Origin of the sequence: Micromonospora sp. NPDC048986 (assembly GCF_040649335.1) — a bacterium.
In the GTDB taxonomy this organism is placed as follows: domain Bacteria; phylum Actinomycetota; class Actinomycetes; order Mycobacteriales; family Micromonosporaceae; genus Micromonospora; species Micromonospora alfalfae.
Window position 1 is genome coordinate 301,937 of record NZ_JBEZFJ010000006.1, and the last position, 57,671, is coordinate 359,607.

Sequence of the window (57,671 nt, forward strand, 5' to 3'; positions counted from 1 at the left end):
GTGGTGTAACTTACTGTCAGTAGGAATACCGCTGTACGTCACTTCCCCCGCTGACTGACCGGTTTTTCCTTGCTCGCGGCGGTCAGTCCTCTGCTGATCGGAATGCCCGAGATGCGACAGAGTTCTCTCGTGGTGGTGGCCAACCGCCTCCCCATCGACGACAACCAGGCCCCGGACGGGGCCTGCGAGTGGCGGCGCAGCCCGGGCGGGTTGGTCAGCGCGCTGCACCCGCTCCTGCGGCACACCCCGGCGACCTGGGTCGGCTGGGCCGGTGGCACCGGGCCGGCCCCCGCCCTGCCGGACGTCGACGGCGTGCGGATGCACACCGTCGCGCTCAGCCCGGAAGACCTGCGCGACCACTACGAGGGGTTCGCCAACGCCACCCTCTGGCCGCTCTACCACGACTCGGTGGAACAGCCGCAGCACCACCGCCGGTGGTGGGAGGCGTACCAGCGGGTCAACCAGCGCTTCGCCGAGGCGACAGCGGAGGTGGCCGAGCCGGGCGCCGTGGTCTGGGTGCAGGATTACCACCTGCAACTGGTCCCCGGTCTGCTGCGCGCGCTCCGCCCGGACCTGCGCATCGGGTTCTTCCTGCACGTGCCGTTCCCGCCACCGGAGCTGTTCATGCAACTGCCCCGCCGGGCCGAACTGCTGCGCGGCATGCTCGGCGCCGACCTGGTCGGCTTCCAGCGGGTGCAGGCGGCGCACAACTTCGCCCAGTTGGTGACCCGGGTGCTGGAGCTGCCGGCCACCGACCGGCGGATCGGCATCGACGACCGGGTCGTCCGCATCGGCGCGTTCCCGGTCTCCATCGACACCGCCGAGATGGCGGCGCTCGCCGACCGCCCGGACGTCGCCGCCCGGGCCCACCGGCTCCGTCAGGACCTCGGCGATCCCCGGCAGGTGGTCCTCAGCGTGGACCGGATGGACTACACAAAGGGCATTGAGCAGCGCCTCAAGGCGTACAGCGAGTTGCTCGCCAGCGGTGACGTCAAGGTCCGCGACACGGTGCTGGTGCAGGTCGCCATGCCGAGCCGGGAACGTGTCGGCCAGTACCAGATCCTGCGCGAGCGCATCGAACGCGAGGTCGGCCGGATCAACGGCGAGTTCGGCCGGGTCGGTGAGCCCGCGATCCACTACCTCACCCAGCCCTTCGACCGGGCCGAGCTGGCCGCGCTCTACCGGGTCGCCGACGTGATGGCGGTGACCCCGCTGCGCGACGGAATGAACCTGGTCGCCAAGGAGTACGTGGCCGCGCGGGTCGACGACACCGGCGCGCTGCTGCTCAGCGAGTTCGCCGGCACCGCAGCCGAACTGTCCCAGGCGTACCTGGTCAACCCGCACGACCTGGAAGGGCTCAAGCAGGGCCTGCGCGCGGCGTTGCGGGCCGACCCGGCCGACACCACCCAGCGGATGCGGGCCATGCGCGCCCACCTGCACCAACACGACATCCGGGCCTGGGCCCGCTCCTACCTGCGTGCCCTGGACGAGGGCGGCGGCCTGATCAGTCGCCTGACCGGCACCGACACCGGCTCCGAGGGCGCGGCTCGGGTGCCCAGGCCGGCCACCCCGGCCGGCAGCCCGGCCACCCACCAGGCCGGCGGCTGAGCGCCGACGGCCTGGCCGCTCAGTGCGCCACCGGCTCCTTCTCCAGCCAGTCCAGGATCGCGTCGATCGGCTCCGCCCACCGCGCGTCCAGCATCAGGTCGTGGCCCATTCCGGGAAAAAGCAGCGGGGCCGACCCGTACCGGCGGGCCACCCGGGTCAATGTCGACGCCGGCACCACCCGGTCGTCCGGGCTGCCCAGCACCAACACCGGGGGCGCGCCCACCGCCGGCTCGGCCTCCGGCTCGGCCAGCAGCGCCCACTGGGCCCGCCGACCCGCCCGACCGAGGCGTCCGACATACCGCCGGGCCTCCTCGTCGGGCAACTCGCGGCTGAACAGTTGCCCCCGGTTGAGCCGCAACGGCCCACCGAACACCGCCGGCAACGTGCCCGCCGGGTTGCGGCGCAACGCCGCGCCCAGCACCCCCCAGCCGCCGAAGACCGGAGCCACCAGCACCGCGCCCCGCGCCGGGTAGCGGGCCAACGCGTGTGCCACCACCAGGGCCCCGGCGCCGTGCCCCACCAGCACCGCCTGCCGCGGCAGGCTCGCGGCCACCTGGACCACGTCATGGGCGTACGCCCGCAGCGTCGCCTCCGGGGCCGGCTCGCTGCCACCGTGCCCGCGCAGGCTCACCGCGTACGCCGGGAACCCGCGCGACGCCACGTGGCCCAACCAGTGCTCGGCGAACGCCCACGCGCCGTGCCCGAACCCGGGGACGAACAGCAGCGGCGGCCGCCCCTCCTCCAGCTCGGGGACCGCGCTGAGCACCTCCCGCCGGGCCGGCCGTACCGGCCGGGACCACTCCCGGCCCCGCATGATCCGCAGCTCGCTCGCGCTCACTTGCCCTCCAGCTCGACCAGGGCGCGTTGGATGGCGCGCAGGTAGTCGGCGTGCCCGACCTCGAACCAGTGCCGGCTGCTGTCCTTGACCGGCCCGGAGTACCGCTCCCCCGCCCGCTCCCGCACCCGAGACGCGAACGCGGTGGCCCGTTCCGGCCGGTCCCGGCGGGCCTGGAGCAGCCTGGCGAAGAGCACCGTCTGCCAGTGCGACAGGGTGAACAACCCGGAGTCCGGTTGCAGCAGGCCGGCGACGGCCAGGGTCGGATGCCCCGGGGTGAACGCGTTGAGCCACAGCGTGGGCCTGCCCGTGCCGGCGCTGTCGGAGAACACCGACGCGTCGAGGAACTCGAAGCGCGGCAGGTAACCGGTGGCGAAGACGACCACCTCGGGGTCGATCTCGCGGCCGTCGGCCAACTCCACCGCGTACGGGTGGAACCGGGCGACGTCCGGCACCGGGCCGATCCCGCCGTGGCCCACGTAGTACACGAGCTGACTGTTCGCGATCGGGTGCGTCTCGTACACCCGGTGGTCGGGCTTGGGCAGGCCGAAGCGGGTCAGGTCGCCGACGGTCAGCCGCAGCGTCCAGTGGTAGAGCCACTGCCGCACCCGCAGCGGCACCCGCAGCGCCAACAGGCTGTCGTTCACCTGGTCGGCGGGGCGACCGAGCACGTACTTCGGCGCGTACCAGTAGCCGCGGCGGGTGGAGTGCCAGCAGCGCGACGCCTGCTGGGCGGCCTCCACGGCGATGTCGCAGCCGGTGTTGCCGGCACCGACCACCAGCACCCGCTTGCCGCGCAGCTGCGCCGGGTCCTTGTAGGACGAGGCGTGCATGATCTCGCCGCGGAACTCCTCCAGGCCCTCGTAGCGGGGCAGCTTCGGCGACCAGTTGTGGCCGTTGGCGATCACCACCGCGGCGTACCGGGCGGTGCGCTCGGGGCCGTACCCGCCGGTGGAACGGGTGGTCACGTCCCACCGGTCCCCGTCGACGGGCTCGACCCGGATCACCTCGGTGCCGAACCAGATGTGCGAACGCAGGTCGAAGTGGTCGGCGTACCGCTCGAAGTAGGACAGCAGCTGACCGTGGTGCGGGTAGTCCGGCCAGGAGTCCGGCATCGGGAAGTCGGGGAACTGGGTGAACGGCTTCGACGAGATCAGGTGGGTGCTGGCGTACACCGGGCTGCGGTCGTGCCGCCAGTTCCAGGCGCCGCCGACGCCCGTCTCCCGCTCGTAGCAGTCCACGCCGAACCCGTGCTCACGCAGGTTCTTGATGGCCGTCAGGCCGCTGGCCCCGGCCCCGATGACGCAGACCGTGTCGCCCCGGTCGGAGACCGGGCGGCCGTCGCTGTTCGCCGCGGGCGAGGTCGCCTCCGGGTCGGGCCGGCCGTGGTCGGTGGAGGTGGACACCGGGGACATCTCCTTTTGGTACGGCAGGCGTGCCGGTCGCCGCGAAATCCTCTCCACAACCGGGCCGGATGTCCAGTCCTGAGCCGGACGCGCCGACGGTCGAGCCGGGGTCGGGGGTCAGCCGGTGGTGGGTAGCAGCAGGTCGACCAGGACCGGGAAGTGGTCGCTGGCCCGGCGGGTCTGCGGGGTGTCCACCACGTCGTAGTCCACCACCGTGATCCGCCGGTCGACGAAGAGCGCGTCGATGCGTCGGCGCGGGTCCGCGCAGGAGTAGGTGAGCCGCTCGGCCCGGTCGGCCGCCACCGCCGCGTCGGTCAACCCGCGCGACACGGTGGCCCAGGCGGGCCCGTCCGGCCCCTCGTTGAGGTCCGCCCCGGCCAGCACCGGGCTGGTCGCCGCGTCCAGGCCACGCTTGAACTCGGTGGCCTGGGAGGGCCGCTCGGCCGGGTCGGTGGACAGGTGCGACCCGGCGACTGTGAACCGGGCGTCACCGACCCGGCAGTCGGCGTACGCCGCGCCGCGCAGGTGCCGGCCGGGGGTCAGCGGGAAGCGCTGGCAGCGGGTGCCCAGCACCTGGACCCGCAGGCTGGTCAGGAGCAGGTTGCCCAGGGCGGGCAGTCCACCGGCGGCCACCACCAGACCGAACGACTCGGCCAACGTGGCGGACTTCTGTCGCCACCGGAACCGGCGCGGCCCCTCCTGCACGATCACCACGTCCGGCGTCGCGGCCCGGACCACCGCCGCCAGTGCGGCGGTGTCGTCGCGCTGGCTGTGGATGTTGTACGACACCACGCGCAGCGGCACGCCCATCCCGGACCGCCTCAGATCCGGCGGGCCAGGTCAGCGGCGCCAATCACCCCGGCGCTGTTGCCCAGCTCCGCCGGGAGCACCTCGGCCACCGGCAGGCGACCGCGCTGGGCGAGCGCGTCGAGGTACGAGCGGCGGGTGGGGCCGAGCAGCAGGTCACCGGCGTCGATCACGCCGCCGCCGACCACCAGTGTCTGCGGGTCGAGGATCTGCGCCATGTCGGCGAGGCTGGTGCCCAGCCACCGGCCGATCTGGGCGAACGCCTCGGCGGAGACCGGGTCGCCGCCCTGCGCGGCGGCGGTCACCATCGGGCCGGTGATCGCCTCGGCCTCCCCGCCGGCCAGCTTCAGCAGTGCGGTGGCCCGGTTGGGCTCCTGCCGGGCGCCGGCCCGGGCGAACCGCACCAGGGCGCTGCCGCTGGCGTACTGCTCGATGCAGCCCAGCCGGCCGCAGCCGCACTGGTGCCCGTCCGGCACGGCCAGCATGTGGCCCAGCTCGGCGGCGATGCCGTGCGCGCCGCGCATCAGGTCGCCGCCGAGGACGATGCCGCCGCCCACACCGGTGCCGATGGTGAACATGATCATCGAGTCGTCGGCGTCGCGGGCCGCGCCGTAGCGGAACTCGGCCCACGCGGCGACGTTCCCGTCGTTCTCCACGATCACCGGCAGCCCGACGGCCTCGCTGACGTACTCGCGCAGCGGTTCGTCACGCCAGGCCAGGTTGGGAGCGAAGAGCACTGTCGAACGGCTGGCGTCGATCCACCCGGCCGCGCCGATGCCGACGGCCTCGATGGTCCGCCCGGCAGCCAGCTCGCCGACCAACTCGATGATGACGTCGCGGGTCTTTGCCACGTCATCGGCGGGAGTGTCCCGTCGGGTCTGCACGAGGACCGTGCCGGTGTCGTCCACGACACCGCCGGCCACCTTCGTGCCACCGACGTCGACTCCGATGGTCAGCGTCACCGCTACCGCCCCCCTCTGCTGTGCTGTCCGGCCCGGGTTCCGGCACAGTGCCGGTCCGGGTCGGAAGGTCCCGCGCTCAGGCGCCGTCGCCCGATGCTTCCGCGTCGGCGTCATCGGGCACCCGCGAGGCGGGCACCACGGGACGGGTGGTCGGTGCCGGTACGGTCGCCGTCCCGGCCTCGTCGACGGGTGGTGCGGCGGCCGGGGCGAGTGGGTCCGCCGTCCGGGTGGCGACCGACCAGACATCCCGCTCCGGCGCCGGCTGAGAATCATGCCCGGTACGGGTGGCATCGCGCCACACGTGGTCGTCGACTGTCGCGGTGGGCGGGGCGCTCGGAGCGGGCTCGGGGAGCACGTCGTCGGTGCTCGCGGCGGGTGCCGGCGAGGGCGGGCTGGTCTGTTCGGCGGCCGGCTCGGCGGGGCTCGGCGCGGCCGGTTCCGTCGGGGAGAACGCGCGGAGCAGGCTGGCGACGCCCGCGGCGAGGTCTCCGGCGCCGGTAGCGAGCCGCTCGGCGAATTCCGGACTCGGGTCCCGCAACGCGGCGATGCCCCGACAGACCGGGCAGACGCAGCATTCGGCCGAACCGGTGGCGAAAGCACCACCGGCGCCGGGGCGGGCGTCAGGCCCGGCGCTGTGACCGAGGACACCGGACAGCATCCCGCCCAACGAGCCGAGCGCGCCGCCCGCCGAGCCGGCGGAGGCCAGTCGCGCCCCCGCCAGCAGGGTGGCGACCAGCCGCTCCGCCTCTTCCCGGGCCGAACCCGGATCCGTTCCGCCCACCGTCGGCTCCTCTACCGTGCCACCGGACACGTCACTGCGCCGCACCGGTTGCTTCTACCCGGCGCTTGAGCTGCTTCAACGCGGTGTCCATGATCATCTTCTCGGCTTTGCGCCGAAACATCCCGAGCATGCCGACCGACAGGTCGACCTCCAGCGTGTAGGTCACCGTCGTGCTGCCGTCCTGGTTACCCACCAGGTCGTACGAACCACGCTGGGCCTTCTGCATCTTCGACGGGGCGACCAGGTGCCACTCGATCCGGGAGAGGTCCTCGGCGTACTCGTAGGCGAGCACGTACTCGTCGGCCATCACCCCGGCGTCGATGGTGAATCGCACCTGACTGGCGTAGCCGTCCTCGTACTCCTCGACGACCTCGGCGCGGCGCACCGCCTCGGTCCACTCCGGGTAGCGCGCGAAGTCGCAGATGACCGCCGTCACCCGATCCGGTGCGGCGCCGATGATGATCGACTGGGTGGAGGAGTCCGCCATGGGGGGAGGCTACCCGCCTCCTGGTTGTCTCACCCCGACCGCCCGCCGGGTAGGTTTCGACACATGCCGACGCCCACGGCGGCGGCCAGCCCGACCAGTGCGAGCACGAAGGAGTGCAGGTGCGCGAGTTCTCCGTCCCGCCGATCGTCACCGTTGGCGACGCGGCCAACCTCACCGATCCGGTCTGGGACAACGCCGAAGTCGCGCCCGACACCGTCCAGTTCGCCCGCCCCACTCCGCGCACCGACGGCACCGTCACCGAGTGGACCGAGGTGACCTGCCTCCAGTTCCGCGACGAGGTGGCCGCCGTGGCCCGCGGGCTGATCGCCGCCGGCATCGAGCCCGGCGTCCGGGTCGGGCTGATGAGCCGCACCCGCTACGAGTGGACGCTGCTGGACTACGCCATCTGGGCCGTCGGCGCGGTGACCGTACCGATCTACGAGACGTCCAGCGCCGAGCAGGCCGCGTGGATCCTCGAGGACTCCAACGCGGTCGCCGTCGTGGTGGAGAGCGAGGCGCACGCCGCACTGGTCGCCGGTGTCCGGCACCGGCTGCCCGACCTGAGCCAGGTCTGGCAGATCGACAGCGGCGGCGTCGACGAGCTGGTCAGCACCGGCACCGCGACCGAGCTGGCCGAGGTCGAGCGGCGGCGCAAGGCCGTCCGCGCCGACGACCTGGCCACGATCATCTACACCAGCGGCACCACCGGCCGGCCCAAGGGCTGCGTGCTCACCCACCGCAACATGTACGCCGACATCGCCAACGCGGTGCCGGTGCTGCCGAACCTGTTCAACGCCGGCGCGAGCACCCTGCTCTTCCTTCCGCTGGCGCACGCCTTCGCCCGGCTCATCCAGATCGGCGTCGTGCAGGCGCGGGCCACCATGGCGCACTGCGCCGACACCAAGAACCTGGTCGCCGAGCTGCAGGCGTTTCGACCCACCTTCGTGCTCTCGGTACCCCGGGTCTTCGAGAAGGTCTACAACGCCGCCAAGCAGAAGGCCGAGGCGGACGGCAAGGGTGGCGTCTTCGCCCGCGCCGAGCAGGTCGCCATCGCGTACAGCGAGGCGCTGGAGACCCCGGGCGGACCTGGCCTGGCGCTGCGCGCCCAGCACGTGGTCTTCGACCGGCTGGTCTACCGCAAGCTGCGCGCCGCGCTCGGCGGACGGTGCCGGGACGCGATCTCCGGCGGCGCGCCACTCGGCGCCCGGCTCGGCCACTTCTTCCGGGGCATCGGCGTGACGGTCCTGGAGGGCTACGGCCTCACCGAGACCTCGCCCGCCGCCGCCGCGAACCTGCCCAGCGGCACCCGGATGGGCAGCGTCGGCCGTCCGCTGCCCGGTGTCACGGTGCGGATCGAGGACGACGGCGAGATCCTGATCTCCGGTGCGCTGATCTTTCAGGGCTACTGGCGCAACGAGACGGCGACTGCCGAGACGATCAGCGCCGACGGCTGGTTCCGCACCGGCGACCTGGGCCAGCTCGACTCCGACGGCTACCTGAGCATCACCGGCCGCAAGAAGGAGCTGATCGTCACCGCCGGCGGCAAGAACGTCGCCCCGGCGGTACTGGAGGACCTGGTCCGGGCGCACCCGTTGATCAGCCAGTGTGTCGTGGTCGGCGACCGGAAGCCGTTCATCGCGGCGCTGGTCACCGTCGACGAGGAGGCGCTGCCGACCTGGCTGGAGAGCGCCGGGATGCCCCTCGACACCCCTGTCGAGCAGCTGCGCGAGCACGAGAGCCTCCGCAAGGAGATCCAGGCCGCGATCGACGCCGCGAACCGGGCCGTGTCGAAGGCCGAGGCGATCAAGGTGTTCCGGGTCCTGCCCCGCGACTTCACCGAGGCGACCGGCGAGCTGACCCCGTCGCTCAAGGTCAAGCGCCAGGTTGTCCACAAGACGTACGCGGCGGAGATCGCCGATATCTACCGAGGCTGACTACCATCCGTCACGTGCCCGCATCCACAGCCACCGCCCCGCACCCGCATCCCCTCGCCGCGGCCGCCCGCGTGGTGATGCTGGCGCTGGTCGCCATCCTGACCCTGTTCGCCACCCGCGACGTCACCCAGCTGTGGTGGATCGCGCTGCTGGCGGTGGCCGGGCTGCCGTCACTGCTGGCACCGCAGCACCGGCTGGTCGGCCCGCTGAGCCGGGTGGCCGAGGTGCTGGTGCTGGGGCTGGCCGCGAGCCACGTCGCCGCTGTGGCGTCGATCGGTGGCACTGTCGACGGCCTGGGCGCCTCGGCGGTGCTGCCCTACCTGGCGGTCCCGGTGACAGTCACCGCGCTGCGCCGCCGCTTCCCGGAGGGCGCCGCGCTGCTCGTGGTCACCGCCGCCACCCTGCTGCTCAGCGGCGCGCTGACCCGGGTCGACGGTGGTCTCCAGCTCGGCCAGCTGGGTTACCTCGCGGTCTGCGCGCAGTGGCTGATCCTGGCGGCGCTGGGGCTCTATGCCGCCGGCACGCTGCACCGGGTGATGGCGGTCCGCGGTGAGGGCAAACCCCAGCCGTACGCCGAGGCGACCCGGCTGCTGACCCAACTGCGAACGGTGGCCCGGCAGCTGCCCGGGGCGACCCTGGACCCGGGCGGCATCTCCGAGCACCTGCTGGAGGAGCTGCGGACGGTGGCCCGCGCGGACCGGGGCGCGGTGCTGTCGGCCAGCGGCGGCGGTCGGCTCGTGGTGCTCGCCCAGGCCGGTGTCGACCGGGTGGACTGGGAGACGACGCTGGACGCCGACTCGGCGATCGCCGACGCCTGGGCCACCCAGCAGGCCACCACCGCCGCCCGGTCGCAGTCCCGCTCGCACCGCGGCGGCGACGTGTCCGCGCTGATCATTCCGCTGGTCGCCGGGGTGCGCACCGTGGGTCTGGTGGTGCTGGAGGCCGACGCCGCGCACGCGTACCCACCACCGGTGGTGTCCCGGGTGACCGCGCTGACCCGCCCGGCCGCGCTGCGGCTGGAGGCGGCGCTGCTCTTCGACGAGGTGCGCTCACTGGCCACCAACGAGGAACGGCAGCGGCTGGCCCGGGAGATCCACGACGGGGTGGCCCAGGAGCTGGTGATGGTCGGCTACGGCATCGACAACGCCCTGGCCACCGTCTTCGACGACGCCGACGAGACCGCCGAGGCCCTGCGTACGCTGCGCGGCGAGGTGACCCGGGTGATCCAGGAGCTGCGGCTGAGCCTCTTCGAGTTGCGCAGCGAGGTGGACCGGCAGGGTGGGTTGGCCGCGGCGATCGCCGAGTACGCGCGCACCGTGGGCGCGTCCGGCGGGCTGCGGGTGCACCTCTCGCTGGACGAGTCCACCGCCCGGTTGCCGGCCGCCACCGAAGCCGAGTTGCTGCGCATCGCGCAGGAGGCGGTGACCAACGCGCGCAAGCACGCCGGGGCGTCGAATTTGTGGGTCACGTGTGAGGTCGACCCCCCGTACGCGCAAATAGAAGTGTCGGATGACGGTCAGGGGATGGCTGACCAGCGCCCGGACGGACGGTACGGTCTTGCGATCATGGCCGAGAGGGCGGAACGTATCCGGGGCCGGTTGGAGATCAGGCCGCGGCAACCCAGCGGCACGACCGTGGCGGTGGTTCTCGGCACCTCGGCCCGGCGCGATAACGTGCGCGGCAGCGCAGCACCAGAAGGGGAGTAACCCGAGGATGACCACAAGTCCGATACCGGCCACCCGTACCAAGGTCCTCCTTGTCGACGATCATGACCTGATTCGCAAGGGTTTGCGGCACGCCTTCGAGCGCGACCGCCAGTTCGAGGTCGTCGGTGAGGCGGCCACGGCGGCGGAGGGAGTACGCCAGGCCGGCGCCTTGCAGCCGGACGTGGTGATCATGGATCTGCGGCTGCCCGACGGCAGCGGCCTGGAGGCCACCCGCGCGCTGCGCAAGTCCAGCGCGTCGATGGGCATCGTGGTGCTGACCATGTACGCCGGCGACGACCAGCTCTTCGGAGCCCTGGAGGCCGGCGCGAGCGCCTTCGTGCCGAAGACCGCCCCGGCCGACGAGGTGGTGGCCGCCGCCCGGCACGCCGCCTCCTCCCCCAGCGCGTTCACCGCGGCCGACCTGGCCGAGGCGATGAAGCGCCGGCTCGCCCCGTCCGGCCCGCAGTTGTCTCCGCGGGAGGGGCAGGTGCTGCGGCTGCTCGCCGACGGGATGAGCGTGGCGGGCATCGCCAAGCAGCTGTTCGTCAGCGAGTCCACGGCGAAGACGCACATCTCGAAGCTCTACGAGAAGCTCGGCGCGGCCAACCGGGCGCAGGCCCTGATGACCGCGCTCCGGCTGGGCCTGCTCGAGGCACCGGACGCGCCGAAGTTCTGACAGGCCTCCCGCTCGTCGAGCGGGACGACACGACCGACGGTCCGCGCCAGCTTCTCCCCGGCGCGGACCGTCGCGCATCGACCGACGTCGGCGAGCAACCTTCGGCGCGCTATGGTCTGGCGTGCGTGGCGGGTGCACAATACCCGCGCGGGCGACGATGCTCGCGTCGCGGATTCGAGGGGTGAAACGCATGCAGCGGCCGGACTGGGCACCCGACACCATCGACATCGAGCGCCCTAGCGTCGCGCGGATGTACGACTACTACCTCGGCGGCTCGCACAACTTCGCCGCCGACCGGGCCGCCGCGCAGGCCATGGTCGCCGCGGTGCCCGAGGCACCTCTGATGGCCCAGGCCAACCGGGCGTTCCTGCGTCGCGCCGTGCACCACCTTGCCGACGCCGGGATCAAGCAGTTCCTGGACATCGGTTCGGGCATCCCGACGGTCGGCAACGTGCACGAGATCGCCCAGCAGCTCGACCCGCAGTCGCGAGTGGTCTACGTGGACGTCGACCCGGTGGCGGTGGCGCACAGCCGCGAGATCCTCGCCGGCAACGAGCAGGCCGCAGTCGTACAGGAGGACCTGCGCAACCCGGAGGCGATCCTGGCCCATCCGGACGTCCGCAAGCTGCTCGACCTGAGCCAACCGGTGGCCGTGATGGTCGTGGCCGTCCTGCACTTCGTCCCCGACGACGACCGGCCTGCGGAGCTGCTGCGGACGCTGCGGGACGCGTTGGCGCCCGGCAGCTACCTGGTGCTGTCGCAGGCCAGCGACGACGGGCGCAGCGAGGACGAACGCGCCGAGGCGGAGCGGGTCTACCGGCGCACCGACAACCCGCTGTCGGTGCGCAGCCGTGCCGAGCTGACCACGCTCTTCGACGGCTTCGAGCTGCTCGACCCCGGCGTGGTCTGGGTGCCCCAGTGGCGACCGGACACCCCGGAGAGCGCGGAGGACGCCGAGCGCGCGGTCTTCATGGGCGGCGTCGGGCGCCTCGGTGGCTGAGCCGCCCGGGGCGAACCCCTGCCCGGGGACGTTCGCCCGGGCCTGGGCGAAGGCGGTCTCCGGCACCAGCTACCTACCGATGACCCAGGCCCAGTTGGAGTCCCTGCTGGACCGGCTCACCGGGCAACTGGCCGGGGCGTTGCTCACCGAGCCGTTCGACCTGCGTGCCGGGCACCGGGTCGGCGCCGAGTTGGTCGCCGCGCACATCGCTTCCGCCGAGGGGCTGGGTCGTACCGTCGAGGTCATCCAACTCCGCCTGGTGCGCGACCTGGGGTTGGTGGCCGAGGACGTCGAGGACCGGATGGCCCGGCTGCTGGCGGCCGTGACGACCGGCTACGCCCGCGCGCTGCGCGACCGGACCCTCGACGAACAGGAGTCGATCCGCCGCGCCGCCATGCGGGCCCGCACCCAGGCCGAGCGGGCGCTGCGGGCCAGCGAGGCCCGGTTCCGACATCAGGCCACCCACGACCCGCTCACCGGCCTGCCCAACCGGACGCTGTTCACCGAACGGCTCGCCGCGGCGCTCAACGAGCCGGGCCGGGGCGCGCAGCGGGTCGGGGTGTGCTTCCTGGACCTGGACCGCTTCAAGGTGGTCAACGACACGCTCGGGCACCAGATCGGTGACCTGCTGCTGGCCACTGTGGCCGAGCGGCTGCGCAAGTCAATGGGTGAGCACCTGGTGGCCCGGCTCGGCGGCGACGAGTTCGTCATTCTGGTGGAACGCACCGCCGGCACCGACGACATGGTGGCGGTGGCCGAGACCGCGCTCGCCGCGGTACGCACACCGGCCCTGGTCGACGGGCACGAGCTGCAGATATCGGCGAGCATCGGCATCGTCGAGCGCCAGGTGGCCGGGGCCAACCCCACTGACCTGATGCGGGCCGCCGACAGCACCCTGCACTGGGCGAAGTCCGCCGGTGGGGCGCGCTGGGCGCTGTACGACGCCGAGCGCAACCAACGTGAACTGGCCCGGTACGCGCTCTCCGCGGCCATCCCGGCGGCGTTGGAGCGGGGCGAGTTCTACCTCGACTACCAGCCGCTGACCTCACTGCGCGACGGCAGCCTGGTCGGCGTGGAGGCGCTGGTCCGATGGCGGCACCCCGAGTTGGGAGTGCTGCGCCCGGACAGCTTCATCGGGTTGGCCGAGGAGACCGGCCTGATCGTCCAGTTGGGCGGTTGGGTGTTGGCCGAGGCGTGCCGCGAGGCCGAGGCGTGGTCGGCCGGGGGTGCCGCCGCGCCCTTCGTCAGTGTCAACCTGGCGGTGCGGCAGGTGCACCGGCCCGGGTTGGTGCAGGAGGTCCGCGCGCTGCTGCGGCGGACCGGCCTGCCACCGGAGCGGCTCCAACTGGAGATCACCGAGAGCACGATGATGAGCACCGCCGAGGAGCCGGTCCGCGCCCTGCGGGTCCTCGCCGACCTCGGGGTCCGCATCGCCATCGACGACTTCGGCACCGGTTACAGCAACCTGGCGTACCTGCGGGATCTGCCGGTGACCGAACTGAAGGTGGCCGGGGAGTTCGTGGCGGGCCTGCGGTCGCCCTCCGTCGGCCGCACCGACGAGCGGATCCTCGCCTCCCTGGTCTCGCTGGCGCACGCGCTGGACCTGACCGTCACCGCCGAAGGGGTGGAGACCGCCGGGCAGGCCGAGCGGCTACGCGCGATCGGCTGCGACGCGGCTCAGGGCTGGCACTTCGGCCGCCCGGCCCCCGCGGATCGCATCCTGGCCCGCATCCGCTGAGCCTCGGCCCGCCCACGCCCCAACCGTTCCCGCCCACTCCCCCAACTACGGCTCACCCCGACGTCACGAAACCCGCAGGGGAGCAGCCGTGGGGTCGAGCGGACTGCGCGGGGCCGGATACTCCGTTGAGCGTGATGCCTGTGAGTCATCTTGATGACTCACAGACATCACGCTGATCCCGGAAAGGCATCCGCAGGTCACCGAGACACGCTTGCTTGAGCCAACCCCACCGCCGAGGTAGACGGCGTCTACTGTTGCTGGTAGACAGTGTCTATGGACGCGGACGAGACAGGGCTGCGGGCCCGGTTGGTGGCCGCCGGGGTGGACCTGGTGCTGCGCGAAGGCCAGTCGGCGGTGTCGCTGCGGGAGATCGCCCGTAGTGCCGGGGTCTCGCACGGCGCACCGCGCCGCTACTTTCCCACCCACGTCGACCTGCTCTCCGCCATCGCCCGGGAGGGCTTCGCCGACCTCACCGCCCGGGTCGAGCGAACGTTGCGCGACGCCGACCCGGACCCCCGTACCCAATTGACGGCGTTGGCCCGGACGTACCTGGACTTCGCGGCGGCGCACCGCGGCATGTTCGAGCTGATGTTCCGCCACGACCTGCTGGACAGCGGCCGACTGCGGCTGCGCGAGACGAGCCTGCCGCTCTTCGCCGTGCTGGCCGATCTGGTGGCGCAGGCGCGCCGGCCCACCGACGCGCCAGCGGCAGTGCTGGCCGGCGCGCTGTGGGCGAACCTGCACGGCATCGCCCAACTCTGGGCCTGGGGCAGCCTCCCGCTGGCCACCGGCGCCACCGACGACGATGCCCTGCTGCGCGCCGCGTTGGACGCCCACCTCGGCCCGGCGCCGGCCTGAAACCCGACCCGGAGGACACGTGCCCCTGCTGTACGACGTCACCAAGCTGACCGTCGGCGCCGCGCTGCGGTTTGGCTGGCAGCCCCGGGTGGAAGGGCTTGAGCATCTGCCCCGACACGGCGGCGCGATCCTCGCCGGCAATCACCTCTCCGTCGCCGACGAGTTGTTTCTCGTCACCTCGACACCCCGACACGTCACCTTCTGGGCGAAGGTCGAGTACTTCAACGGCCGGGGTCCGGCCGGGTGGCTCAACCGGCGGATCGTCGCGGGCATGGGCGCCATCCCGGTCGACCGCGCCGACGGCCGGGCCGCCCTGCGCGCCCTCGACGCGGCCGTCCCGGTGCTGCGCGCCGGCGGCCTGGTCGCCGTCTACCCGGAGGGCACCCGTTCCCCGGACGGGCGGCTCTACCGGGGCCGGGTCGGGATGACCCGACTGGCCCGCGACGCCGGGGTGCCGATCATCCCGGTGGGTGTGCTCGGCACCGCCGAGGTGCTGCCGGTCGACGCTCGGCTGCCCCGTCGACACCCGATCACCCTGCGGTTCGGCCCGCCGATCCCGGTCGCCGAACGGATCAACGGGCCGCGGGACATCCGAACTGTCACCGACGAGGTGATGGCGGCGATCCAGCAGCTCACCGGCCAGGAGTACGTGCCGCGCTACGCGCCCGCCCGGGAGAGCTGAACGCGGGCGGCGATCAGCCGGCGAGCAGTGCCGCCATGCGTTCCGCCTGCGCCTCCCAGCGCCACTCCCGTTCCACCCACGCCCGGCCGGCCGCGCCCAGCTGACGGGCCAGGTCCCGGTCGGCGAGCAGCCGGGCGACCCGGTCGGCGAGCTGGGCGACATCCCGACCGCGCACGACGTAGCCGGTCTCCCCCTCCCGGACCGCGTCCGGCGCGCCCCCGGAGTCACCGGCCACCACCGGCAGACCGGCCGCGGATGCCTCCAGGTAGACGATGCCCAGCCCTTCGACGTCGAGGCCACGGTTGCGGGTGCGGCACGGCATCGCGTAGACGTCACCGGCCGCGTAGTGCGCCGGCAACTCGACCGACGGCACCGTGCCGGTGAACACCACATCCCGTTCCACACCGGTCTGGCGGGCCAGCTTCTCCAGGGTCGCCCGGTACGGCCCGCCACCGACGATCAGCAGCGCTGCGTCGGGCACCCGGCGGCGGATCTCCGGCAGCGCCCGGATCAGGGTGTCCTGACCCTTGCGCGGCACCAGCCGGGACACACAGACGACCACCGGCCGGTCGGTCAACCCGAGCCGGGCCCGGACCTGTTCACCGTCCACGCTCGGGTGGTAGGTGTCCACGTCGACCCCCGGCGCGAGACGGCGCAGCTCGGTCACCCCGTCCAGCACCCGGGCCAACCGGCTACGGGTGTACTCGCCGAGATAGGTGGTCACGTCCACACCCCGACCGATGCGCCGCAGCGCCGGCCGGGCGGCCGGCACCGCCGCCCAACCGATCTCGTGGCCATGGGTCTGCGCCACCACCCGGCGGATGCCGGCGCGCCGCCGCAGGCCGGCCGCGAGAAGGCCCAACGGGGCCGCCGCGCCGAACCACACGGTGTCGCAGTCGTACGCGCGAGCCAACCGGGCCGCCCTGCGGGCGATCAACGGGGTGGGCAGCAACACCCTGGTACGTTCCCGGATCACCTCGAACGGCTGGTCGGCGTCGAACTTCGCTGCGCCGCGCCAGCTCGACGCGTAGACGACCACCGAGCCGGCCGGTTGACGGACCGCGAGGTTGTGCACGAACGACTGGATCCCACCCGGACGGGGCGGAAAGTCATTGGTGATCAGCAGGGTGCGGTTCATCGGCCGGCCTCCCGGGCGTACGCGCGGGCGGCGGCCATCCGCTCCACTGTCGACGGATGTGAGGCCGAATAGAGGTATTCCCAGCGGGGCGGGTCGGGGTCGCCGAGGTTGACCGAGCCGAGCCGGCGCTGCATCGACTCGAACGACTCCGGGTCGTTGGTGAGCGCGAGCGCGTGCGCGTCGGCCCGCGCCTCCACCCGGCGGGACATCAGCGCCTGCGCCGGAGCGGCAACCAGCCCGGCCACCGTGACCAGGGCAACCAGCAGCGGGAACGCGCGCGGCTGGGCCACCGAGTCGACACCCGCCAGCCGCAGCAGCGGCCCCCACGAGCCCAGCAGGTAGAGCGCCACCACGGCGGCCGCGGCGCCCAGCGCCCCGGTCAGCGTGCCGGCCGCCACGTCGGAGTCCTTCGCGTGCCCCAACTCGTGCGCCACGACGGCGGTCACCTCGGCCGGGGTCGCCTCACGCAGCAGCGTGTCGTAGACGACCACCCGTCGGGTCGGCCCGAGGCCGGAGACGTACGCGTTGACCGCCCTGGTGCGCCGGGAGGCGTCGGCGACCAGCACGTCACGCACCGGCACGCCGTCGCGGGCGGCCATGCTCATCAGCTCGGTGCGCAACGGGCCCTGCTCCATCGGGGTGAACCGGTTGAACACCGGCTCCACCAGCACCGGCAACACGAACGACAGCAGCCCCACAAGCACCGCGGCGCCGGCCGCACCGAACGCCCACCACCAGCGTGGCGCGAGCCGGATGACCGCGTAGAAGGCGAACAGCGCCACCGCGCCGATCACCGCGCTGACGGCGTACGACTTGAGCAGGTCGACAGCCCAGCCGCTCCAACCGTTGGTGCTCAACCCGTAGCGGGTGAGCACGCTCTGCCGCCAGGCGGCGAACGGGAGCGTCACCAGGTCGGCGACGAGCACCACCGCCAACCCGCCGAGCACAGCCTGCGCCGCCCAGTGCCCACCGAACGGCCGGCCCACCAGCTCGACCAGGCGACCGCCCAACGGGGTCAACCCGAGCGCGAGGGCGATCAGCAGCCCAACGGCGAGCGCGGCGTAGCCACCGGGACGCAGCGCGGCCCGGAACTCCCGCCCCTTGGCCACCTGCTCGGCCGGCAGGTCGCCCAGCGCGGCGAGCTGGTCGGCCCGGGGTGCCGGCGGGCGGTGCCACGGGATGAGCAGCGCGGCCAGCACGACCAGCGCGAGGGCCAGCCCGGCCAGGGTCAGCAGCGCCCAACCGCGCGGGGTCACCGCGTCACCACCAGTTGTTCCCCGTTCATCGCGCCGCTCCTCCCGCCGTGACCGCTCATCCTATGGCCCGCGAAAAGCCCGCTTCCGGGCGCGGTGTCGCGCTCAGGCGACGCGGCGGGTGGCACGAGGGCGAGCTGCCTGCGGGCGCGCGGGCGCGGCCAGCACCTCCACGTCGAAGCCGGCCCGGGCGAGCACCTCGATGGCCTCGACCTCGGCGGCGACCAGCCCGGCCGCCGGGGACGTCTCGTCGAACAGGGCGGTCAGCGGGCAGCCGGAACAGCCGTCGGCCCGCTTCGCGCACCCGTCGCAGTCGATGAGCATCACGCCCTCCTGATCGGCTCGCGGCGCTCGGGCGACTCCTGCCGTCGCCGAGCGAGCACCGTCGGTGACATCGACACTAACCACCGGGTACGACAGGAACCCCGTCCGACCGCCCGTTTCGGGGCTAGATCCACTCCAGATCAGCGATATCGGGGTATCCCACCCGGCCGGAACCCGCGACATCAAGGAACCGGCGCCGGGCCCGGCGGCTACCGCCCACCTGACCGGCGGCCGGCCGAGCGCCGAAGACGAGTAGCCGTTGGGCCGAGCAGCCGGCCGGGACCGACCCGTCGACCTGTCGGCCCGCTGCGCTCAGGAGCGGGCGAGCCGCCGCAGCAGCGAGTCAGCGCCCAGCGGGTACGCGCCGTGCCGGCGTACCCCGTCGGCGACCTCGCGGTCCGACGAGACCACGACCACCGGCCGGCCCGCCGGCTCGGCGCGGACCAGTCGCCGGATCAGCTCGTCGGCGGTCTCACCCTTGCGGGAGAAGAGCACCCGTACGCCGCGCGGCGCGGGCGGCAGCCCGTGCATCCGCTCGGCGCCGTCGAAGACCACTGTGACTTCGTCGCCGGTCTGCGCGGCGATCCCGCCCAGCCCGGTGATCAGTCGTTTGCGCTGCTGCTCCAGGGACATCTCGCCGAAGCCACGCTTGGTGACGTTGTAACCGTCCACCACGAGGTGCGCCCGGGGCAGGGCGAGCAACTGGTCGAGCCGGGCCGGGTCGTCGGTGTCGCGGGCGCGGGCGGCGGGGCCGGCCGGGGCGGTGCCCGGCTGCTCGGCGAACGCGTCGGCGACGAAGTCGGCGGGGAGCTTGTCCACCGGGTCGAGCGCCAACTCCCGGCGCAGCCCGACGGCGGCCTGGCCGATGGTCTCCAGGAGCAGCCAGAGCCGGGCGTCGTCGACCGAGCGCGCCTCCTTGGCGCTGGCCCGCGCCACCCCGGCGGCGGCCTCGGCCTCGGCCAGCCGGGCCCGGGCGCGGCGGAGTTCGGCGTCCACGTCGGCGCTGGCCCGGGCGGCCCGGCCGCGCTCGGTGGCCAGCAGCTCGGTGGCCTTCCGCTCACGGGCCTGGGTCTCCCGCAGGGCGCGGGCCACCTGTCGGGACTCCTCACGGAGCTGACCCAGCTCCTCGCGGACGCGGGCCAACTCGTCGCGGAGCTTCTCGGCCTCGACCCGGGCCACAGCGCGGTCGTGCTCGGCCCGGGTGGCCCGCTGCTCGGCCTCGCGGACCAACTCGGCGACGACGGCGCTGTCCGCCTCGGCGCGCACGGCCGCGCCGCTGGCGTCGATCAGCTCCCGCCAGCCGCGGGGCCGGGCCAGGTAGGCCAGCGCGGCCACCTCGACCGGGTCGGCGGCGGCCGGCGCGGTGCCCTCGACCACTGCCGCGCCGAGGTCACCGGCGTCGGACAGGACCCGCGCGGTGACCCGCTGCCGGAACAACGGGTCGGCGGTGAGCTGGGCGGCGATGACCGGCGCGCCGAGCCGGGCACGGCGATTGGGGGCGAACTTGGCCACCCGGCGCAACGGCACCGGGACCTCGTCGGTGGGGAGGGTGGGCAGCACCGCGGCGGTCAGCGTCACGATCCGCTGCCGGACCGGCTCGGGCAGGGTCGGCTCCGGCTCGGCGCTGTGGCCGTCGTCCGTCGCCGGGTCCGATGCGCCCGATGTGTCGGTGACTACGTTGTCGTCCGGGTTGCCCACCGCACCGTCGAGCGCGACCGGATCCTCCTGCGGGAGGTGGTCGTCGTGCGGCTCGGTGAGGGGCATGTGGCAAGTCTCCCACCGCGACCGGGCCCACCGCCCGGTGAGTGAGCCGATCTCTCATCCTAGCCCCATGGTGACGGATGGGACGGCTGCGACGGGAGTGTCGGACCGGGGCGCTAGCGTGCCGGCGATGGCACAGGCGGAGTACGTCCAGGAGTCACTGGCCGGTCTCGACCCGGCGGTGGGCGGGGTGGACCCGGCGCTGCCGCTCTACGCGACGACCTTCGTGGTGGTCGACCTGGAGACCACCGGCGGCGCGCCGGACGGTGGCGGCATCACCGAGATCGGCGCGGTCAAGGTGCGCGGCGGCGAGCAGTTGGGGGTGCTGGCGACCCTGGTCAACCCGGGCCAGCCGATTCCGCCGTTCATCACGGTGCTGACCGGCATCACCCAGGCCATGCTGGTGCCGGCGCCGCCGATCGAGCAGGTGCTGCCGAGTTTCCTGGAGTTCATCGACGACGCCGTGCTGGTGGCCCACAACGCCCCGTACGACGTGGGCTTCCTCAAGGCCGCCTGCGCCAAGCACGGCTACCGCTGGCCCAACCCCCGGGTCCTGGACACGGCGGCGCTCGCCCGCCGGGTGCTGACCCGCGACGAGGTGCCCAACCGCAAGCTGGGCACCCTGGCCGCCTACTTCCGCACCGCCACCCAGCCCACCCACCGGGCGTTGGACGACGCCAAGGCCACCGTCGACGTGCTGCACGGGCTGATCGGCCGGCTCGGCGGGCACCGGGTGGACACCGTCGGCGACGCCATCGAGTTCGCCCGCGCGGTCACCCCTACCCAGCGCCGCAAACGGCACCTGGCCGAGGGGCTGCCCAAGGTCCCCGGGGTCTACATCTTCCGGGCCGCCGACGACCGGCCGCTCTACGTGGGCACCTCGGTCGACATCGCCACCCGGGTGCGCAGCTACTTCACCGCCGGCGAGAAGCGTGCCCGGATCTCCGAGATGCTGGGCGCGGCCGAGCGGGTCGAGGCGGTGGAGTGCGCCCACTCGTTGGAGGCGGAGGTCCGCGAGCTGCGGTTGATCGCGGCGCACGCCCCGCCGTACAACCGCCGGTCCAAATACCCGGAACGAATGCTCTGGCTCAAGCTGACCGACGGTCCGTACCCTCGGCTGTCGATCGTCCGCGACCTCTCCCCCACCGACACCGCGTACCTCGGGCCGTTCACCTCCCGGCGGGCCGCCGAGCTGGCCGCCGCCGGTTTCCACGACGCGGTGCCACTGCGCCAGTGCACGCACCGGCTCTCGCTGCGCACCGTCACGCCGGCCTGCGCGCTAGCCGAGCTGGGTCGCTGCCCGGCACCCTGCGAACACAAGATCACCCCCGAGGAGTACGACGACAGCGCCGCCGCGCCCTTCCGTACCGCGACGGCCAGCGACCCCCAGCCGGTGGTGGACGCGCTGCTCGCGCGGATCGACGCGCTCTCCCGCGACCAGCGCTACGAGGAGGCGGCTGTGGTGCGGTCCCGGCTGGCCGCCGTGCTGCGGGCCACAGTGCGGATGCAGCGGCTGGCCGCGCTGACCGGGATCGTCGAGTTGGCCGCGGCCCGGCCGGCCGCCCGGGGCGGCTGGGAGTTGGCGCTGGTCCGGCACGGCCGGCTGGCCGGCGCGGGGGTGTCCCCGCCGGGCGTTCACCCGCGTCCCACGTTGACCGCGATCCGGGCCACCGCCGAGACGGTGTCGGGCGGGCACGGTCCGGTGCCGGCCGCGACCGCCGAGGAGTCGGAGCGGATCCTGTCCTGGTTGGAGCGACCGGAGACCCGACTCGTCGAGTTGTCCTCCGGTTGGTCGTCTCCGGCGAGTGGCGCGGGCCGGTTCCGTGACCTGCTGGCGAAGGCCGAGGGCGGCGCGTCCCACCAACTCTCGACCGAACGCTCATGACCAACTGACCGATCGGACTACGTCGACTCGCTTAGGCTGTTAGAGAAGTGCAGTCCTGCCCGATTCGTGGGCCTGCTCCCCCGCCGGGTTGCGGCGATGTGGAGCCGGGGTGAGGAGGTGTCCCTCGTGGACGTCGACGCCGGACACGGCGCCGCCCTGGGGGGCGCCCTGCCGACACAGCCGGGTGAGCTGCCGCTCGCCCGCCGGCTGCGGTCGCTGCTCAGCTGGCCGACCACCGACTCGGACCCGGTCACCCAACTGGTCCGCACCCATCGGGGCATCCATGCCGGCACCGACCCCGCGGTGCTGCGCCGTGCCTACACGATCGCCGAGAACATGCACCGCGGGCAGTTCCGCAAGAGCGGGGAACCGTACATCACCCATCCCCTCGCGGTGGCGCAGATCTGCGCCGAGCTGGGGATGGACACCACCACCCTGGTCGCGGCGCTGCTGCACGACACCGTGGAGGACACCCGCTACACGCTCCAGGCGCTCTCCGAGGACTTCGGCGGCGAGGTGGCCCACCTGGTCGACGGGGTGACCAAGTTCGACAAGGCGTTCTACGGCAAGGCCGCCGAGGCGGAGACGGTCCGCAAGATGATCGTCGCGGCCGCCAAGGACGTCCGGGTGCTGATCATCAAGCTGGCTGACCGGCTGCACAACATGCGCACGCTCGGGGTGCGCTCCGCGTCGTCGCGGGAACGGATCGCCCGCAAGACCCAGGAGGTGCTGGTCCCGCTCTGTGACCGGCTGGGCATCCAGACCCTCAAACGCGAGCTGGACGACGTGGTGCTGCTGCACCTTGAGCCCGACGAGCACGCCCGGCTGGCCCGGCACGTGCACGATCGGCCCGGCTGGGATTCGTACCTCGACTCGGTGGTCACCCGGGCCCGGGTGGCGCTGCGCCGCAGCCGGGTCGACGCCGAGGTGAGCCCCCGTCCCCGGCACCTCTACTCGATCTGGAAGGACACCATCGCCGGCGGCCACACGGCGCCGTACGACCTGCCCCGCATCGTGGTGGTGGTCGACGGCCCGGCCACCGACTGTTACGCCGCGCTGGGCGCTATCCACGGCACCTGGCGACCGGTGCCCGGCCGTTTCAAGGACTTCATCGCCTCGCCGAAGAACAACCTCTACCGTTCGCTGCACACCAGCGTCTGCGGCCCTCAGGACCGCACAGTGGAGGTGTTGATCCGCACCGAGGAGATGCACCGCTCGGCCGAGTACGGCATCGCCGCCGACTTCCGTTTCCCCAGCTCCGGCAGCAGCACCGCCGCGGCCCGTGCCGAACAGTTGGACTGGCTGCGCCGGGTGCTCGACTGGGAGCCGGACGCCGCCGACCCGGCACAGTTCTACGAGTCGCTGCGCTGCGACCTGGCCGAGGGGCAGATCCAGGTCTTCGCCGACGGCCGGCAGGTAGTGCTGCCGGCCGGTGCCACGCCCGTCGACCTCGCCTACGAGCTGGGCAACGACCGGGGCGACCACTGCCTCGCCGCCCGCATCAACGGTCGGCTGGCCCCGCTCAGTTCGGAGCTGGACGAGGGCGACGTGGTGGAGATCTTCACCGAGAACGACGGCGACAACGGCTTCGAGGCCGGTGTGGCGCCGCGCGGTCCCCGGCGGGAGTGGCTGACCTTCGTCAAGTCGCCGCACGCACAGATGCAGATCAACAGGTGGTTCGCCGAGCACACCGAGCCGGGCATCACGATCAGCGACAAGGTGCGCCTCGGTCGGGCCACCATCGGGCTCGCCCTGCGCCAGCACAACCGGGGCCTCGCCAGTGACCTGCCACTGCTGCGCCTTTCCGAGGAGTTGGGCTACCCCGACCTGGAGACCCTGTTGGTAGCGGTCTTCGACCGGGCGATCGAACCGGACACCGTGGTCCGCCAGCTCATCGACCTGGTCGACCATCGACAGTGACCCGGCGGGCCCCAGCGCGACCGAAAGACATTCGCGACCACTAGCCTGGAGTCATGATCCCCCGCTCCCGCGCCACCGGTCGGGCCCTCTTCTACCAGGCCTTCTACCGACTGCCGCTGCCGGTGCGTCGACGCCTGGTCCGGCTGGCCGTGCCCAAGTACATCGTCGGCGCGGTGACCCTGGTCCGGGACACCGAGGCGACGGGCGCGGGCCGGTTGCTCATGCTGCGCCAGCCGCCCGGCAAGGGCTGGTCACTCCCCGCCGGCCTGCTCAACCGGGGTGAGCCCCCGGTGGTGGGCGCGGCCCGTGAGCTGTTCGAGGAGTCCGGGGTCCGGCTCCCCCCGTCCCGGCTGCGCCCGGCGGTGCCGAACGCGATCGTGCACGCCAAGGGCTGGGTGGACATGGTCTTCGAGGCCGAGGTGCCGGCGTCCAGCACCGAGCTGACAGTCGACGGCGCGGAGGTCTTCGAGGCCGCCTGGCACCCCCTTGACGACCTGCCCAAGCTGACCTGGCCGACGGCCCGGCTGCTCGCCTACTACGACATCGGGCCACTGGCCGGGCAGTTCCCGCCGCCGGTGCCCGACGACACCCCGTGACCGGCGCGGCCGGTGTGCCGGCGCGGCTGTGCGCTGTGGTGCTGGCCGCCGGCGAGGGCACCCGACTGCGCCCGCTCACCGAACGGCTGCCCAAGGCGCTCTGCCCGGTGGGCAACGTGCCCCTGCTGGATCGGGCGTTGACGCGGCTGGCCGGCCTGGGCCTGACCGGGCCCGACCGGGTCGCGGTGAACGCCTGCTACCTCGGCGACCAGGTGGTGGCGCACGTCGGCGACCGCGCACACCTGTCGGTGGAGCCGGGCGACCCGCTGGGCACCGCGGGCGGGGTGGCCAACCTGCGGGACTGGATCGACGGGCGACCGATACTGGTCGGCAACGCCGACGCGTACCTCGCCGACCCGGCTGCTCCCCCGGGCCCGGACGTGGCCGCCCTGCTCGACGGCTGGGACGGGCACACCGTACGCCTGCTCGGCCAGCCCGCCGCGGACCCGACGGCGCCGGGCACCTTCGCCGGGCACTGCTTCACGGGCTTCTCGCTGCTGCCGTGGCGGCTGGTCCGGGACCTGCCTGTCGTCTTCTCGGATCTGGTACGCGCCGTGTGGCGTCCGGCCGAGGCGGCTGGCGACCTGACCGTGGTGCCCTACCCGGGCACCTTCTTCGACACCGGCACCCCGGCCGACTACCTGGCGGCCAACCTGCACTCCGCAGCCGGCGGCGTTCTCGTCGAGGAGTCCGCGACGGTGACCGGCCACTGCGTGGAGTCGGTCGTCGGCGCGGGCGCGCGGGTGGACGGTGACGTGTCCCGCACCGTGGTGTGGCCGGGCGCGACAGTACGGCCCGGCGAGCGGCTGCGGAACGTGATCCGGGCCGGGCGCGACCTGACGGTGCCCTGCCCCGCCGAGGGTTGAGCCCCGACGGCTCCCGCCTCCGGTCCCGGGCCGGAACATCTAGCATGGGCGACGACGCCGACGAACGGAGAAATGCCCCGTGATCACCGCGATCGTGCTGATCGACTGCGCCACCGATGCGATCCCCGAGGTGGCGGAGAACCTGGCCAACCTTCCCGGTGTCAGCGAGGTCTACTCGGTGGCCGGGCACGTCGACCTCATCGCCATCGTCCGGGTCCGCGAGTTCGACCAGATCGCCCAGGTCATCGCGGGCAGCATCTCCAAGGTCCCGGGAGTGCTCAACACCGAGTCGCACATCGCCTTCCGGGCGTACTCCCAGCACGACCTGGAGGAGGCGTTCGCGATCGGTCTGGCCAGCTCCGACTGACCCGCTCGCCGGTTCGGGTCCGCGCCGGCCGCAGGGCGGCGCGTGGCGCGCACAGGGCGGCCGGCCCACCCCGCGGGTGGACCGGCCGTCTGCTGTGGCTACGTCAGCTCTCGCTGGGAGCCGGTACCTCGGTGCTGCCGCCGCCCGGAGCCGGCGACTCGGTGCCGGTGCCGCCCGGAGCCGGCGACTCGGTGACAGTGCCGCCCGGAGCCGGGGACTCAGTGCCGGTGCCGCCCGGGCTGGGCGTACCGCTGGCGCTGGTCTGCGGAACCGGGATGCCGAGCTTGTTGGCGAGCGCCACCAACTCGTCGTAGTGCGTCTGCAGCGTCGGAAGCGCCGTCTGCGCCAACTGGACCACCGACTGCTCGGAGCCCTGCGAGATCTCCGTCTGGGTGGCCTGGATGGCCTGGACGTGGCCAGCCAGCTCACTGGTCACCCAGAGCCGGTCGAACTCCGCGCCGCTGGCGTTGTTCAGCTTGTCGATGACCGCCTGCTGATCGGCGCTGGGCTCGTTCGGCAGTTCCACCCCGAGCTGCGACGCGGTCTGCTGCACCGTCTGGTCCAGCTGGGTGTGGTCGGTCTTCAGCATCGCGCCCAGGTCCTTGACCCCCTGGTCCTGGCCCTTCTGCTGAGCCAGGTCACCAGCGGTGATCTCGAACAGGTTGACCTGGTGTACCGCCTGCAGGTACTGGGTGTCCTGCGTTGACGGCTGTGCCGCGGCCTGCGCGGCCGCGGCCGGCGCGACACCGACAAGTACCAGCGCGGCCAACAGGCCGAGGCGTTTGATACCCAACATGCTTCCCCCCCTTGAGACGTTGGACCGCACGGATACCCGGCTCACCGGGGTTATTCCTGCGATCGCCCGTCGCCCGGGGTCGACCGGTCCCGTCAGGGCCGTCCGACTCCTGCTCGGATGGGTCGGGGGTGTGCACACGAAGGGGCGCCCGCCGGAATCCGGCGGGCGCCCCTTACCTGTGTGACTGGGCGGTCAGCGGCGGCTTTCGCCGCTGCCGATCTCCTCGCGCTCGGGTCGGGCCTCGACCGGCGGGTGTCCCGGCGAGACCGGTGCCTCGACCGGCTTCTCGATCGGGTAGAAGAAGCCCCGGATGGCCGGGCCGAGGGCCCCCAGCCGGTTCATCTTCTTGGGCACCACCCAGCCGACGTAGTCCAGCTGACCGTGACCGTCCGCGTGCCCGTTGGACGCGCTGAGCGGTTGGTGCACCTCGACGAACCGGCCGTCCGGCAGGCGCCGGATGATGCCGGTCTCGACGCCGTGCGCGAGCACCTCCCGGTCGTGCTGCTGCAGACCCAGGCAGAGCCGGTAGGTGACGTAGTACGCCAGCGGCGGGACCACCAGCAGGCCGATCCGGCCCGCCCAGGTCATCGCGTTCAGGCTGATCTGGAACTTGTCCGCGATCACGTCGTTGGCGCCGGAGAGCGTCAGCACGATGTAGAACGCGACGGCCATGGCGCCGACGGCGGTCCGGGCCGGAGCGTCCCGGGGCCGCTCGAGCAGGTTGTGGCTCTTGCGGTCCTTGAGGTGCCGGGCTTCCAGGAACGGGTACATCGTCGACAGGCCCACCAGGATGCCGGGCAGCACGACAGTCGGCCAGAACAGCGGCGGGATGACGTACCCGTCGCCGATCGGGATGGGGATCTCCCAGGCCGGCATGAGTCGGGTCGACCCGTCGAGGAACATGACGTACCAGTCGGGCTGGCTGGCGGCCGAGACCACCCACGCCTCGTACGGGCCGAACAGCCAGATCGGGTTGATCTGGAACAGACCGCCCATCAGCGCGATGACGCCGAAGACGACCATGAAGAAGCCGCCCTGCTTCAACGCGTACCGGGGGAACATCCGCTCGCCGACCACGTTGTTGTTGGTCCGGCCGGGGCCGGGCCACTGGGTGTGCTTCTGCTTGAAGACCAGACCCAGGTGGACGCTGATCAGTGCGACCAGCAGGCCCGGGATGAGCAGCACGTGGGCGATGAAGAACCGGCTGATGATGATCGTGCCCGGGAACTCGCCGCCGAAGATCGACGAGGTGACCCAGGAGCCGATGACCGGGATGGACAGCATGATCGCCGAGGCGATCCGCAGGCCGGTGCCGGACAGGCCGTCGTCCGGCAGCGAGTAGCCGGTGAAGCCGGCCAGGAAGCCGACCCAGAACAGCAGCGAACCGATGATCCAGTTGGTCTCGCGCGGCTTGCGGAACGCACCGGTGAAGAAGACCCGCAGCATGTGCACGACGATCGCGGCCATGAACAGCAGCGCCGCCCAGTGGTGCATCTGCCGCATCACCAGACCGCCGCGGACGTCGAACGAGATGTCCAGGCTGGAGGCGTACGCGGCGGACATCGGGGTGCCCTGCAACGGCGCGTAGCTGCCGTCGTAGACGACCTCGGTCATCGCCGGCTCGAAGAAGAAGGTGAGGAACACACCGGTCAGCAGCAGCACGATGAACGAGAACAGCGCGATCTCGCCGAGCAGGAAGGACCAGTGGTCCGGGAAGACCTTGTTCAGCAGCTTGCGCAGCGGGGTGGCCACCGCGAAGCGGTCGTCCACTCCCACCGCGGCCTTGCCCGGCGTCGCCGCAAGGTCAAACTTTCGACGCTTCATGGCCGCTCCCAGAAATCAGGCCCGACGGTCTCGGTGTAGTCGGACTTCGCCACGAAGAAGCCCTCGGAGTCCACCTCGATCGGCAGCTGCGGCAGCCGCCGGCTGGCGGGGCCGAAGACTGGCCGGGCGTTGTCGGTGATCAGGAACTGGGACTGGTGGCACGGGCAGAGCAGCCGGTTGGTCTGCTGCTCGTACAGGCTGGCCGGGCATCCCGCGTGCGTGCAGATCTTGGAGAACGCCGCGTAGTTGCCCCACATGTAGTCGCCGTGGCCGACCTTCTCGTTGGCCCGGCGCGACTCCTGCGCGTCCGAGTCGCGGAGGTGGATCAGCAGCGTCGGCGAGTCGGCGTGCTTGTTGCTCACACCGTGGTCGATGCCGGGGAAGACGGTCAGCTGCCCACCGGTGCTGATGTCCGCCGGGCGGATCGGCCGGCCGTCCTCGCGGACCAGGCGGATCCGCTGGCCACCCTCGGCCGCGGCGAACCCGGTGGTGAACATCTGGTTGTTCTTGTGCGGCTGCGAGATCAGACCGCCGACCAGCGGCGCCGCGGCGACCGCGGCGACCGGTGCGAGACCGGCCAGCAGCGAGATGCCGAGCAGGGGGCGACGCTTCACGCCCAGCTCGTCAGCCATGTAGAGCATGGTCTGGCCGGTGATGGTGCGGCCTTCGGAGTCCACCTGACCCTCGTGCCGGTCCTGGATCGAGACCTCCTTGGGCAGCAACTTCTTGCCCCAGGTCAGGATGCCGAAGCCGACGGCGAGCAGCGCCACGCCGAGGGTGAAGCCGAGCAGCGGGGTGTAGAACTTGTCGCCGCCCCGGCCCGCCTCGTACTGCCACGGCCACCAGATGTAGATGGCCAGGAACGCGGTCGCGGCCAGGCCGGTGATCAGGAAGAAGCCGGCGACCACACGGGTCAGCCGACGCTCCGCCTTGGTGCCCGGCAGCACCTGCGGCTCGTAGTGGACGATCTCGATGTCGTCCCGACGCGCGCCCTCGCGAACGATGTCGAACCGGGTCAGCTTGGGGTCGTTCACGTCGAGCGGCTCCGGACCCTGTGGGGCCTGGTGCTCGGTGTGGGTGCTCATGCCGTCACCTCGCTACGGGTGGCGCCGAGCGGCACCACAGCACTGAATCGGATGGCCTGCTCGATCACGACTTACCCGCAATCCACAGGCTAGCGAAGACGAGCGCCACGATGCCAACCAGGAAGATCGCCAGGCCCTCGGTGGAGGGGCCGTACCGTCCGAGGTTGAACCCACCCGGGTCCTGGTCGTGCTTCAGCGTCTCCTGGATGTAGGCGATGATGTCGGCCTTCTGCTCCGGCCGGAGCTGGTTGTCGCCGAACACCGGCATGTTCTGCGGGCCGCTCAACATCGCCGCGTAGATCTGGCGGTCGGTCGCGGGGTGCAGGCTCGGGGCGAACTTGCCCGAGGAGAGCGCACCGCCGCCGCCACCGAAGGCGTGGCACTGCGAGCAGTTGATCCGGAACAGCTCACCGCCGGCGGCGATGTTGCCGTCCTCGCGGAGGTCGTCGCCCTCGGGGACGACCGGGCCGCCGCCAAGCTCCTGGATGTACTGGGCCAGCTGACGGGTCTGCTCGTCGGTGAAGACCGGGGGCTTGCGGTGCGCCTGGGCCTCCTGGCGGGCCAGCGGCATCCGCCCGGAGCTGACCTGGAACTCGACCGATGCCGCGCCGACGCCGATCAGGCTCGGCCCGCGACCCTCGACGCCCTGGGCGTTGCGGCCGTGGCAGGTCACGCAGCTCACGTCGAACAGCGCCTTGCCCTCGGCGGCGGCGCCGGTCAGCTGCGGGTTGTCCTGTGCCTGGGCGCCCGGGGCGAAGACGGTGTACGCGCCACCGGCGAGCATCAGCGCGGCGATCAGCCGGACCGCGGCGCCCAGCCGGCGGCGGCCCCTGCTGCGCGCGGCGGGCCGCTCACGCAACCGCGCGAGCAGACCGCGTCGGCGGTCGTTGTCAGAAGTCATGAGCGGTGTCCTTAACCGGTTGGACCTGTCTCAGGGGACGGAGCAGCAGCGCGGAATGTGACGCGCAAGATCACTGGAGCCAGTAGATCATGGCGTACAGCCCGATCCACACGACGTCGACGAAGTGCCAGTAGTACGACACGACGATCGCCGACGTCGCCTGCGCCGGAGTGAACCGGCCCATGGTCGTACGGACCATGAAGATGATGAAGGCGATAAGTCCACCGGTCACGTGCAGGCCGTGGAAGCCGGTGGTCAGGTAGAACACCGACCCGTACCCGTCTCCGTTGATCTTGATGCCGTCGGCGACCAGGTGCCGGTACTCGTTCAACTGGCCGAGGACGAAGATCAGGCCCATCACGAAGGTGACGGTGAACCAGCGCCGCAGCGCGTGCACGTCACCCTTCTCCGCCGCGAAGACGCCGAGCTGGCACGTCACCGAGGACAGCACCAGGATCACCGTGAAGGTGGTCGCGTACGGGATGTTCAGCGCCTCGGTGTGCTTCTCCCACTGCTCCGGCGCAGCCGCGCGGATGGAGAAGTACATCGCGAACAGCGCCGCGAAGAACATGAGTTCGCTGGAGAGCCACACGATCGTCCCGACGCTGACCATGTTTGGTCGGGTCAGAGAGTGGATCCGGCTCTTGTCAATGGCTGGGGCCGCAGTCACGCCGTCATTATTGCCCCTGACCGGGGCCGCCGATCAGCGGGGTGGCAAACCTGCGCCTTCCGTGGCCCGAGCGTCAGGGTCCGGTTCGCCTGGCCTAGCCTGAAAAGCGTGCTGCACGTCGATCCGATCTTCGCCGCCAACTCGGCCCCGCCGCCGTTCACCGTCGGCGCGGTGCTGACCGAGACCCGGCTGGACAGCTGGCTGGCCCTCGGCCTGGTGCTCGCCGCCGGCCTGTACCTCTACGGCGTGTACCGGCTGCGCCTGCGCGGCGACCGCTGGCCGATCACCCGTACCGTGTTCTTCCTCGGCCCCGGCCTGGGTGGCATCGCGCTGGTCACTGTCAGCGGGCTGCACGCGTACGACACCGCACTGCTGTCCGTGCACATGATCCAGCACATGGTGCTCTCCATGGTGGCGCCGATCTTCCTGGCGCTGGGCGCGCCGATGACACTGGCCCTGCGGACCCTGCCGGTCGGGCCGCGCAAGCGCCTGCTCGCGATCGTGCACAGCCGCGTCGCCCGGGTCTACAGCTTCCCGCTGGTGGCGTTCGCCATCTTCGTGGTCAACCCGTTCGTGCTGTACTTCAGTGATCTGTACCGCTACACCCTCGAACACGCCTGGGCGCACGAGCTGGTGCACGCGCACTTCATCATGACCGGCTGCGTGTTCTTCTGGCCGCTGCTCGGCCTCGACCCGCTGCCCGGCCGCTGGCCGTACCCGGCGCGTGCGCTGCTGATGCTGCTCTCCGTGCCGTTCCACACAGTGCTCGGCCTCACCATCATGCAGAGCAGCACGCTCTTCGGCGGTGACTGGTACCCGTCGCTCAACCTCGGTTGGGTCGACCCGTGGCAGGACCAGGTGGTCGCCGGCGGCATCCTCTGGGCCGGTGGCGAGTTCGTCAGTGTGACCATGCTCGCGGTGCTCGTCCTGCAGTGGGTCAAGCAGTCCGAGCGGGAGGCCCGCCGGGTGGACCGCGAGCTGGACCGCCAGGAGGCCCGCGAACGCGCCGCCGACGCCGCGCCCGCCTGAGCTGCCCGGACGGTACGCCCCGACGCGTGACCCCGGGCGGGATGTCGGCTACGTCACGCCGACCGGTACGATCTGCGGGCAGCTACGAGGTGGGAGTTCCGGCATGACCGATCGTCTTTGCACCGTGTTGCTCTACAGCGACGACCCGCAGGTCCGTGATCGGATGCGGATGGCTGTCGGCACCCGGCCAGCTCCCGGTCTGCAGATCGAGTTCGTCGAGGCGTCGACCTACGCGGAGACCATCCGGCTGGTCGACGACTACGAGATCGACCTGCTGCTGCTCGACGGTGAGGCGAGCCCGGGCGGCGGCATCGGCATCGCCCGCCAGGTCAAGGACGACCGGGACGACGCTCCCCCGACCTGCCTGGTGATCGCCCGCGCCGCCGACCGATGGCTCGCCGCGTACGCCGAGGTCGACGCGACGCTGGTGCACCCGCTCGACCCGGTGACCACCGGCGGCACGGTGGCCGAGCTGCTGCGGACGCACGCACCCGCCTGACGTCCCACGCTCCTCCGGCACCCCACGGCGCCGGATCTCCTCGGCGTCGGTTCCAGCCCACCCGCACTTCGCATGCTCGGGAGGCCCGCCATGGGCGATCGGACCTGGCCGCACCTGCTCAACGCGCTGCTGCGCGGTGACGAACTCTCCACCGCCGACACCGCCTGGGCGATGGACGAGATCATGACCGGCTCGGCGAGCGCGGCCCAGATCGCCGCCTTCGCCGTGGCGCTGCGGGCCAAGGGTGAGACGCCAGCGGAGCTGGCCGGCCTGGTGGAGGCGATGCTCGGTCGCGCGGTCCCGGTGGCGCTCCCGGAGGAGCTGCGTCGTACCGCGCTCGACGTGGTCGGCACGGGCGGTGACCTCGCCCACACTGTGAACATCTCCACGATGACGGCGCTGGTGGTCGCCGGCACGGGCGTCCGTGTCGTGAAGCACGGCAACCGGGCCGCCTCCTCCCTGTGCGGCACCGCGGACCTGCTGGAGTTCCTCGGCATCCCGCTGGATCTCGGCCCGGAGCAGGTTGCCCGCTGTGTCGAGGAGGCCGGCATCGGGTTCTGCTTCGCGGCCCGCTTCCACCCCGGGATGCGGCACGCCGGCCCGGTCCGCCGTGAGGTGGGCGTGCCCACCTTCTTCAACTTCCTCGGCCCGCTGACCAACCCGGCCCGCCCCCGGGCCGGCGCGGTCGGCTGCTTCGACCTGCGGATGGCCCCGGTGATGGCCAGCGTGTTCGCGGCCCGTGGCGACTCGGCGATCGTGATGCGCGGGGAGGACGGGCTGGACGAGTTCACCACCGCCGCGCCGACCAGGATCTGGGCGGCCCAGGGCGGCACCGTACGCGAGGCTGTGCTGGACGCGACGGATCTGGGGGTACCCCGGTCCACCCTCGCGGACCTGCGGGGCGGTGACGCCGCGTACAACGCCGGAGTGGCTCGTCGACTGCTGGCCGGTGAGACGGGCCCGGTCCGGGACGCGGTGCTGGTCAACGCGGCGGCGGCGCTGGCCACCCAGGGCCCGCTGGACGGCGACCTGACCGAGGCGCTCCGCGCCGGCCTGGCCCGTGCGGCCGAGTCGATCGACTCCGGCGCGGCCGCCGCGACCCTGGATCGCTGGATCGAGACCGCCACCGCCTGACCTCACCACCACCCGGCCCGCCGGCCGCCACCCGACCCGTCGGGCGGCGCCGTCTCGGCCGGTGATCGACTCGGGTTCCTTGAAGCCGTGGGTATCCGGGCAGCTCGAATGCCCCGACTCCACTGAAGTCGAGTGGATCACGCGGGAATGCCGACCGCCGGGCGACGGTGCGCGGAGATTTGTCGGACCCGTCTGGGAAACTACAGGTGAGTAGTTCTCTGCTGCCGTCGGTGCGTCGTTGTCGCATCCGGGGGCGGTCCGCCTGGTATCCGAGAGGAGACGCCCGTGTCGCACCGCGAGCTCTACTGCGACGTCTGCGAGGGCGTGGCGCTGTTCGAGGCGCCGCCCTGCGTCGACAGCCACGGCACCGACTGTCCAGAGCTGATCTGCACCGACTGCGGCGCCGCCGTGGTGGTCGGCACGTTCGCCTTCCCGGTCACCCGGTTGGCCGCCCGCCGACGCCAGCCCGCCAGCCGCGCCGCCTGACCTCAGCACCGCCTGACGGCAGCACCGCCTGACCGCCCGACCGCAGCGCCGCCCGACGGCAGCACCGGGGGCGCATGACCGAAGGCCCGCTCCCCCCACTCGGGGAACGGGCCTTCGTCGTGCCTGGTCGGTCGCGACGGCGACCGGACGGGTCAGTGCTCGGCGGTACGCCGGGTGCCGCTGTAGTACTCGAACAGGAGCCCACAGGCGGAGAAGACGACGGCCAGCAGGCCGGCACCGATCAGCCAGTACTGCCAGAACACCAGGCCGAGCGCGGCGATCGCGGCGGCCAGCGCCAGACCGAACGGCCAGTAGCTGCCCGGGCTGAAGAAGCCGACCTCACCAGCGCCGTCGGCGATCTCGGCGTCCGGGCGGTCCTCCGGGCGCAGGTCGATGCGGCGGGAGACGAACCAGAAGAAGCCACCGCACATCGAGCAGAGCAGGAACGACAGCAGCAGGGCGACGGTGCCGACCCACTCGACGCCACCCGACTCCCCCTGCGTCCAAGCGCCGTAGAGGATGGTGGCACCGAAGAGGAACCCGGCGATGATCAGGAAGATACGCCACTCGGTCTTCATGCGGCTGCCTCAGCTTCCCGTGCGGGCCGGAACGTCGTCCGGGTTGAAGTTGTCCTGCGTCCGCCGCGTGTCGAACGGCTGCGTGGTCGTCGCGTACGGCTGCTCACCGATCGCGGACAGCGCATCCTGGGTGGACTTGCCGCTCTGCTTGGCCGCGAGGAACTGGTCGTACTTCTCCGGCGAAACCACCCGCAGCTCGAAGTTCATGAACGCGTGGTAGCTGCCGCACAGTTCGGCGCAGCGTCCGACGTAGGCACCCTCGGCGTCCAGGCTTGAGACCTCGAACACGTTGCGGATCTTGCCCGGCATGACGTCCCGCTTGAAGAGCAGCTCCGGCACCCAGAACGAGTGGATGACGTCGCGGCTGGTCTCCTCGAACCGGATGGACCGGTTGGTCGGCAGCACCAGCACCGGGATGACCTCACTGGTGCCGAGCGTCGACGCGGTGGTGCGGGCTTCCGTGCCCTGGCCGTCCCGGTAGTTGAACTGCCAGTTCCACTTGAACGCGACGACCTCGACAGTGACGTCCGGGTTCTTCGACAACTTGTCGACGTCGGTCTGCACGATCGCCGTGTAGTAGAAGAGCACGGAGACGATCAGGATCGGCGCGATGGTGTAGAGGAACTCCATCGGCATGTTGTAGCGGGTCTGCACCGGCAGCGCGTTGCCACGCTTGCGGTAACGCACGACGCACCAGAAGATCAGGCCCCACACGAAGACGCCGACAGCGAGCGCGGCGATGCAGGAGGCGATCCACAGGTCGTACATCCGCTTGGACTCCGCCGAGATGCCGCCCTGCGGCCAGCCGAAGCCGTCGAACGTCTGACCCACGTCACAGCCCGTGAGCAGAACCAGCAACGCCACGCCACCGAGACCGAGCCCGGCCAGGCGACCAGCACCACGCCCCCGGCGTCCACCAACCCCTGGGGAAGCGCTGTGCCGTACGGCCGACGGCCGTACCTCCGAACTCCTTGCGACCACCTGGTCCTGCCTCCCTAGCGCGCCGCGGTGCGTCTTTCCTCGGCACCCGCGGCAAAGGCGTCACCGACGGTCGCAGATTACTCGACCATGACGGACTCGGCCGTGGTGGGGTCACTGTCCGACCCCCATCGGGGGGATCCTGGGCATACCGCCGCGATAGCGTTGCAACCTGTGAGCGCATCCCCGGTCTACCTGGACGCGGCGACCGCCGCGCCGATGCATCCGGTGGCGCGGCAGGCTCTGCTGGCCGCGCTCGACGACGGCTGGGCCGACCCGGGCAAGCTGTACACGCAGGCCCGCCGGGCCCGGCAACTACTCGACGCCGCCCGCGAGGCCACCGCCGTGACGCTCGGCGTCCGCGCCGACGAGGTCTCCTTCACCCCCAGCGGTACGACCGCAGCCCACGGGGCGGTGCTCGGCGGCCTGACGGGGCGACGCCGGGTCGGGTCGACGCTGGTGCACTCGGCGATCGAGCACTCGGCGGTGCTGCACGCGGCGGAGCGGCACGTCGGCGCGGGCGGGACCGCCACGGTGGTGCCGGTCGACCGGTTGGGCCGGCTGGACCTGGCGGCGTGGTCGACAGCCGTTCGGGCCCCGGGGGTCGCGCTGGCCGCGTTGATCACCGCCAGTCACGAGGTGGGGACGGTGCAGCCGGTCGCCGAAGCGGCGGCGGCCTGCGCCGACGTGGGGGTGCCGCTGTACGTGGACGCGGCGCAGTCGGTGGGCCGGGTGCCAGTGCCGGCCGGCTGGTCGGTGCTCACGGCGAGCGCCCACAAGTGGGGTGGGCCACCCGGCGTGGGGGTGTTGGCGGTCCGCAAGGGCGTTCGCTGGGAGTCACCCTGGCCGGCCGACGAGCGGGAGGGCGGACGTACCCCCGGGGTGGTGAACCTGCCCGCGGTCGTGGCGGCGGCGGCGAGCCTGCGGGCGGCGGCGGCCGACGCGGCGGCCGAGGCGACCCGGTTGACCGCCCTGGTGGACCGGGTCCGGGAGCGGGTCGCGGCGGAGGTGCCCGACGTCGAGGTGGTCGGCGACCCGGTACTCCGGCTCCCCCACCTGGTCACCTTCTCCTGCCTGTACGTCGACGGGGAGGCGTTGCTGCACGCCCTGGACCGACGGGGTTTCGCCGTGTCGTCCGGCTCGTCCTGCACGTCGTCCACGTTGCGGCCGTCGCACGTGCTGGAGGCGATGGGGGTGCTCTCGCACGGCAACGTGCGGGTCAGCCTGCACCGGGAGACGACCGAGGCGGACGTGGAGCGGTTCCTGACCGAGTTGCCGGCAATCGTCGCCGGGCTGCGCGCCGAGGCCGGGGTGGTGGGGCTGTGACGGAGCCGGACGAGGTGATCGACTGCCGGGGGCAACGCTGCCCGCTACCGGTGATCGCGGCGGCGCGACGGATGCCCGAGGTGCCGGTCGGCACTGTGGTCCGGGTGTTGGCCGACGACCCGGCGGCAGCTGTCGACATCCCCGCCTGGTGCCGGATGCGCGGCCAGGAGTTCCTCGGCCCCGTCAACGGCCCAAACGCCCCCGCCTACGACATCCGCCGCACCCACTAACCCCCTGCCCTGCCCCCTCACCCCCGCGATCTTGCAGTTTCTGCGTGGACAAAAGAGTGCAGAAGCCGCGATACGGCGACAGAAAGTGCAAGATCGCCGGAGTGGGGGCGGGGGTTACGCCGGGAGGAGGTGGGGGCGGACCTCTTCTGCCGCGGTGTCGCCGTAGGACTCGGCGAGCCGCTTGACGAACAGGTCACGGCGGACGTCGTACTCCTGGGTGCCGACGGTCTCCAGGACCAGCGTGGCCAGCAGCGAGCCGACCTGGGCGGCGCGTTCCAGGCCGAGACCCCAGGAGAGCGCGGTGAAGAAGCCGGCCCGGAAGCCGTCGCCGACGCCGGTCGGGTCGACCGCGCGGATCTCCCGCGCGATCGGCACGTGGATCGGGTCGATGCCACGCCCGGCGATCTCCACACCGTGCTTGCCCAGCGTGGTGACCCGCACCTTGACCAGGTCCAGCAGTTGCTCGTCGCTGAGCTGCGCCTTGCTCTGCAGCAGCGACTTCTCGTAGTCGTTCGTCATCAGGTACTCGGCGCCTTCGATCAGCGCCACCACGTCCTCGCCGGGCATCCGGGCGAGCTGCTGGGACGGGTCGGCGGCGAAGGCGTACCCGCGGGTGCGGCACTCGGCCGAGTGCCGCAGCATCGCCTCGGGGTCGTTCGCGCCGACCAGCACCAGGTCCAGACCGCCGAGCCGGTCGGCGACCGGGGCCAGCTCGATGTTGCGGGCCTCGCTCATCGCACCGGCGTAGAACGACGCGATCTGGCACATGTCGGTGTCGGTGGTGCAGACGAAGCGGGCGGTGTGTGCCACCTCGCTGACGTGCACCGAGTCGCAGTCCACACCGTGGCGCTCCAGCCAGGAGCGGTAGTCGGCGAAGTCGGCGCCGACCGCGCCGAGCAGCACCGGGCGCAGCCCGAGCTGGCCCATCCCGAAGGAGATGTTCGCCGCCACGCCGCCGCGGCGGAGCACCAGGTCGTCCACCAGGAAGGAGAGGGACACCTTGTGCAGTTGATCGGCGATGAGCTGGTCGGCGAAGCGGCCGGGGAAGCTCATCAGGTGATCGGTGGCGATCGAGCCGGTGACGGCGATCTTCATGTCAACCCTCGGGGTCGGGAGCAGGGCGCGGTCAGCCTACCGGGACGGCAACGCGATGGTCACCGCTCGGTCGGACAACGGCAACCAACCCGCCACGACCCCTCCCGGACCGGCGCGACAGCCGACCGGTACGGCGATGGGGCCGTCCCGAAGAACGGCCCCATCGTCGCTGGTGTGTGGTGTGACTCAGTTGAACGAGTCACCGCAGGCGCAGGAGCTGCCCGCGTTGGGGTTGTCGATGGTGAAGCCCTGGGCGTCGATCCGGTCGGCGAAGTCGATCGTCGCGCCGGAAAGGTACGGGGCGCTCATCCGGTCGACGACGACCTCGACACCACCGAAGTCGGTCACGACGTCACCGTCGAGCGAACGCTCGTCGAAGAAGAGCTGGTACCGCAGGCCGGAGCAGCCGCCCGGCTGCACGGCGACGCGGAGCCGCAGGTCGTCGCGGCCCTCCTGCTCGATCAGGGCCTTGACCTTCTGCGCCGCGACGTCGGTGAGGACGACGGAAGTAGGGGCCTGGGCCTCGGTCGACTCGGTCTGCGCTGGCGTGGTCACGTGGAAGTCTCCCTGCGCGGTTTGGGTCCGGACGTACTGGCCAACGTCGCGCGCCGTCCAGTGATTCCCGGTTGTGGTCCTCAACCGATGGTACGCCGCCTTGGCCGGGCTCACCCGCGTGGCGTGACCCCCGCCGCAGGTCGACCCTCAGTCGACGCGGGCGCACGGGGGCTCGGGGCGCTCAGCGGCTCCACTGCCGGGCCAGCCGGGCGCCCAGCTCGCGCAACCCCTCCGCGGGGCGGCTCAGCGCCGCGTCGAGCCCGCCGCCCTGCTCGCCACCGAAGTGCTCCACCAGGCTGTACGCGTCGGTAACCCCGGCCGAGGCGGCCTCCCGCCGGCCGGTGCTCACCTGCCCGGCCACCACCACGCAGGGCACTCCCCGGTCGCGGGCGGCGCCGGCCACCCCGGCGACGACCTTGCCGCGCAGTGACTGGTGGTCGAACGACCCCTCACCGGTGATCACCAGGTCGGCGGTGTCCAGCGCGGTGTCGAGTCGGGTGGCCCGGGTGACCAGGCCGATCCCCGACTCACAGTCGCCGCCCAGGGCGAGAAGCGCGGCGCCGATGCCGCCGGCGGCCCCGCCCCCGGGCAGCGCACCGAGCCCCGCCGGGCAGCCGGCCAGGTCCCGTTCCAGCACTGCCGCGAAACGCTCCAGGGCCGCGTCGAGCAGCAACACGTCGGCGCGGTCGGCGCCCTTCTGCGGGCCGAACACGTTGCTGGCGCCGTGCAGGCCGAGCAGGGGGTTGTCCACGTCGGTGGCCGCGACCAGCCGGACGCCGCGCAGCCGGGGCGCGCCGTCCAGCGCGTCGAGCGCGGCGAGCGCCGCCCCGCCGTACGGCAGCGCGGCGCCGCCCTGGTCGAGCGGGGTCACGCCCAGCGCGGCGAGCATCCCGGCGCCGGCGTCGTTGGTGCCGGAGCCGCCCAGCCCGATCACCACCGTGCGGGCACCGCTCTCCACGGCGGCGGCCACCAACAGACCCAGCCCGTACGAGGTGGTGGTCTTCGGGTCGCGCTCGGCGGCGGAGAGCAGGTGCAGGCCGCACGCCTGCGCGCTCTCCAGGTAGGCGGTCGAGCCGTCGGCGGTGAGCAGGATCTCACCAGCCGCCGGGCGGCCCAGCGGATCGACTGTCGACACCGGCACCCGCCGGCCGCCGAGGGCCTCGGCGAGCACCTCCACGAAGCCCGGTCCGCCGTCGGCGAGGGGCCGGATCAGCAGATCGTCTCCGTCGGTGACGGTGCGCCAACCGTCGGCGACGGCGGCGGCCACCTCCGGTGCGGACAGGGTGCCGGCGAACTTGTCCGGGCAGAGCAGCACGCGCATGCCGAGCAGTGTGGCAGCCCACACCGAGCGAGGCTGCGCCGCGCTCGCGCTGTGGGACCATGGGCTACGTGACTTCGACCTGGGTGGAACCCTCCAACACGGCGACGGCTCTGCTGCTGCTCGGCCGGGGCAGCGACCCCGACACCGAGCGCGGCGTCGAGTGTCCGGGCGACCTGCCGGCGCCCAGCGATCCGGATCTGGTGGCCCGTGCCACCGCCGCGAAGGCGAAGCTGGGCAGCAGGGTCTTCGTGCTGGGGCACCACTACCAGCGCGACGAGGTGATCCAGTTCGCCGACGTGACCGGCGACTCGTTCAAGCTGGCCCGGGAGGCCGCGGCCCGCCCGGAGGCGGAGTACATCGTCTTCTGCGGTGTGCACTTCATGGCCGAGAGCGCCGACATCCTCACCACCGCCACCCAGCGGGTGATCCTGCCGGACCTCGCGGCGGGTTGCTCGATGGCGGACATGGCGGTGCTGGGCCAGGTCGAGGCCGCGTGGGACACGCTGACCGAGCTGGGCATCGCCGGCGACACCGTGCCGGTGACGTACATGAACTCCTCGGCCGACATCAAGGGTTTCGTGGGCCGCAACGGCGGCGTGGTCTGCACCTCGTCAAACGCCAAGCGCGCCCTGGACTGGGCCTTCGAGCAGGGGTCGAAGGTGCTCTTCCTGCCGGATCAGCACCTGGGCCGCAACACAGCGGTGCTGGAGATGGGCCTGTCGCTGGACGACTGCGTGCTCTACGACCCGCACAAGCCCGGTGGCGGGCTCACCCCGGAGCAGCTGCGCGACGCCAAGATGATCCTGTGGCGGGGGCACTGCTCGGTGCACGGCCGGTTCACCCTGGAGAGCGTCAACGACGTGCGGGAGCGGGTGCCCGGGGTCAACGTCCTGGTCCACCCCGAGTGCCGGCACGAGGTGGTCACGGCCTCCGACCACGTCGGGTCCACCGAATACATCATCAAGACCATCGAGGCGGCTCCGGCCGGCTCGGCGTGGGCGCTCGGCACCGAGCTGAACCTGGTCCGCCGGCTCGCGCTGGCGCACCCGGACAAACAGATCATGTTCCTGGACAAGGCCGTCTGCTACTGCTCGACGATGAACCGGATCGATCTGCCGCACCTGGTCTGGGCCCTGGAGGAGCTGGTCGCGGGCCGGGTGGTCAACCAGATCACGGTGGACGCCGACACCGCGCACCACGCCCGGGTGGCGCTTGACCAGATGCTCGCGTTGCCCGGCGCGGACACCCCACCACCGACGGTGTCCTGATCACGATCCGTAGCGCTCTTGGTACGCAAAAGTGCCGGATCACCGATTAATGCCACACACGCCGATGTGACCGAGTCCTTTTTCGTCACCGAGGGCTATGCTGCCCAAGCGACGACACACGCGGGCCGTTTCGACATGGCCGCATCCGGGGTAGCGACAACGTTCAGGCGCCCCACCATCAACACGGCAGCACCCGACGCGCTGGAGGTTGCGTTGACCGACGACGTCCTGGTTGTGCACGGAGGTACTCCGCTCGAAGGGCGGATCCGCGTGCGCGGCGCGAAGAACCTGGTTTCGAAGGCGATGGTCGCCGCGTTGCTCGGCGACAGCCCGAGCCGACTGTTCGACGTGCCCAAGATCCGTGATGTCGAGGTGGTGCGAGGTCTGCTCGGCCTGCACGGCGTCAAGGTCACCGACGGCACCGAGGACGGCGAGCTCGTCTTCGACCCGGCGAACGTGGAGAGCGCCAGCACCGACCAGATCAACGTGCACGCCGGTTCCAGCCGGATCCCGATCCTGTTCTGCGGCCCGCTGCTGCACCGCCTCGGGCACGCGTTCATCCCGGATCTGGGCGGCTGCCACATCGGCCCGCGCCCGATCGACTTCCACCTCCAGGCGCTGCGCGAGTTCGGCGCCACCGTCGAGAAGCGGCCCGAGGGGTTGCACCTGTCCGCGCCGAACGGGCTGCACGGCACGAAGTTCGCCCTGCCGTACCCGAGCGTCGGCGCCACCGAGCAGGTGCTGCTGACCGCCGTGATGGCCGAGGGCGTCACCGAGCTGCGCAACGCAGCTGTGGAGCCGGAGATCATCGACCTGATCTGCATCCTGCAGAAGATGGGCGCGATCATCAAGGTCCACACCGACCGGGTGATCGAGATTCAGGGCGTGCCCAAGCTGCACGGCTACACCCACCGGCCGATCCCGGACCGGATCGAGGCGGCGAGCTGGGCGGCCGCCGCCCTGGCCACCCGTGGTCACGTCGAGGTGCTGGGCGCGCAGCAGGCCGACATGATGACCTTCCTGAACATCTTCCGCTCGGTCGGCGGCGAGTACGAGGTCACCGACGCCCGCGCGCCGAAGCTGGGCGACCCCGGTCAGGAGGGCGGCATCCGCTTCTGGCACCCGGGTGGCGAGCTGAACGCTGTGGCGCTGGAGACCGACGTGCACCCCGGCTTCATGACCGACTGGCAGCAGCCGCTGGTCGTGGCGCTGACCCAGGCCCGCGGCCTGTCGATCGTCCACGAGACGGTCTACGAGCAGCGGCTGGGCTACACCGAGGCCCTCAACTCGATGGGCGCCAACATCCAGGTCTACCGGGACTGCCTCGGCGGCACCCCGTGCCGCTTCGGCCGGCGCAACTTCAAGCACTCCGCGGTGATCGCCGGGCCGAGCAAGCTGCACGCCGCCGACCTGGTCATCCCGGACCTGCGGGCCGGGTTCAGCCACCTGATCGCGGCGCTCGCGGCCGAGGGCACCTCCCGGGTGTACGGCGTGGACCTGATCAACCGGGGCTACGAGGACTTCGAGGCGAAGCTCGCCGACCTGGGCGCGCACGCCGAGCGTCCGTAACCTCGCTCACCCATCGTTCGGCCACGACGGCTCCAGGTCGCGCTGCGACCTGGAGCCGTCGGTCGCCGTACCGCGATGTGCAGCGGGCGCGGACCGTTGGCTACCCTTGCCGCGTGCCGTCGCTCTTTCGCCGCAAGTCCACCGACCTCGTCGACGAGGCCGTCACCTCGGTGACCCCCGAGGAGACCGCTGAGCGTTCCCGGGGTTACACCCCGGCCAAGGGCCGGGAGACGCCCAAGCGGCCGACCGTCGGCCGTCGCCCGGCCGGGCCCACCCGTCCTCTCACCAAGGAGGAGGAGCGGGAGCGTCGCCGTCAACTGCGCGCCGAGGCGGCGTCGGAGTTCCGCCGTGAGGGTGGCCCCCGCGACCGTGGCCCGGAGCGGCTGCTGGCCCGCAACGTGGTCGACTCCCGGCGTACCGTCGGCACCTGGTTCTTCGGCGGCGCGCTGATCGTGCTGGTCGGGTCGAACGCGGCAATGCCGCCGTTGGTCCGACTGATCTCCAACGTGCTCTGGGGCGCGCTGGCGCTGGGTGTGGTCGTCGACTCGGTGCTGATCTGCCGCAAGATCAGCAAGCTGGTCCGGGAGCGCTTCCCGAAGACCGACCAGCGGATGGGCTCGCTCTTCCTCTACGCGGTCATGCGGTCGATCACCTTCCGGCGGATGCGCGCGCCGGCGCCGCAGGTCAAGCTGGGCGACAAGGTCTGACCCCGGGCCTCCCACGCCCTCCAGGATCCGCGCAACAACGGCGAAACTGCTGCCTCAGACGTCTTCGGGGTAGCAGTTTCGCCGTAACTGCGCGGATCTTGTCGTGCGTTCATCATGCTGAACGGGTCGTTGTTCGACAGATCGAACGTGTGACCAATGGAGCGAAGGCATGCCTTCGGAACCGACTGCCCCTCTGGCCACCATCGCCGCCGCCCTGCGCCGGGAGCGGGAACGGGTCGGGATCTCGCTGACCGAGCTGGCCCGCCGAGCGGGGGTGGCCAAGTCCACCCTCTCCCAACTGGAGTCGGGCACCGGAAACCCGAGTGTGGAGACGCTCTGGGCGCTGGGCGTCGCACTCGGTGTGCCGTTCAGCCGGCTGGTGGAGCCCGTCGACGACGGCGTACGGGTCATCCGGGCCGGGGACGGGCCGCACGTCCGCTCGGAGCAGGCCGACTTCAGCGGAACGCTGCTCAGCGCCGGCGCGGCGCACCTGCGCCGGGACGTCTACCTGATCACCCTTGAGCCCGGCGCGGTCCGAGCCGGGCACGGACACACCCCGCGCAGTATCGAGCATGTGGTGGTCGCTGCCGGCCGGCTGCGGGTGGGGCCCGAGGGGGCACCTGTCGAACTCGAACCGGGCGACTACGCCACGTTCCCCGGCGACGCCCCGCACCGTTACGAGGCGCTCGCTCCCGGTACGTTCGCCGTCCTCATCATGGAGCACCCCTGAACGAGGACGGCGATCCCGCCGCGGCCGGGTGGTCTTCGAGTGCGATAGGGTCGGAGACCAGATTCGCTTATAGGACCAAATGTCCGAAACCAATGGGATAACGTTTGCGCCGGTGGGCGGCACCACAGTGGCGGTGAGCGAGCCGACGCCGTTACCCTCCATCCGCAGCTACGGCCTGCCGGAGCGGCGATCTGACCGGCACGTGCGGCCCCAGCGCGACAATTTGCAACGAGGTGACAACGCGTGAGCGAGCGGACGCGAGCCGGCCACCGGGGCGTGGCAGGCGGCGACCGGACGCCCAGCGGTCACCCGACGGCGGCTGCGGACACCTCACCCCCGGCGAGAATCGGCCCAGCGGCCGGGTGTGGCGACGGGCTCGGCGGATGAACGGCCACTACACCGACCGGTGGTCAGACCCGAACGAACCGTCCTGGGTGGGCGAGCCGACCGCCGAGTGGCACCCCCAGTTCCCCGGCCAGCGTTACGCCGGCGACATCGGCATGCCGCACCAGCCGCCACCGCGCGGCCGCGCGACGGTGTCCGGTCGCGCCGAGGTGCCGCCGCTGGCGCCCACCCGCCCGGACGGCACCTACCTCGGCCGGTCCTGGTCCGACGAACCACCGGCGGAACAGACACCGCACGGCCGTTCCTGGGTGGACGACGAGCCGGGCGGGGCATCGGCCTACGGCCGACTCGGCAGCGACGAGCGCTCGGCGGACACGTCCGCCTACGGCCGGCCCGACAGCGCTGACTCCCGCCACTACGACCATGAGCCGTACCGTCGTCCGCTGCCCGAGCCACCCCGCCGCGACGACCGCCGCTCGCCCGAGTCGGACCGACGTACCGCCTGGTCCGACCGACGCCCCGCCGACGAGCGGGGGCCCGCGCGGGAAGCCGCCTGGCACCGGGACCAGCCCAGCACCGAGCGGTACGACAGCCGCCGCCCCCGGCAGGAGCCCACCGAGCGGGATCGGGGTTACCGCGGCTCTCCGCCAGTCTCCCCCGCGCCCCGGCCCGAACCCGGCTGGGTGCCCGAGCCGGACGACACACCACGTCGGCGCGGTACACCGGAGCGAACAGCCGCCGGTTACGAGCGGCACCCTGGCGACGGGTACGGCGTCCGACCAACCCGCGACCACGACGGGCGGACCGCCGAGGCGGCCGACCCGTGGGCACCCGTGGACGGCCGCACGCGATACCGCGCCGACGGGTACCCGGACCGGGCCGCCGACGACCTGCGCCGCGCAGAGCCGCGCTACCGCCCGGACGATGGAATTGGCGCAGCGCCCTCACCCAACGGTGGACGACGGCGTCGCCCCGACCCGGACCTGCCCGACCAGCCGCGCCTCGACGACGACAGGCGGCGGCCCGACACCGACCCGCACCGGCAGCCGCACCGGGAGGCGGCGGCCCGCGCCGAGGCGTACCCGGAGCGGCGAGCCCGCGAGCAGGCCCGCCCGGACGGGTACCGCGACAACGGGTACCGCGAGGACGCGTCCCGTGAGGACGCGTACCGCGAGCCCCGGCCACAGCCGGGCCAGCGGTCGGACGGCAGTCTGCCCTGGCCAGCGCCGGGTCCGGTGCGCCAGGACCGCACCCGGGAGCCCGGCCGCCATCCCGACCCGCACCGCACCGCGGACCCACACCGCACCGCGGACCCACACCGCAGCGCCGACCCGCACCGCACCGCGGACCCACACCGCAGCGCCGACCCACACCGCAGCGCCGACCCGTACCGCAGCGCCGAGCCGGGCATGCCGTCGCGGCCGGCCGCCCGACCCGACCGGCCGGCGGCCACGCCGTCCCGGCCCGAGGAGCGCCCGGCGGCCAATCCGGCACGGCAGGACGAGCGACAGGTACGCCCGGCCGCGACGGCGCCGCCCGCCTCCGGCCGTGCCATGCCGGTCTCCCCGGAGCGACCGGTGTCGCCGGCACCCGACTCCCACGCCTGGGACCGACCGGTGTCAGCCGCCCCGACCGCCCCGGAACGACCGGTGTCGCCAGCACCCGACTCCCACGCCTGGGACCGACCGGTGTCAGCCGCCCCGACCGCCCCGGAACGACCGGTGTCGCCAGCACCCGACTCCGCCGCCGCGCGCGGCTGGGACCGACCGGTGTCGGCAGTCCCGGTCTCTCCCGCCTCCGATCGGCCCGTCTCGGGGCCACCCGCCGCGCGTCTGCGGTTGGAATACCTGCCCGCGCCGGTGGACCCACCCAACGCCGACGAGCGCCCGGACGCCCCGCCGGCATCGGGACGCCGGCCGCTGGCCGAACCGCCACCGGCATCCGGGGCGCATCCCGCCCCGCCGCCGCGTTATCCAGGCCCGGACACCAGGGACCGTCCGGCGGACCAGCGGCGCGGCGAGGAGCCGGGCCCGGACCGCCGTCGGATCGGCGACCCGTTGGCCGGCACCCCACCGACCGACCGCCGCCCGTCGTCCCCGGACCGCCCGCCCTCGGCGGAGCGGCCGCACCCCGCCGATCGCCGAGCCACGCCGGATCGACCGGCCGCGCAGCAGCGTCCGTACTCGCCGGAGCGGCTGGCACCGACGGCGGACGCCCGCCCGGCGGCGGCCCCGCCACCCACCTGGCAGGCACCGCAGCCACCGACGACCCGATCCGACCCGACCCCGGCAGCCCCGGCTCCGGCGATCCCGCAGCCACCGGCGGCGGAGGTCGCGCCGGTGCTTCCGCCGGCCCCCGGTACGCCGCGCCGCTACGTGCCCCCGCCCCCCTCAGAAGAGCCGGTGGCGCCCGTTCGCGAACCGGACGGCGTCCCGGGTACCCGCGGACCGGAAGCGTGGTTCAGCCCCGCTCAGCCCGCCGAATCCGACCAGGCCGAGCCGGCCACGGACCAGCGGTCGTTCGCCCCGGTCGACGACGAGTCGACGGCCGACGACCCCGACCTCTCCGCGACACCGGTCGCGCAGACGTCGACGCCGACAGCCGACACCCACCTCGACGTGACCGACGAGCACGCCGGCGGGTCGACATCAGACGACGCATTCGACCCGGTCTCCGCGCCGCCCGCCCACCCGGTCTCCGGCGCCCGTCGACTCGGGGCGGACGACAGTGACGACGAGCCGCGGCCCGGTTTCGACACGGGAACAGTGGACGGCGACCAGCCCGTCTCCGGCGCACCTGCCGTCGCGATGCCCCACCAGCGGAGCGAAGCGGACCTCGAAGCCGAGGTCGACCGGGAGTCCTTCACCGCTTCGCCCAGCGAGGACACCGATCCGGTCGAGCACGACCCGACGGACGAACTCGCACCACCCGACGAGCCGACGGAAGCGATCGACGATCCGAGCGCGAGCCCGGCGGATGGCTCGCCAATCGACGAGTGGCGGGACGACGCGACGCTGCCTGTCACGGCCGTGGACGACACGAGCCCGCCGGTCTCCGCACCGCCGGTCTCCGCACCACCCGCCTCGGTCACGCCCGTCTCCGCCTCTCCGGCATCGCCGGTATCGGCCCCGCCCGCGGCGCCCGTCTCCACGCCACCGGCGTCCGCGGCAGCGCCCATTCCCGCGCCACCATCACCCGCCGCAGCCCCCGTCTCCGCGCCGCCCCTTCCCAGCGCGCCCGTCTCCGCACCACCCGCGCCGACCGCAGCACCGGTGCCCGCCCCACCCGGCACGGCCCAGCCGTACCCCGCCGCGCCCGTCTCCGCACCACCCGCGCCGACCGCAGCACCGGTGTCCGCCCCACCCGCCGCGGCCCAGCCGTACTCCGCAGCGCCGGTCTCCGCACCGCCAGCGGCCGCAGCAGCGCCCGTCTCCGCGCCGCCAGCCGCCGCGCCCATGACCGCGCCACCGGCCTCGACACCACCGCCGGCCGCGGTGCCCGTATCCGCGCCGCCGGCGTCGGTGGTGCCGACGTCCGGGCCACCCGCCTCGGCCGTACCCGGCCCGAGGAGCGGCTCGGACGGGGAGAACGAGCAGGTGTCCGCGCCACCCGACGAAGCGCCACCCGACGAAGCGCCACCCGACGAAGCGCCACCCGACGAAGCGCCGCCGGTGGTGACCCGCCCGTCGCTGGCCGACCCGGGCGACCCGGAGCAGGTGCTGGCCGCGTACCGGTGGCGGTTGGACCCGGTCACCCTGCGCGAGGAGTTGACGGAGCCGGACGACCTGCGGGCCATCCGGCGGCGGCTGACCGAGAAGTTGGGCTCGGCGGTCGACAACCGTGCCCGGGCCCGGCTGCTCAGCCTGCGGGCGGTGGCCTCGCGGATCCTGGGCGACCTGGACGACGCGCTGGCCGACGGTCGGCTCGCCCTCACCTACGCCGAGGCCACCGGCGAGCTGCGCCGGACCGCGCTGGCCCAGGCCCGGCTGGCCCACGTGCTGCGCTGGCGCGGCGACTTCGCCGAGGCCGATCAGCTCTTCGCCCAGGCCAACTCGGTCGAGTTGCCCGACCGGCTACGGGCCGCGCTGCACGAGCACGCCGGGCGGTCGTGTTACGACCAGGGGCGACTCATGGAGGCCTGCGAGCATTTCGAGAAGGCGCTCGACCTGCGCGGCGCGGGCGACGCGGAACTGCTGGACCGGGTCCGGGTCGCCCTCGACGCGGTCACCGTCCGGGCCGAGGCGGACGGCTTCGGGGCGTACCCCCGGGGTCGGGACGAGGTGCTCGACCGGGACCGACCCCCGTTGCCGGACCAGGACGGGCCGCTGTGGGGTTACACCAGCCAGGACGGCGACGTGGTCGTCCCCGCCCGGTACGCCGAAGCGCAGCCCTTCCACGACGGGTTGGCCTGGGTCCGCCGGCCGGACACCGACCGCTGGTCGCTGATCAACCTGCTCGGTACGACGGTGATCCCGCCGTCCTTCCGGGCCGCGCAGCCGTTCAGCGACGGCCTGGCCTGGGTGGTCGGCGACGGTGGTTGGACGGCTATCGACGCGACCGGGGCGGTGCAGGTCGCGCCCAACTTCGCCGAGGTACGACCGTTCCGTCGGGGGCTGGCAGCGGTGCGGCGCGAGGGGTGGGGGGCTGTCGACCGGACCGGTCGGGTCATCGTGCCCACCCGCTACCACGGCTTCGTCACCGAGTTGGCCGACGGCCAGCGGATCGACGGCTTCACCGACGAGGGGCTGGCCGTGGTCGACGTGGCGGGTCGGCGGGGCGTGGTGGACCGCACCGGCACGGTGCTGGTCCCGCCGGCGCACCCGATGCTGGTCATCCACCCGGTGGCGTTCCTGGTCGAGAGCGACAGCGGGCGGTGGGGCGTGCTGGACCGGCGCGGCCTGCCACTGATCGACCCGGTGCACCGCGATCGCGCCGAGGTGATGGAGGAGATCGACCGGCTACTCACCGACGCCAACCCGGTGCTCTGAGCCACCGGTCGCCACTGGTGATCCACTGGAGCTAGTGTCGGGGCATGGAATTCCGACACCTGGGCCGTTCCGGCCTGATGGTCAGCGAGATCTCGTACGGCAACTGGATCACCCACGGTTCGCAGGTCGAGGAGGACGCGGCGTTCGCCTGCGTCCGGGCCGCTCTCGACGCGGGGATCACGACCTTCGACACCGCCGACGTGTACGCCGGCACCCGGGCCGAGGACGTGCTCGGCCGGGCGTTGCAGAACGAGCGCCGTGAGGGCCTGGAGATCTTCACCAAGGTCTACTGGCCGACCGGGCCCGGCCGCAACGACCGTGGCCTGTCGCGCAAGCACATCATGGAATCGATCAACGGCTCGCTGCGCCGACTGCGCACCGACTACGTGGACCTCTACCAGGCCCACCGCTACGACAGCAGCACCCCGCTGGAAGAGACGATGGAGGCGTTCGCCGACGTCGTGCACTCCGGCAAGGCGCACTACATCGGCGTCTCCGAGTGGACCGCAGCCCAGCTGCGCGCCGCCCACCCGCTCGCCCGGGAGCTGCACATCCCGCTGGTCTCCAACCAGCCGCAGTACTCGCTGCTCTGGCGGGTCATCGAGACCGAGGTCGTGCCGGCCAGCGAGGAGCTGGGCATCGGGCAGATCGTCTGGTCACCGATGGCGCAGGGCGTGCTCTCCGGCAAGTATCTGCCGGGCCAGCCGCCACCGGCCGGTTCCCGCGCCACCGACGAGAAGTCGGGTGCCGGCTTCATCTCCCGGTTCATGAACGACGACGTGCTGACCCGGGTCCAGCAGCTCAAGCCCCTCGCCGAGCAGGCCGGGCTCAGCATGGCCCAGCTCGCCGTGGCGTGGGTGCTGCAGAACCCGAACGTCTCGTCGGCGATCATCGGCGCGTCCCGCCCCGAGCAGGTGCACGACAACGTGAAGGCGGCCGGGGTGAAGCTCGACGCCGACCTGCTCAAGGCGATCGACGACATCGTCGAGCCGATCGTCGAGCGGGACCCGGCGAAGACCGAGTCCCCCGCGCAGCGTCCCTGACGCCGTTCCGGCCCGGCCGGCGCGAAACCCTCGCGCCGACCGGGCCGGGTCAGCAATCAGCCCCGCCCGATCAGCCCCGCCAGAAGCGGATCAGCTCCAGGCCGGTGGCGTAGAGCCACGACGGCAGACCGAGCAGGTCACCGACAGCGAAGACCGCGTCGAAGAACCAGCCGCCGATGCGCGGGTTCCACAGCAGCGCGAAGAGCAGGATGAAGCCGTACGGCGCGAACAGGTCGTACATCTTGCGCCACTGCGGGTTGAGCCACGGCTGGATCATGTTGCCGCCGTCCAGGCCGGGCACCGGCAGCAGGTTCAGCACACTGGCGGTGAGCTGGAGGAAGGCGAGCAACGCCACCCCGGCCCAGAACTCCACCGGACCATCCGACTGGGTGCCGAGCCGCACCGCCGCCACCAGCACCAGCGTGAACAGCACATTTGTCGCCGGGCCGGCGAGGCTGACCAGGGTGTGCCGCAGTCGACCCGGGATGGCGTGCCGGTCCACCCAGACCGCGCCGCCCGGCAGGCCGATGCCACCGAGCAGCACCACCACCACCGGCAGCACTATCGACAGCAACGGGTGGGTGTACTTCAACGGGTTGAGCGTCAGGTAGCCACGATGGGCGATGTCCCGGTCGCCGGCCCGGTAGGCGACCACCGCGTGGGCGTACTCGTGCAGGCAGAGCGACACCAGCCAGCCGGACACCACGAAGAGGAACACGTTGAACCGGACGCTGCCGTACCCGTTCCAGGTCAGCACCCCGCTGACCGCGAAGAGCGCGACCAGGCCGAGGAAGACCGGGCTGGGCCGGAACGCCGCCTTGGGTACGCCGAGGACCAGCCCGTCACCGCCCGGGCGGTCGTAGGCCATCACTCGGCCGTGGGCAGCAGGCTCATCCGGTACTCCACCCGGTCGTCCTCCACGAGCGCGACCGAGGTGACGCCGGACGCCGCGAGCTCCCGCCAGGTCTGACCGATCCAGGATTCGGCGTCGGCCTGGCTGCCGAACGACTCCGCCGGTCCCTCGACCGTCTGACCGTCCGTGCCCTCGTACCGCCAGCTCCACGCCATGCCGCGTCTCCCCTCGCCGCTGAAGTCCCCGTGGGACGAACCCTCGCCAGCGTAGTCGGCCCGGCGCGCAACGGCCGCTCGCTCGCCCCGGCGGGACCCACGGGGTGGATCAATCCGATCGACGCCGGCCGGTACGGTGGCTCGGTGCTGACACGGGGAGTGCTGCTCGGCGACCGGTACCGGCTGGGCGAGCGGGTGGCGACGGGTGGGATGGGCGCGGTCTGGCGCGGCACTGACGTGCTGCTGGAACGCGAGGTCGCCGTGAAGGTGCTGCTGCCGTCGCTGGTCGCCGATCCGGAGTTCACCGCCCGGTTCCGGGCCGAGGCGCGGATGCTGGCCGCGCTGCGGCACCCCGGCGTGGTGCCGGTGCACGACGTGGGGCAGGCGGCGCTCGACGACGGCAGCCAGGTCGACTACCTGGTGATGGAGTACGTCGAGGGCGAGCCGTTGTCCGCCCGGGTGCGCACGGTGGGGCGGCTGGATCCGGCCACCACCATGTCGGTGCTGGCCCAGGCCGCCGACGCGCTGCACACCGCCCACCTCGCCGGCATCGTGCACCGCGACGTGAAGCCGGGCAACCTGCTGGTCAAGGGCGACGGCACTGTGGTGCTGGTCGACTTCGGCATCGCCCGGTCCCGCAACATGGCCGGGCTCACCGCCGCGAACATGGTGCTCGGCACCGCCTCGTACATGTCTCCCGAGCAGGCCACCGGGCAGCCCGTCTCGGCGGCCACCGACATCTACGCGCTCGGCGCGGTCGCGTACTTCTGCCTTGCCGGGCAGCCGCCCTTCCACGGTGACAACCCCCTCGCGGTGGCGCTGCGGCACGCCCAGGAGGACCCGGCGGCGCTGCCGGCGGACACCCCACCGGCGGTTGCCGCCGTGGTGTCCCGCGCGCTGGCCAAGCGTCCGGAGGACCGGTTCGGCAGCGCCGCTGAGCTGGCCGCTGCCGCCGCCGACGCCCGCGACGCCACACTGGCCAGCATCCCGGTCTCCGCCCGCCCACCGTGGGCGCTGGCCGTGCCCGCTCCCGGGACGCCGTCGCCCCTTCCGGTCACCCCAGCCGCCACACCGCCCGCACCGACCCCCGCGCCACCGGTCGCACCGACGCCGTTGGCCGGGCCGACGCCGGCCGGGCAGCCCGCGCCGGTCGGAGACGCCGCGCCCAGGCCGGCAGGCTTCGCGGCCTCGCCGGTGACCGGACCAGGCTCGACCCGGGAGGAGGTGTTCCGGAAGGGGTCGTCCGGCCGGCGCCGGCAACTGCTGATCGGGGTCGGCGCGGTCGCTCTCGTGGCGCTGATCGCCGTGGCCGTGGCGGCCCTGCGGCCCAACGGGGAGGCGGGTGGGGCGGACCGTCCGCCCGCGCTGGCCGGCGAATCGGCGGCGGCACCGGACGGCGGCGCGCTCGACGACGGAGGTGCGAGCATTTCGGGACCCCCGCCCAGCGGCACCCCTGGCGCCAGCCGCACCGCGTCCGCCGCGCCGACCGGCTCGGTCGCCGGTACCGACGCGCCAAGCGCCGCCGCAGACGCGCGCACCGCGACGCCGGGCGGCACACCGACCGGTACGGCCAGCAGCCGGCCGACGCCCAGCCGTACCCCGTCCAGCCGGCCCAACCCGTACACCGCCGCGCAGGCGTGCGGCAGCGGCTACCAGGTGATCGACTCGGCGACGCTGACCGGCGGGGACGGGCAGCGAAAGGGTCGGGTCTTCCTGCTCTACCACTCGGGCACCGGCACCAACTGCGTGGTCACCCTCAAGGACAGCGCGGTCGGCGCGAAGTCGGCCGCCTCGGCGTACCTGGAGGTGCAGGGGCGGGCACGCAGCACCGACAGCGGGTCCTTCGACTACTACGCCGGACCGGTGAAGGCGGTCGCCGCCGGGACGTGCGTCAAGTGGGGCGGCTCCACCGGCGGGGTCAGCTACGGCAGCGGGTTCGAACACTGCGACTGAACGACGGGCCGGCAGGCACCGCAACCCTGGGCGGCCTTAAGGTACGGGCATGTCCGTAGACGGGTGGAACACGGTCCTGGTGCTCGGCGGTATCCGGTCCGGCAAGTCCGAGTTCGCCGAGTCCCTGGTCACCGACGCGCCGGTGGTCCGCTACGTCGCCACCGCGCCCGAGGGCGACCCGGAGGACACCGAGTGGGCGGCCCGGCTCGCGGCGCACCGCGCCCGACGGCCCGGCAGCTGGACCACCGAGGAGACCACCGAGGACCCGCGCCGGCTGGCCGACGTGATCGAGTCCGCCGAGCCCAACGAGATGCTGCTCGTCGACGACCTGGGCGGCTGGGTGACGGTGCTGCTCGACCCGGACCACCAGCCCGCCGACGACGTGGCGACCATCGCCGAGCTGGCCGAGGCGATCCGCGGGTGTGCCGCCCGGGTGGTGCTGGTGAGCCCCGAGGTGGGGCTGTCGCTGGTGCCGACCACCCCGCTGGGCCGGGCGTTCACCGACGCGCTGGGCGCTGCCAACCGCGCGGTCGCCGACGCCTGCGACGCTGTGGTGCTGGTCGTCGCCGGTCAGCCGGTCTGGCTCAAGCCGGCCCCCACCGCGACCGAGCGGTCCGCTCCCACCACCGTGACCGCGCCGACGGCCGCCGCCACCGCACCGGTCGTGGCGAGCCTGTCCGACACCGAGCCCACCCCCGAGGTGCAGCTGCCCGACGTGCTGACCCCCACGCCGCCGGCCGCCCCGACCGCGGAGTCGGGCAACCCGTGGGCGGCGCCGACCATGGCGCTGCCGATGGTGTCCACCGGGCTGGTCATCCAGCCCGGCATGGAACTGCCGATGCCCGACGAGTACGCCGGCCCGCAGGCTGTCGACCGGCTGGCCACGCTGGACGTACCGGGTGCCGGGTTGGGCGTGCTGGACCGGGTGGTGGGCTTCGCCGCCGCCACCCAGGGCACCTCGACCCCTGTCGCCTGGGGCTCGGTGCGGGTGCTGCTGCTGCACGGCGACCACGCCGGCGGGGCGGCGGCCGGCACCGTCGCCGGCGAGTCGGCGCGCCGCGCCGCGCAGGCCCGCGCCGGTCAGGGCGCGTTGGCACGGCTGGCCGCCGAGAGCGGCGCGAGTCTCCAGGTGGTGGACACTCCGGCCTCCGCGCCGATCGAAGACCAGCCGGCCCTCGCGCCGGAGCAGGTGGAGTCCGCGCTGCGCTACGGCTGGCGACTGGCTGAGCAGGCCGCCGACGCCGGCGTACAACTGCTGGTGCTCGGTGCGTGCGGCGCCGGCACCGAGGCGGCGGCCGCGGCGGTGCTCGCGGCGACCGCGGGCGCGGAGCCACCCGCCGTGCTGGGCCGGGTGATCACCGACTCCGGCGAGATCGACGACGCGGCCTGGATGATCCGCTGCGCGGCGGTGCGCGACGCGCTGCACCGCACCCGGCGCTCGTCGCGCGGCGCCAAGGACATCCTGGCCGAGCTGGGCGGCGGCGACGTGGCGGTGGCCACCGGCGTGCTGCTCGGCGCCACCGCCCGCCGGGTGCCGGTGCTGCTCGACGGGCCAATCGGGTTGGCCGCCGGCATGGTGAGCCGCGACCTGGCCGGGCAGGCCCGGCACTGGTGTCTGCTGGCCGACCACGGCGGGCACCCTGCCGTGCGGCTCGCCGCCGACGTGCTGGGCCTCACCCCGCTGCTCGACCTGCGGATGGATCTCGGCGAGGGCGCGAACGCGCTGGTCGCGCTGCCGCTGCTGCGCTCGGTGCTGGCGCTGTCCGCCGCGCTTCCCGTGCACCCGTCGCTGACCGGCACCGACGACACCGACCCGGCCGCCGACGAGCCGGAGTCCACCGACCCGAGCTACGCCGACCCGGATCTCACCGAGCCTGACCCGACCGAGCCCGACTTCGCCGAGCCGGAGCCGGCCGGACCGGGCCCGGCCAGCACCGGGGCGGACGAGCAGCCGGCGTCGAGCTGGCGTGCCGGCTGAGCCACGGCTGCTCGCCGGAGCCCGGCTCGCGGTCACCACGTTCACCACGCTGCCGGTACGGACCGGGCGCATCGACCGCCCGGTCGCCGGCACGGCGATGGCCCTCGCCCCGGTGGTCGGCGCGCTGCTCGGCGCCCTCCTGGCCGGTGTGCTGCTGCTGGCCGGGGCGCTCGCCCCACCGCTGGTGGCGGCCGGCGTGACAGTCGGCGTCGGCGCGCTGCTCAGCCGGGGGCTGCACCTGGACGGGCTGGCCGACACAGTGGACGCGCTCGGCTCGTACCGGCGGGGCGAAGCCGCCCTGGAGATCATGAAGAAGCCGGACGTCGGCCCGTTCGGGGTGGTCGCCCTGGTGGTCGTACTCCTGGTGCAGGCGGCGGCGCTCGCCGACCTCGCCGGTCGGTCCTGGCCGGCGTGCCTCGCGGCGGTGGTAGCGGCGACCGCGGCCGGGCGCCTCGGTGTCACTGTGGCCTGCCGGCGGGGCGTGCCGGCGGCCCGACCCGACGGGCTGGGCGCGTTGGTCGCCGGCACTGTCGGGCCGGTGGCAGTGGCCGCCGGCGCGATCGCCGTCGTGCTGCTGGCGGTGCCCGCGGTGCCGGGCCGCCCATGGCAGGGGCCGCTGACCGTCGTCGCCGCGATCGCCGTCGCGCTACCGCTGCTCAACCACGTGGTACGCCGCCTCGGCGGCATCACCGGCGACGTCCTCGGCGCGACCGTCGAGGTGGTCACCACGCTGGTCTACCTGGGTCTGGTGCTGTCCGGCTGAACCGGGCCCGGCGGGCCGGGTAGCGTTCGGCTCGACAACACCGGCGCGGCCACCGGGGGATCCCACAATGCTCATCACGGACGACTTCCTGCCCGTTCCGGTGCCGGAGTCGCTCAGCGCGACCTACCTGGTGCCGATGGCGGGGCTACCGAAGGTCAGTGCGAAGACCGCGGTGGCGGCCCTGACCGGCCGGCTGGCCGAGCCGGTGCACGGGCTGGCCCGGCAGATGCTCGACAGCCCGCTGATGAGCGTCGACACCCGGCCGATCGCCGAGTTCCCCGAGCTGCCACCGGACCTGCTCACCGCGTTCGGTGCCACGAAGGAGCAGCTGGACCGGCTGGCGGCGGCGACGCACCTGGTGGTCGTACAGGCCGAGTACCGGCCCGGTTGGCCACCCGCGCACGAGTGGGCCGCCCGCACGGTCGCGGCCGCCGTGGCGGAATCCGTCGACAGCGACGTGGTGGACGTCTTCGGCCTCCAGTTCCTCGACCCGGCGACCGCGCTGCGCTCCCTCCCCGACGAGCAGGGCCGCATCCGACTTGTCGACTGGGTGCTGGTGCCGTACTCCTCGGACACCGAGGGCCTGTGGTTCACCACGAAGGGGCTGCGCCGCTTCGGTCTGCTGGAGTTGCAGACCCAGGGGGTTCCCGACCACCTCACCCGCGCCTGGGGTGCGGTGATGACCGGGGCGGCCCGCCGACTGCTGCGGGACTGGACCGACGGGCTCACCGGCGAGGAGGTGCCGGCGTTCGTGCAGCTACCGGTGCTGGCCACTGTCACCGGGCACGACATCGCCGTGGCGTACGGCAACCCGGAGCAGCACGGCGCCACCGCCCCGGTGCTGCTCCGCCTCGAACTGGACCCGGCGACCGACCCGGAGGCCGACTCGTTCCTCAGCCTGCGCCCGCCGGCCGGGCACCCCGGCCCGGACGGGCGCTACTACGCAGCCGCCTGCGCGACCCTGTTCTCCGGGATCCAGCCGGACGTGCGCTACGCCCGCTCCGGTGACGCGATGAGCCGTGCGGTCGCCACCGCCCGGGACGCGCTGGATGACGCGCGGGCCCGGTTCGTCGCCGGCCAGTTCCCCACCGAGTCGCAACTGGTGGTGAAGTACGGCCTGCCCGGAGACGACGGCCCGGAGTACGTCTGGGCGGGCGTCACC

Annotated in this window: 50 protein-coding genes and 1 pseudogene (1 of these 51 cut by a window edge); 29 read left to right on the forward strand and 22 right to left on the reverse strand. The window is 72.8% G+C overall.

Annotated features, from left to right (window positions below; genetic code table 11):
• Positions 1-111: 111 nt before the first annotated feature.
• Positions 112-1,608, forward strand: coding sequence for a trehalose-6-phosphate synthase (locus AB0B94_RS15395; RefSeq protein WP_357278501.1), 1,497 nt, complete (start codon positions 112-114; stop codon positions 1,606-1,608).
• A 19-nt stretch (positions 1,609-1,627) separates the two neighbouring features.
• Here the strand turns inward: AB0B94_RS15395 and AB0B94_RS15400 are convergent, their stop codons facing one another.
• From AB0B94_RS15400 to AB0B94_RS15425, 6 genes are all read right to left on the reverse strand, one after another.
• Positions 1,628-2,422 carry an alpha/beta fold hydrolase gene (locus AB0B94_RS15400; protein WP_357278504.1) on the reverse strand — a complete coding sequence of 265 codons (795 nt, stop codon included), beginning with the start codon at positions 2,420-2,422 and terminating at the stop codon, positions 1,628-1,630.
• 20 nt (positions 2,423-2,442) lie between these two features.
• A complete protein-coding gene (locus tag AB0B94_RS15405) occupies positions 2,443-3,849 on the reverse strand; it encodes an NAD(P)-binding domain-containing protein (protein ID WP_357278236.1) in 1,407 nt (468 codons plus the stop codon).
• Positions 3,850-3,966: 117 nt separating this feature from the next.
• Positions 3,967-4,674: an endonuclease/exonuclease/phosphatase family protein gene (locus AB0B94_RS15410; protein ID WP_238667488.1), complete on the reverse strand. Its 708-nt coding sequence runs from the start codon at positions 4,672-4,674 to the stop codon at positions 3,967-3,969.
• Positions 4,671-5,618, reverse strand: a complete 948-nt coding sequence (locus AB0B94_RS15415; RefSeq protein WP_091407561.1) for an ROK family glucokinase — start codon at positions 5,616-5,618, stop codon at positions 4,671-4,673. The genes AB0B94_RS15410 and AB0B94_RS15415 overlap by 4 nt, the downstream gene beginning before the upstream one ends.
• Before the next feature lie 76 nt (positions 5,619-5,694).
• Positions 5,695-6,399 carry a hypothetical protein gene (locus AB0B94_RS15420; RefSeq protein WP_357278247.1) on the reverse strand — a complete coding sequence of 235 codons (705 nt, stop codon included), beginning with the start codon at positions 6,397-6,399 and terminating at the stop codon, positions 5,695-5,697.
• A 31-nt stretch (positions 6,400-6,430) separates the two neighbouring features.
• Positions 6,431-6,886, reverse strand: coding sequence for an SRPBCC family protein (locus tag AB0B94_RS15425; RefSeq protein ID WP_238667422.1), 456 nt, complete (start codon positions 6,884-6,886; stop codon positions 6,431-6,433).
• A gap of 119 nt (positions 6,887-7,005) precedes the next feature.
• Here AB0B94_RS15425 and AB0B94_RS15430 point away from each other — a divergent pair, with 119 nt between their 5' ends.
• From AB0B94_RS15430 to AB0B94_RS15460, 7 genes are all read left to right on the forward strand, one after another.
• On the forward strand, positions 7,006-8,820 hold the full coding sequence (locus AB0B94_RS15430) for a long-chain fatty acid--CoA ligase (RefSeq protein WP_357278254.1): 1,815 nt from the start codon (positions 7,006-7,008) through the stop codon (positions 8,818-8,820).
• Positions 8,821-8,834: 14 nt separating this feature from the next.
• Positions 8,835-10,526: a GAF domain-containing sensor histidine kinase gene (locus AB0B94_RS15435; RefSeq protein WP_357278257.1), complete on the forward strand. Its 1,692-nt coding sequence runs from the start codon at positions 8,835-8,837 to the stop codon at positions 10,524-10,526.
• Positions 10,527-10,533: 7 nt separating this feature from the next.
• On the forward strand, positions 10,534-11,202 hold the full coding sequence (locus AB0B94_RS15440; protein ID WP_030337723.1) for a response regulator transcription factor: 669 nt from the start codon (positions 10,534-10,536) through the stop codon (positions 11,200-11,202).
• 190 nt (positions 11,203-11,392) lie between these two features.
• Positions 11,393-12,202 carry an SAM-dependent methyltransferase gene (locus AB0B94_RS15445; protein WP_357278264.1) on the forward strand — a complete coding sequence of 270 codons (810 nt, stop codon included), beginning with the start codon at positions 11,393-11,395 and terminating at the stop codon, positions 12,200-12,202.
• A 79-nt stretch (positions 12,203-12,281) separates the two neighbouring features.
• Positions 12,282-13,940 (forward strand): bifunctional diguanylate cyclase/phosphodiesterase, encoded by a 1,659-nt coding sequence (locus AB0B94_RS15450; RefSeq protein ID WP_357278518.1) that lies wholly within the window; start codon positions 12,282-12,284, stop codon positions 13,938-13,940.
• Positions 13,941-14,213: 273 nt separating this feature from the next.
• Positions 14,214-14,798, forward strand: a complete 585-nt coding sequence (locus AB0B94_RS15455) for a TetR/AcrR family transcriptional regulator (RefSeq protein ID WP_357278269.1) — start codon at positions 14,214-14,216, stop codon at positions 14,796-14,798.
• A 19-nt stretch (positions 14,799-14,817) separates the two neighbouring features.
• Entirely contained in the window at positions 14,818-15,480 is a 663-nt protein-coding gene (locus tag AB0B94_RS15460; RefSeq protein ID WP_357278274.1) for a lysophospholipid acyltransferase family protein, read from the forward strand.
• Between the two features lie 13 nt (positions 15,481-15,493).
• Here AB0B94_RS15460 and AB0B94_RS15465 read toward each other — a convergent pair whose 3' ends face one another.
• The 4 genes from AB0B94_RS15465 to AB0B94_RS15480 all read right to left on the reverse strand — a co-directional run bounded on the left by AB0B94_RS15465 (position 15,494) and on the right by AB0B94_RS15480 (position 19,959).
• The gene (locus AB0B94_RS15465) at positions 15,494-16,618 is read right to left on the reverse strand and encodes a glycosyltransferase family 4 protein (RefSeq protein ID WP_357278278.1); all 1,125 of its coding nucleotides are present in this window, start codon (positions 16,616-16,618) and stop codon (positions 15,494-15,496) included.
• Positions 16,615-17,874, reverse strand: a complete 1,260-nt coding sequence (locus tag AB0B94_RS15470; RefSeq protein ID WP_357278283.1) for a M48 family metallopeptidase — start codon at positions 17,872-17,874, stop codon at positions 16,615-16,617. Before AB0B94_RS15470 ends, AB0B94_RS15465 begins: the two co-directional genes overlap by 4 nt.
• Positions 17,875-17,976: 102 nt before the next feature.
• Entirely contained in the window at positions 17,977-18,195 is a 219-nt protein-coding gene (locus AB0B94_RS15475) for a hypothetical protein (RefSeq protein ID WP_357278288.1), read from the reverse strand.
• A 312-nt stretch (positions 18,196-18,507) separates the two neighbouring features.
• Positions 18,508-19,959, reverse strand: a complete 1,452-nt coding sequence (locus AB0B94_RS15480) for an NYN domain-containing protein (protein ID WP_357278292.1) — start codon at positions 19,957-19,959, stop codon at positions 18,508-18,510.
• 127 nt (positions 19,960-20,086) lie between these two features.
• On the opposite strand from AB0B94_RS15480, the gene AB0B94_RS15485 reads away from it, so the two are divergent.
• The 5 genes from AB0B94_RS15485 to AB0B94_RS15505 all read left to right on the forward strand — a co-directional run bounded on the left by AB0B94_RS15485 (position 20,087) and on the right by AB0B94_RS15505 (position 25,590).
• Entirely contained in the window at positions 20,087-21,841 is a 1,755-nt protein-coding gene (locus AB0B94_RS15485; RefSeq protein ID WP_357278298.1) for a DEDD exonuclease domain-containing protein, read from the forward strand.
• Between the two features lie 126 nt (positions 21,842-21,967).
• Complete coding sequence (locus AB0B94_RS15490; protein WP_238667490.1) at positions 21,968-23,761, forward strand: HD domain-containing protein; 1,794 nt, start codon at positions 21,968-21,970, stop codon at positions 23,759-23,761.
• A gap of 53 nt (positions 23,762-23,814) precedes the next feature.
• Positions 23,815-24,357 (forward strand): NUDIX domain-containing protein, encoded by a 543-nt coding sequence (locus AB0B94_RS15495; RefSeq protein WP_357278304.1) that lies wholly within the window; start codon positions 23,815-23,817, stop codon positions 24,355-24,357.
• On the forward strand, positions 24,354-25,223 hold the full coding sequence (locus tag AB0B94_RS15500) for a sugar phosphate nucleotidyltransferase (RefSeq protein ID WP_357278310.1): 870 nt from the start codon (positions 24,354-24,356) through the stop codon (positions 25,221-25,223). The genes AB0B94_RS15495 and AB0B94_RS15500 overlap by 4 nt, the downstream gene beginning before the upstream one ends.
• Positions 25,224-25,302: 79 nt before the next feature.
• Positions 25,303-25,590, forward strand: coding sequence for an Lrp/AsnC ligand binding domain-containing protein (locus AB0B94_RS15505; RefSeq protein ID WP_238667436.1), 288 nt, complete (start codon positions 25,303-25,305; stop codon positions 25,588-25,590).
• Positions 25,591-25,693: 103 nt separating this feature from the next.
• On the opposite strand, the gene AB0B94_RS15510 is transcribed toward AB0B94_RS15505, so the two are convergent.
• The 5 genes from AB0B94_RS15510 to AB0B94_RS15530 form a co-directional block, all read right to left on the reverse strand.
• On the reverse strand, positions 25,694-26,386 hold the full coding sequence (locus AB0B94_RS15510; protein ID WP_238680080.1) for a DUF4142 domain-containing protein: 693 nt from the start codon (positions 26,384-26,386) through the stop codon (positions 25,694-25,696).
• Between the two features lie 192 nt (positions 26,387-26,578).
• The gene (locus AB0B94_RS15515; protein WP_357278319.1) at positions 26,579-28,210 is read right to left on the reverse strand and encodes a cytochrome b N-terminal domain-containing protein; all 1,632 of its coding nucleotides are present in this window, start codon (positions 28,208-28,210) and stop codon (positions 26,579-26,581) included.
• Positions 28,207-29,295, reverse strand: coding sequence for a Rieske 2Fe-2S domain-containing protein (locus tag AB0B94_RS15520; protein ID WP_357278326.1), 1,089 nt, complete (start codon positions 29,293-29,295; stop codon positions 28,207-28,209). Before AB0B94_RS15520 ends, AB0B94_RS15515 begins: the two co-directional genes overlap by 4 nt.
• 64 nt (positions 29,296-29,359) lie before the next feature.
• The gene (locus AB0B94_RS15525) at positions 29,360-30,196 is read right to left on the reverse strand and encodes a cytochrome c (RefSeq protein WP_091407516.1); all 837 of its coding nucleotides are present in this window, start codon (positions 30,194-30,196) and stop codon (positions 29,360-29,362) included.
• A gap of 70 nt (positions 30,197-30,266) precedes the next feature.
• Entirely contained in the window at positions 30,267-30,866 is a 600-nt protein-coding gene (locus AB0B94_RS15530) for a heme-copper oxidase subunit III (protein ID WP_091408043.1), read from the reverse strand.
• Positions 30,867-30,965: 99 nt separating this feature from the next.
• Between AB0B94_RS15530 and AB0B94_RS15535 the strand changes: the two genes are divergently transcribed.
• From AB0B94_RS15535 to AB0B94_RS15550, 4 genes are all read left to right on the forward strand, one after another.
• Positions 30,966-31,895, forward strand: coding sequence for a cytochrome c oxidase assembly protein (locus AB0B94_RS15535; RefSeq protein WP_357278526.1), 930 nt, complete (start codon positions 30,966-30,968; stop codon positions 31,893-31,895).
• 103 nt (positions 31,896-31,998) lie between these two features.
• Positions 31,999-32,394: a hypothetical protein gene (locus tag AB0B94_RS15540; RefSeq protein ID WP_091407513.1), complete on the forward strand. Its 396-nt coding sequence runs from the start codon at positions 31,999-32,001 to the stop codon at positions 32,392-32,394.
• A gap of 90 nt (positions 32,395-32,484) precedes the next feature.
• The gene (gene trpD / locus AB0B94_RS15545) at positions 32,485-33,528 is read left to right on the forward strand and encodes an anthranilate phosphoribosyltransferase (RefSeq protein WP_091407511.1); all 1,044 of its coding nucleotides are present in this window, start codon (positions 32,485-32,487) and stop codon (positions 33,526-33,528) included.
• Positions 33,529-33,813: 285 nt separating this feature from the next.
• Positions 33,814-34,014 (forward strand): hypothetical protein, encoded by a 201-nt coding sequence (locus AB0B94_RS15550; RefSeq protein ID WP_357278338.1) that lies wholly within the window; start codon positions 33,814-33,816, stop codon positions 34,012-34,014.
• Positions 34,015-34,166: 152 nt separating this feature from the next.
• On the opposite strand, the gene AB0B94_RS15555 is transcribed toward AB0B94_RS15550, so the two are convergent.
• Together AB0B94_RS15555 and coxB are read right to left on the reverse strand one after the other, a co-directional pair.
• Positions 34,167-34,592 (reverse strand): cytochrome c oxidase subunit 4, encoded by a 426-nt coding sequence (locus AB0B94_RS15555; protein ID WP_357278343.1) that lies wholly within the window; start codon positions 34,590-34,592, stop codon positions 34,167-34,169.
• Between the two features lie 9 nt (positions 34,593-34,601).
• Positions 34,602-35,573 (reverse strand): cytochrome c oxidase subunit II, encoded by a 972-nt coding sequence (coxB, locus tag AB0B94_RS15560; protein WP_357278352.1) that lies wholly within the window; start codon positions 35,571-35,573, stop codon positions 34,602-34,604.
• Positions 35,574-35,744: 171 nt separating this feature from the next.
• On the opposite strand from coxB, the gene AB0B94_RS15565 reads away from it, so the two are divergent.
• Positions 35,745-36,896, forward strand: coding sequence for an aminotransferase class V-fold PLP-dependent enzyme (locus AB0B94_RS15565; protein WP_357278359.1), 1,152 nt, complete (start codon positions 35,745-35,747; stop codon positions 36,894-36,896).
• Positions 36,893-37,126 (forward strand): sulfurtransferase TusA family protein, encoded by a 234-nt coding sequence (locus tag AB0B94_RS15570; RefSeq protein ID WP_357278366.1) that lies wholly within the window; start codon positions 36,893-36,895, stop codon positions 37,124-37,126. Before AB0B94_RS15565 ends, AB0B94_RS15570 begins: the two co-directional genes overlap by 4 nt.
• A gap of 114 nt (positions 37,127-37,240) precedes the next feature.
• Here AB0B94_RS15570 and AB0B94_RS15575 read toward each other — a convergent pair whose 3' ends face one another.
• The 3 genes from AB0B94_RS15575 to AB0B94_RS15585 form a co-directional block, all read right to left on the reverse strand.
• A complete protein-coding gene (locus tag AB0B94_RS15575) occupies positions 37,241-38,221 on the reverse strand; it encodes a carbohydrate kinase family protein (protein ID WP_350861334.1) in 981 nt (326 codons plus the stop codon).
• A gap of 186 nt (positions 38,222-38,407) precedes the next feature.
• A complete protein-coding gene (gene erpA / locus AB0B94_RS15580) occupies positions 38,408-38,776 on the reverse strand; it encodes an iron-sulfur cluster insertion protein ErpA (protein ID WP_030337969.1) in 369 nt (122 codons plus the stop codon).
• A gap of 181 nt (positions 38,777-38,957) precedes the next feature.
• Positions 38,958-40,097 (reverse strand): glycerate kinase, encoded by a 1,140-nt coding sequence (locus tag AB0B94_RS15585; protein WP_357278531.1) that lies wholly within the window; start codon positions 40,095-40,097, stop codon positions 38,958-38,960.
• A gap of 68 nt (positions 40,098-40,165) precedes the next feature.
• On the opposite strand from AB0B94_RS15585, the gene nadA reads away from it, so the two are divergent.
• From nadA to AB0B94_RS15615, 6 genes are all read left to right on the forward strand, one after another.
• Positions 40,166-41,365, forward strand: coding sequence for a quinolinate synthase NadA (nadA, locus tag AB0B94_RS15590; protein WP_357278376.1), 1,200 nt, complete (start codon positions 40,166-40,168; stop codon positions 41,363-41,365).
• Positions 41,366-41,578: 213 nt separating this feature from the next.
• Positions 41,579-42,934, forward strand: a complete 1,356-nt coding sequence (gene murA, locus AB0B94_RS15595; protein ID WP_110564159.1) for a UDP-N-acetylglucosamine 1-carboxyvinyltransferase — start codon at positions 41,579-41,581, stop codon at positions 42,932-42,934.
• A gap of 113 nt (positions 42,935-43,047) precedes the next feature.
• Positions 43,048-43,641 carry a DUF3043 domain-containing protein gene (locus tag AB0B94_RS15600; protein ID WP_091407492.1) on the forward strand — a complete coding sequence of 198 codons (594 nt, stop codon included), beginning with the start codon at positions 43,048-43,050 and terminating at the stop codon, positions 43,639-43,641.
• Positions 43,642-43,810: 169 nt separating this feature from the next.
• Positions 43,811-44,371, forward strand: coding sequence for an XRE family transcriptional regulator (locus tag AB0B94_RS15605; protein WP_238667450.1), 561 nt, complete (start codon positions 43,811-43,813; stop codon positions 44,369-44,371).
• A gap of 383 nt (positions 44,372-44,754) precedes the next feature.
• Entirely contained in the window at positions 44,755-49,704 is a 4,950-nt protein-coding gene (locus AB0B94_RS15610) for a WG repeat-containing protein (protein ID WP_357278389.1), read from the forward strand.
• A 44-nt stretch (positions 49,705-49,748) separates the two neighbouring features.
• On the forward strand, positions 49,749-50,747 hold the full coding sequence (locus AB0B94_RS15615) for an aldo/keto reductase family protein (RefSeq protein ID WP_357278393.1): 999 nt from the start codon (positions 49,749-49,751) through the stop codon (positions 50,745-50,747).
• 70 nt (positions 50,748-50,817) lie between these two features.
• On the opposite strand, the gene AB0B94_RS15620 is transcribed toward AB0B94_RS15615, so the two are convergent.
• Together AB0B94_RS15620 and AB0B94_RS15625 are read right to left on the reverse strand one after the other, a co-directional pair.
• Positions 50,818-51,615 (reverse strand): site-2 protease family protein, encoded by a 798-nt coding sequence (locus AB0B94_RS15620; RefSeq protein ID WP_357278397.1) that lies wholly within the window; start codon positions 51,613-51,615, stop codon positions 50,818-50,820.
• Positions 51,615-51,815 carry a hypothetical protein gene (locus AB0B94_RS15625; protein ID WP_030337978.1) on the reverse strand — a complete coding sequence of 67 codons (201 nt, stop codon included), beginning with the start codon at positions 51,813-51,815 and terminating at the stop codon, positions 51,615-51,617. The genes AB0B94_RS15620 and AB0B94_RS15625 overlap by 1 nt, the downstream gene beginning before the upstream one ends.
• Positions 51,816-51,959: 144 nt before the next feature.
• Between AB0B94_RS15625 and AB0B94_RS15630 the strand changes: the two are divergent.
• The 4 genes and pseudogenes from AB0B94_RS15630 to AB0B94_RS15645 all read left to right on the forward strand — a co-directional run.
• Positions 51,960-53,414, forward strand: a pseudogene (locus tag AB0B94_RS15630) (protein kinase); the annotation flags it as partial.
• 403 nt (positions 53,415-53,817) lie between these two features.
• A complete protein-coding gene (locus tag AB0B94_RS15635; RefSeq protein ID WP_357278403.1) occupies positions 53,818-55,746 on the forward strand; it encodes a bifunctional adenosylcobinamide kinase/adenosylcobinamide-phosphate guanylyltransferase in 1,929 nt (642 codons plus the stop codon).
• Positions 55,736-56,509 (forward strand): adenosylcobinamide-GDP ribazoletransferase, encoded by a 774-nt coding sequence (locus tag AB0B94_RS15640; protein WP_357278410.1) that lies wholly within the window; start codon positions 55,736-55,738, stop codon positions 56,507-56,509. The genes AB0B94_RS15635 and AB0B94_RS15640 overlap by 11 nt, the downstream gene beginning before the upstream one ends.
• A 67-nt stretch (positions 56,510-56,576) precedes the next feature.
• A protein-coding gene (locus AB0B94_RS15645) for a DUF2314 domain-containing protein (protein ID WP_357278414.1) crosses the window boundary here: on the forward strand, positions 56,577-57,671 show its 5' portion. 201 nt of this gene lie beyond the right edge of the window; 1,095 of the gene's 1,296 nt are visible here — the first part of the coding sequence; it begins with the start codon at positions 56,577-56,579; its stop codon lies beyond the right edge, outside the window.

Coding starts and splice junctions, on each gene's coding strand:
- AB0B94_RS15395 (WP_357278501.1), top strand. CDS start 112: ATGCGACAGAGTTCTCTCGTGGTGGTGGCCAACCGCCTCCCCATCGAC.
- AB0B94_RS15400 (WP_357278504.1), bottom strand. CDS start 2,422: ATGCGGGGCCGGGAGTGGTCCCGGCCGGTACGGCCGGCCCGGCGGGAG.
- AB0B94_RS15425 (WP_238667422.1), bottom strand. CDS start 6,886: ATGGCGGACTCCTCCACCCAGTCGATCATCATCGGCGCCGCACCGGAT.
- AB0B94_RS15440 (WP_030337723.1), top strand. CDS start 10,534: ATGACCACAAGTCCGATACCGGCCACCCGTACCAAGGTCCTCCTTGTC.
- AB0B94_RS15445 (WP_357278264.1), top strand. CDS start 11,393: ATGCAGCGGCCGGACTGGGCACCCGACACCATCGACATCGAGCGCCCT.
- AB0B94_RS15450 (WP_357278518.1), top strand. CDS start 12,282: ATGACCCAGGCCCAGTTGGAGTCCCTGCTGGACCGGCTCACCGGGCAA.
- AB0B94_RS15455 (WP_357278269.1), top strand. CDS start 14,214: ATGGACGCGGACGAGACAGGGCTGCGGGCCCGGTTGGTGGCCGCCGGG.
- AB0B94_RS15465 (WP_357278278.1), bottom strand. CDS start 16,618: ATGAACCGCACCCTGCTGATCACCAATGACTTTCCGCCCCGTCCGGGT.
- AB0B94_RS15475 (WP_357278288.1), bottom strand. CDS start 18,195: ATGCTCATCGACTGCGACGGGTGCGCGAAGCGGGCCGACGGCTGTTCC.
- AB0B94_RS15480 (WP_357278292.1), bottom strand. CDS start 19,959: ATGCCCCTCACCGAGCCGCACGACGACCACCTCCCGCAGGAGGATCCG.
- AB0B94_RS15485 (WP_357278298.1), top strand. CDS start 20,087: ATGGCACAGGCGGAGTACGTCCAGGAGTCACTGGCCGGTCTCGACCCG.
- AB0B94_RS15495 (WP_357278304.1), top strand. CDS start 23,815: ATGATCCCCCGCTCCCGCGCCACCGGTCGGGCCCTCTTCTACCAGGCC.
- AB0B94_RS15510 (WP_238680080.1), bottom strand. CDS start 26,386: ATGTTGGGTATCAAACGCCTCGGCCTGTTGGCCGCGCTGGTACTTGTC.
- AB0B94_RS15515 (WP_357278319.1), bottom strand. CDS start 28,210: ATGAAGCGTCGAAAGTTTGACCTTGCGGCGACGCCGGGCAAGGCCGCG.
- AB0B94_RS15520 (WP_357278326.1), bottom strand. CDS start 29,295: ATGAGCACCCACACCGAGCACCAGGCCCCACAGGGTCCGGAGCCGCTC.
- AB0B94_RS15525 (WP_091407516.1), bottom strand. CDS start 30,196: ATGACTTCTGACAACGACCGCCGACGCGGTCTGCTCGCGCGGTTGCGT.
- AB0B94_RS15540 (WP_091407513.1), top strand. CDS start 31,999: ATGACCGATCGTCTTTGCACCGTGTTGCTCTACAGCGACGACCCGCAG.
- trpD (WP_091407511.1), top strand. CDS start 32,485: ATGGGCGATCGGACCTGGCCGCACCTGCTCAACGCGCTGCTGCGCGGT.
- AB0B94_RS15555 (WP_357278343.1), bottom strand. CDS start 34,592: ATGAAGACCGAGTGGCGTATCTTCCTGATCATCGCCGGGTTCCTCTTC.
- AB0B94_RS15575 (WP_350861334.1), bottom strand. CDS start 38,221: ATGAAGATCGCCGTCACCGGCTCGATCGCCACCGATCACCTGATGAGC.
- AB0B94_RS15585 (WP_357278531.1), bottom strand. CDS start 40,097: ATGCGCGTGCTGCTCTGCCCGGACAAGTTCGCCGGCACCCTGTCCGCA.
- AB0B94_RS15605 (WP_238667450.1), top strand. CDS start 43,811: ATGCCTTCGGAACCGACTGCCCCTCTGGCCACCATCGCCGCCGCCCTG.
- AB0B94_RS15610 (WP_357278389.1), top strand. CDS start 44,755: ATGAACGGCCACTACACCGACCGGTGGTCAGACCCGAACGAACCGTCC.
- AB0B94_RS15615 (WP_357278393.1), top strand. CDS start 49,749: ATGGAATTCCGACACCTGGGCCGTTCCGGCCTGATGGTCAGCGAGATC.
- AB0B94_RS15620 (WP_357278397.1), bottom strand. CDS start 51,615: ATGGCCTACGACCGCCCGGGCGGTGACGGGCTGGTCCTCGGCGTACCC.
- AB0B94_RS15625 (WP_030337978.1), bottom strand. CDS start 51,815: ATGGCGTGGAGCTGGCGGTACGAGGGCACGGACGGTCAGACGGTCGAG.
- AB0B94_RS15635 (WP_357278403.1), top strand. CDS start 53,818: ATGTCCGTAGACGGGTGGAACACGGTCCTGGTGCTCGGCGGTATCCGG.